The sequence below is a fragment of the Pseudomonas sp. NPDC086251 genome, from assembly GCF_044746405.1.
GTDB lineage: Bacteria > Pseudomonadota > Gammaproteobacteria > Pseudomonadales > Pseudomonadaceae > Aquipseudomonas.
In genome coordinates, this window is the sequence record NZ_JBIVBY010000042.1 from 1 (window position 1) to 51,000 (window position 51,000).

General features: G+C 59.7%; 48 protein-coding genes. 24 read left to right on the forward strand and 24 right to left on the reverse strand.

The genetic code is table 11. The annotated features are described in order from the left end of the window. The first annotated feature begins 128 nt into the window (after positions 1–128). Complete coding sequence (gene tsaD / locus ACIPL2_RS31110; RefSeq protein ID WP_401363502.1) at positions 129–1,154, forward strand: tRNA (adenosine(37)-N6)-threonylcarbamoyltransferase complex transferase subunit TsaD; 1,026 nt, start codon at positions 129–131, stop codon at positions 1,152–1,154. 23 nt (positions 1,155–1,177) lie between these two features. On the opposite strand, the gene plsY is transcribed toward tsaD, so the two are convergent. After that, a complete protein-coding gene (plsY, locus tag ACIPL2_RS31115) occupies positions 1,178–1,747 on the reverse strand; it encodes a glycerol-3-phosphate 1-O-acyltransferase PlsY (protein ID WP_401363505.1) in 570 nt (189 codons plus the stop codon). A gap of 74 nt (positions 1,748–1,821) precedes the next feature. Here plsY and folB point away from each other — a divergent pair, with 74 nt between their 5' ends. Further along, positions 1,822–2,178 (forward strand): dihydroneopterin aldolase, encoded by a 357-nt coding sequence (gene folB, locus ACIPL2_RS31120; protein ID WP_007980224.1) that lies wholly within the window; start codon positions 1,822–1,824, stop codon positions 2,176–2,178. After that, the gene (gene folK, locus ACIPL2_RS31125) at positions 2,169–2,687 is read left to right on the forward strand and encodes a 2-amino-4-hydroxy-6-hydroxymethyldihydropteridine diphosphokinase (RefSeq protein ID WP_401363509.1); all 519 of its coding nucleotides are present in this window, start codon (positions 2,169–2,171) and stop codon (positions 2,685–2,687) included. Before folB ends, folK begins: the two co-directional genes overlap by 10 nt. 85 nt (positions 2,688–2,772) lie before the next feature. On the opposite strand, the gene ACIPL2_RS31130 is transcribed toward folK, so the two are convergent. The 11 genes from ACIPL2_RS31130 to ACIPL2_RS31180 all read right to left on the reverse strand — a co-directional run bounded on the left by ACIPL2_RS31130 (position 2,773) and on the right by ACIPL2_RS31180 (position 16,966). Then, the gene (locus ACIPL2_RS31130; protein WP_401363513.1) at positions 2,773–4,002 is read right to left on the reverse strand and encodes a multifunctional CCA addition/repair protein; all 1,230 of its coding nucleotides are present in this window, start codon (positions 4,000–4,002) and stop codon (positions 2,773–2,775) included. Between the two features lie 63 nt (positions 4,003–4,065). After that, positions 4,066–5,628, reverse strand: coding sequence for a SpoVR family protein (locus ACIPL2_RS31135; RefSeq protein ID WP_401363515.1), 1,563 nt, complete (start codon positions 5,626–5,628; stop codon positions 4,066–4,068). Next, positions 5,625–6,896, reverse strand: a complete 1,272-nt coding sequence (locus ACIPL2_RS31140; protein ID WP_401363517.1) for a YeaH/YhbH family protein — start codon at positions 6,894–6,896, stop codon at positions 5,625–5,627. Before ACIPL2_RS31140 ends, ACIPL2_RS31135 begins: the two co-directional genes overlap by 4 nt. A gap of 202 nt (positions 6,897–7,098) precedes the next feature. After that, positions 7,099–9,021 (reverse strand): PrkA family serine protein kinase, encoded by a 1,923-nt coding sequence (locus tag ACIPL2_RS31145; RefSeq protein ID WP_059407387.1) that lies wholly within the window; start codon positions 9,019–9,021, stop codon positions 7,099–7,101. A 297-nt stretch (positions 9,022–9,318) separates the two neighbouring features. Continuing rightward, entirely contained in the window at positions 9,319–9,648 is a 330-nt protein-coding gene (glpE, locus tag ACIPL2_RS31150; RefSeq protein WP_401363520.1) for a thiosulfate sulfurtransferase GlpE, read from the reverse strand. Between the two features lie 33 nt (positions 9,649–9,681). Next, positions 9,682–10,566 (reverse strand): symmetrical bis(5'-nucleosyl)-tetraphosphatase, encoded by an 885-nt coding sequence (locus ACIPL2_RS31155; RefSeq protein ID WP_401363523.1) that lies wholly within the window; start codon positions 10,564–10,566, stop codon positions 9,682–9,684. Next, entirely contained in the window at positions 10,566–10,946 is a 381-nt protein-coding gene (apaG, locus tag ACIPL2_RS31160) for a Co2+/Mg2+ efflux protein ApaG (RefSeq protein WP_401363526.1), read from the reverse strand. The genes ACIPL2_RS31155 and apaG overlap by 1 nt, the downstream gene beginning before the upstream one ends. Positions 10,947–11,069: 123 nt before the next feature. Continuing rightward, entirely contained in the window at positions 11,070–11,888 is an 819-nt protein-coding gene (rsmA, locus tag ACIPL2_RS31165) for a 16S rRNA (adenine(1518)-N(6)/adenine(1519)-N(6))-dimethyltransferase RsmA (RefSeq protein ID WP_401363529.1), read from the reverse strand. Further along, positions 11,885–12,874 (reverse strand): 4-hydroxythreonine-4-phosphate dehydrogenase PdxA, encoded by a 990-nt coding sequence (gene pdxA / locus ACIPL2_RS31170; protein ID WP_401363532.1) that lies wholly within the window; start codon positions 12,872–12,874, stop codon positions 11,885–11,887. The genes rsmA and pdxA overlap by 4 nt, the downstream gene beginning before the upstream one ends. Continuing rightward, entirely contained in the window at positions 12,871–14,187 is a 1,317-nt protein-coding gene (gene surA / locus ACIPL2_RS31175; protein ID WP_401363535.1) for a peptidylprolyl isomerase SurA, read from the reverse strand. Before surA ends, pdxA begins: the two co-directional genes overlap by 4 nt. Beyond that, complete coding sequence (locus tag ACIPL2_RS31180) at positions 14,168–16,966, reverse strand: LPS-assembly protein LptD (RefSeq protein WP_401363538.1); 2,799 nt, start codon at positions 16,964–16,966, stop codon at positions 14,168–14,170. Before ACIPL2_RS31180 ends, surA begins: the two co-directional genes overlap by 20 nt. 130 nt (positions 16,967–17,096) lie before the next feature. Here ACIPL2_RS31180 and ACIPL2_RS31185 point away from each other — a divergent pair, with 130 nt between their 5' ends. The 3 genes from ACIPL2_RS31185 to ACIPL2_RS31195 are packed head-to-tail and all read left to right on the forward strand — an operon-like array spanning position 17,097 to position 19,553. After that, positions 17,097–18,116: an aminoglycoside phosphotransferase family protein gene (locus ACIPL2_RS31185; protein WP_401363541.1), complete on the forward strand. Its 1,020-nt coding sequence runs from the start codon at positions 17,097–17,099 to the stop codon at positions 18,114–18,116. Beyond that, the gene (murU, locus tag ACIPL2_RS31190; protein ID WP_401363544.1) at positions 18,113–18,784 is read left to right on the forward strand and encodes an N-acetylmuramate alpha-1-phosphate uridylyltransferase MurU; all 672 of its coding nucleotides are present in this window, start codon (positions 18,113–18,115) and stop codon (positions 18,782–18,784) included. The genes ACIPL2_RS31185 and murU overlap by 4 nt, the downstream gene beginning before the upstream one ends. A 1-nt stretch (position 18,785) precedes the next feature. Beyond that, on the forward strand, positions 18,786–19,553 hold the full coding sequence (locus ACIPL2_RS31195; RefSeq protein WP_401363547.1) for a TerB family tellurite resistance protein: 768 nt from the start codon (positions 18,786–18,788) through the stop codon (positions 19,551–19,553). A gap of 142 nt (positions 19,554–19,695) precedes the next feature. On the opposite strand, the gene ACIPL2_RS31200 is transcribed toward ACIPL2_RS31195, so the two are convergent. Beyond that, the gene (locus ACIPL2_RS31200) at positions 19,696–20,682 is read right to left on the reverse strand and encodes an alpha/beta hydrolase family protein (protein ID WP_401363550.1); all 987 of its coding nucleotides are present in this window, start codon (positions 20,680–20,682) and stop codon (positions 19,696–19,698) included. 73 nt (positions 20,683–20,755) lie between these two features. Here ACIPL2_RS31200 and ACIPL2_RS31205 point away from each other — a divergent pair, with 73 nt between their 5' ends. The 10 genes from ACIPL2_RS31205 to trpE all read left to right on the forward strand — a co-directional run bounded on the left by ACIPL2_RS31205 (position 20,756) and on the right by trpE (position 33,224). Next, entirely contained in the window at positions 20,756–23,152 is a 2,397-nt protein-coding gene (locus ACIPL2_RS31205) for a PAS domain S-box protein (protein WP_401363552.1), read from the forward strand. 109 nt (positions 23,153–23,261) lie between these two features. Next, on the forward strand, positions 23,262–23,891 hold the full coding sequence (locus tag ACIPL2_RS31210; RefSeq protein WP_003210977.1) for a response regulator transcription factor: 630 nt from the start codon (positions 23,262–23,264) through the stop codon (positions 23,889–23,891). A 344-nt stretch (positions 23,892–24,235) separates the two neighbouring features. Further along, positions 24,236–25,360, forward strand: coding sequence for an ABC transporter ATP-binding protein (locus tag ACIPL2_RS31215; protein ID WP_059407375.1), 1,125 nt, complete (start codon positions 24,236–24,238; stop codon positions 25,358–25,360). A gap of 50 nt (positions 25,361–25,410) precedes the next feature. After that, the gene (locus tag ACIPL2_RS31220; RefSeq protein ID WP_401363555.1) at positions 25,411–26,454 is read left to right on the forward strand and encodes an ABC transporter substrate-binding protein; all 1,044 of its coding nucleotides are present in this window, start codon (positions 25,411–25,413) and stop codon (positions 26,452–26,454) included. 191 nt (positions 26,455–26,645) lie between these two features. After that, positions 26,646–27,893: an ABC transporter permease gene (locus ACIPL2_RS31225; protein WP_401363558.1), complete on the forward strand. Its 1,248-nt coding sequence runs from the start codon at positions 26,646–26,648 to the stop codon at positions 27,891–27,893. 12 nt (positions 27,894–27,905) lie between these two features. Next, positions 27,906–28,730 carry an ABC transporter permease gene (locus tag ACIPL2_RS31230; protein ID WP_059407372.1) on the forward strand — a complete coding sequence of 275 codons (825 nt, stop codon included), beginning with the start codon at positions 27,906–27,908 and terminating at the stop codon, positions 28,728–28,730. Between the two features lie 222 nt (positions 28,731–28,952). Beyond that, entirely contained in the window at positions 28,953–30,101 is a 1,149-nt protein-coding gene (locus ACIPL2_RS31235) for an iron-containing alcohol dehydrogenase (RefSeq protein ID WP_401363562.1), read from the forward strand. An 80-nt stretch (positions 30,102–30,181) separates the two neighbouring features. Continuing rightward, positions 30,182–30,856 (forward strand): ribulose-phosphate 3-epimerase, encoded by a 675-nt coding sequence (gene rpe, locus ACIPL2_RS31240; RefSeq protein WP_008035979.1) that lies wholly within the window; start codon positions 30,182–30,184, stop codon positions 30,854–30,856. Next, positions 30,853–31,671 carry a phosphoglycolate phosphatase gene (locus ACIPL2_RS31245; protein ID WP_401363565.1) on the forward strand — a complete coding sequence of 273 codons (819 nt, stop codon included), beginning with the start codon at positions 30,853–30,855 and terminating at the stop codon, positions 31,669–31,671. The genes rpe and ACIPL2_RS31245 overlap by 4 nt, the downstream gene beginning before the upstream one ends. A gap of 71 nt (positions 31,672–31,742) precedes the next feature. After that, positions 31,743–33,224: an anthranilate synthase component I gene (trpE, locus tag ACIPL2_RS31250; RefSeq protein ID WP_401363567.1), complete on the forward strand. Its 1,482-nt coding sequence runs from the start codon at positions 31,743–31,745 to the stop codon at positions 33,222–33,224. 178 nt (positions 33,225–33,402) lie between these two features. Here trpE and estP read toward each other — a convergent pair whose 3' ends face one another. Both estP and ACIPL2_RS31260 read right to left on the reverse strand, forming a co-directional pair. Further along, positions 33,403–35,310, reverse strand: a complete 1,908-nt coding sequence (estP, locus tag ACIPL2_RS31255; protein WP_401363570.1) for an esterase EstP — start codon at positions 35,308–35,310, stop codon at positions 33,403–33,405. A 24-nt stretch (positions 35,311–35,334) separates the two neighbouring features. Continuing rightward, positions 35,335–35,670 (reverse strand): hypothetical protein, encoded by a 336-nt coding sequence (locus tag ACIPL2_RS31260; RefSeq protein ID WP_401363573.1) that lies wholly within the window; start codon positions 35,668–35,670, stop codon positions 35,335–35,337. Between the two features lie 46 nt (positions 35,671–35,716). Between ACIPL2_RS31260 and ACIPL2_RS31265 the strand changes: the two genes are divergently transcribed. The 4 genes from ACIPL2_RS31265 (at position 35,717) to ACIPL2_RS31280 (ending at position 39,056) form a co-directional block, all read left to right on the forward strand. After that, positions 35,717–36,310 (forward strand): aminodeoxychorismate/anthranilate synthase component II, encoded by a 594-nt coding sequence (locus ACIPL2_RS31265; RefSeq protein ID WP_033056198.1) that lies wholly within the window; start codon positions 35,717–35,719, stop codon positions 36,308–36,310. Between the two features lie 9 nt (positions 36,311–36,319). After that, entirely contained in the window at positions 36,320–37,369 is a 1,050-nt protein-coding gene (gene trpD, locus ACIPL2_RS31270) for an anthranilate phosphoribosyltransferase (RefSeq protein ID WP_059407367.1), read from the forward strand. After that, positions 37,366–38,202, forward strand: a complete 837-nt coding sequence (gene trpC, locus ACIPL2_RS31275) for an indole-3-glycerol phosphate synthase TrpC (RefSeq protein ID WP_401363577.1) — start codon at positions 37,366–37,368, stop codon at positions 38,200–38,202. The genes trpD and trpC overlap by 4 nt, the downstream gene beginning before the upstream one ends. Before the next feature lie 155 nt (positions 38,203–38,357). Then, positions 38,358–39,056 carry a biotin/lipoate A/B protein ligase family protein gene (locus ACIPL2_RS31280; protein WP_401363580.1) on the forward strand — a complete coding sequence of 233 codons (699 nt, stop codon included), beginning with the start codon at positions 38,358–38,360 and terminating at the stop codon, positions 39,054–39,056. A 10-nt stretch (positions 39,057–39,066) separates the two neighbouring features. Here ACIPL2_RS31280 and crp read toward each other — a convergent pair whose 3' ends face one another. Next, positions 39,067–39,711 (reverse strand): cAMP-activated global transcriptional regulator CRP, encoded by a 645-nt coding sequence (crp, locus tag ACIPL2_RS31285; protein WP_401363582.1) that lies wholly within the window; start codon positions 39,709–39,711, stop codon positions 39,067–39,069. Between the two features lie 246 nt (positions 39,712–39,957). On the opposite strand from crp, the gene ACIPL2_RS31290 reads away from it, so the two are divergent. Then, positions 39,958–40,380, forward strand: a complete 423-nt coding sequence (locus ACIPL2_RS31290) for an OsmC family protein (RefSeq protein WP_059407363.1) — start codon at positions 39,958–39,960, stop codon at positions 40,378–40,380. A gap of 177 nt (positions 40,381–40,557) precedes the next feature. On the opposite strand, the gene coq7 is transcribed toward ACIPL2_RS31290, so the two are convergent. The 6 genes from coq7 to hemJ form a co-directional block, all read right to left on the reverse strand. Next, complete coding sequence (gene coq7, locus ACIPL2_RS31295; protein WP_401363586.1) at positions 40,558–41,205, reverse strand: 2-polyprenyl-3-methyl-6-methoxy-1,4-benzoquinone monooxygenase; 648 nt, start codon at positions 41,203–41,205, stop codon at positions 40,558–40,560. Between the two features lie 192 nt (positions 41,206–41,397). Continuing rightward, positions 41,398–41,736 (reverse strand): histidine triad nucleotide-binding protein, encoded by a 339-nt coding sequence (locus tag ACIPL2_RS31300; RefSeq protein ID WP_401363588.1) that lies wholly within the window; start codon positions 41,734–41,736, stop codon positions 41,398–41,400. Positions 41,737–41,817: 81 nt separating this feature from the next. Continuing rightward, entirely contained in the window at positions 41,818–42,606 is a 789-nt protein-coding gene (locus ACIPL2_RS31305) for an SDR family NAD(P)-dependent oxidoreductase (protein ID WP_401363591.1), read from the reverse strand. Positions 42,607–42,668: 62 nt separating this feature from the next. Next, a complete protein-coding gene (locus tag ACIPL2_RS31310) occupies positions 42,669–43,643 on the reverse strand; it encodes a DUF805 domain-containing protein (protein ID WP_401363594.1) in 975 nt (324 codons plus the stop codon). A gap of 90 nt (positions 43,644–43,733) precedes the next feature. Next, positions 43,734–44,702, reverse strand: coding sequence for an NAD(P)H-dependent flavin oxidoreductase (locus ACIPL2_RS31315; RefSeq protein ID WP_401363596.1), 969 nt, complete (start codon positions 44,700–44,702; stop codon positions 43,734–43,736). 33 nt (positions 44,703–44,735) lie between these two features. Next, positions 44,736–45,164, reverse strand: coding sequence for a protoporphyrinogen oxidase HemJ (gene hemJ, locus ACIPL2_RS31320; protein ID WP_401363599.1), 429 nt, complete (start codon positions 45,162–45,164; stop codon positions 44,736–44,738). A gap of 136 nt (positions 45,165–45,300) precedes the next feature. On the opposite strand from hemJ, the gene argC reads away from it, so the two are divergent. Together argC and erpA are read left to right on the forward strand one after the other, a co-directional pair. Beyond that, positions 45,301–46,335, forward strand: a complete 1,035-nt coding sequence (gene argC / locus ACIPL2_RS31325; RefSeq protein ID WP_401363602.1) for an N-acetyl-gamma-glutamyl-phosphate reductase — start codon at positions 45,301–45,303, stop codon at positions 46,333–46,335. Positions 46,336–46,503: 168 nt separating this feature from the next. Then, positions 46,504–46,854 carry an iron-sulfur cluster insertion protein ErpA gene (gene erpA / locus ACIPL2_RS31330; protein ID WP_007947969.1) on the forward strand — a complete coding sequence of 117 codons (351 nt, stop codon included), beginning with the start codon at positions 46,504–46,506 and terminating at the stop codon, positions 46,852–46,854. A 73-nt stretch (positions 46,855–46,927) separates the two neighbouring features. On the opposite strand, the gene ACIPL2_RS31335 is transcribed toward erpA, so the two are convergent. After that, positions 46,928–48,019, reverse strand: coding sequence for an anhydro-N-acetylmuramic acid kinase (locus ACIPL2_RS31335; protein ID WP_401363605.1), 1,092 nt, complete (start codon positions 48,017–48,019; stop codon positions 46,928–46,930). Between the two features lie 3 nt (positions 48,020–48,022). Continuing rightward, positions 48,023–49,459 (reverse strand): peptidoglycan DD-metalloendopeptidase family protein, encoded by a 1,437-nt coding sequence (locus ACIPL2_RS31340; RefSeq protein ID WP_401363608.1) that lies wholly within the window; start codon positions 49,457–49,459, stop codon positions 48,023–48,025. A 212-nt stretch (positions 49,460–49,671) separates the two neighbouring features. Here ACIPL2_RS31340 and tyrS point away from each other — a divergent pair, with 212 nt between their 5' ends. After that, entirely contained in the window at positions 49,672–50,871 is a 1,200-nt protein-coding gene (tyrS, locus tag ACIPL2_RS31345; protein WP_401363610.1) for a tyrosine--tRNA ligase, read from the forward strand. Positions 50,872–51,000 lie beyond the last annotated feature (129 nt).

The following is a 51,000-nucleotide window of genomic DNA, read 5'->3' on the forward strand; positions in this document are numbered from 1 at the left end:
TAAGGGGTGCGGATGTTACCCCCGCCTCGCTCGGAATGCAAAGCCTCTGATCGAAAACCGCTGGTCGGGGCATCACGTGGCGACTATTATGCGCGCCTTCGAATTCAGCCTAAACAAGGCGCAAACCCATGCTAGTACTGGGATTAGAAACCTCCTGCGACGAAACCGGTGTCGCACTTTACGACAGTGAGCGCGGCCTGCTGGCCGACGCGCTGTTCAGCCAGATCGACCTGCACCGCGCCTATGGCGGTGTGGTGCCGGAGCTGGCCTCGCGCGATCACGTCAAACGCATGCTGCCCTTGATTCGTCAGGTGCTGGCCGAGGCGGACTGCGTGCCGACAGAGATCGACGCCATCGCCTACACCGCAGGTCCTGGCCTGGTCGGTGCCTTGCTGGTGGGCGCTTCCTGCGCTCAGGCACTGGCGTTTGCCTGGGGCATTCCGGCGCTGGGCGTGCACCACATGGAAGGCCATTTGCTGGCGCCGATGCTGGAGGCGCAACCACCGGAATTCCCGTTCGTCGCTTTGTTGGTGTCGGGTGGTCATACGCAGCTGGTTCAGGTCGATGGAATCGGGCAATACACGCTTTTGGGCGAGACCCTCGATGATGCTGCCGGTGAAGCGTTCGACAAAACCGCAAAAATGATGGGCCTCAATTATCCGGGTGGCCCGGAAATCGCGCGTCTGGCGGAGCAAGGCGTTGCAGGACGTTTTACCTTTCCGCGTCCGATGTGCGACCGCCCAGGCCTGGCTTTCAGCTTCAGTGGCCTGAAAACCTTCGCGCTGAACACCTGGCAGCAGAGCGTCAGCGCCGGGGACGACAGCGAGCAAGCCCGTTGCGACATCTCGCTGGCGTTCCAGCAGGCCGTGGTGGAGACTTTGACCATCAAGTGCAAACGCGCCCTGAAACAGGCGGGCATGAAGCGTCTGGTGATCGCTGGGGGCGTTAGCGCCAACAAGGCGTTGCGCACCTCGCTGGAGAAAATGCTCGGCGACATGCAGGGCGATGTGTTTTATGCCCGTCCGGAATTTTGCACCGACAATGGCGCGATGATTGCGTTTGCCGGTTGCCAGCGCTTGCAGGCCGGTCAGCACGAAAGCTTGGCGATCAGCGTGCAGGCACGCTGGCCGATGGAGCAATTGTCGGGGTTGTGATGAGCGGCGCTCAGGTGCGGTATTTAAAAATGCCGTTCGCGCCCGGCAAACAGGTCGCGTAGATTGCCGCGATGGCGCCAGACGATCAGTCCTGTGAGTGCGCTCATGGGCAACAGCGCCGCCGGTTCTTGCCAGGCTAGCAGCGGCAGGGTCAACGGTGTGGCGATCAACGCGGCCAATGAGCTGGTGCGGGTCAGGTAGAACGTCAGCAGCCAGGCACAAACCGCCAGCAGTGCAGCTGGCGGGTACAGGCCCAGCAGCATGCCGGCAGCGGTGGCGACACCCTTGCCGCCGCGAAAGCGAAAGTACAGCGGGAACAGGTGGCCGATGACGGCACTGACGCCAATCCAGGCCTGTTCTTGCAGCGAAAGGCCCACAAGGCCTGCGATCAGTACGGGCAGCAAGCCTTTGCAGAGGTCGCCGAGCAACGTCAGGACGGCGAGTTTTTTGCCGGCCAGGCGCAACATGTTAGTGGCACCGGCATTGCCCGAGCCACTCATTCGCGGATCGGGGTTACCGGTCAGGCGGCTGAGCAAAATGGCAAAGGACAGAGAGCCGAGCAGGTAGGCGAGGATCGCCAATAACCAAAACATGCTAACTATTCCGGGCGAGGACGCCCTGATTCTAACGGCGCAATGCGCCCTTGTCGTGCAGCGGAGAAAAGTGCTTGGACAGAGTGTTTATCGAGGGCCTGGAAGTCGACACCGTCATTGGTGCCTACGACTGGGAGCGAGGCATCCGACAGTGCTTGCGTCTTGATCTGAGCTTCGCCTGGGATAACCGCCCGGCCGCCGCCGGTGATGACCTGACGCTGGCACTCGATTACGCGAGCGTTTCGTCGCGCATCCAGGCCTTTGCCGAGCAGGCTCAATACCAGTTGGTCGAGACTTTTGCCGAGCGTCTGGTTGAGGTGCTGATGAGCGAATTCAAGATCACCTGGGTGCGCCTCAAATTGACCAAGCCAGGCGCTGTCCCGGCAGCCACCGGTGGTGTGGGCGTGGAGATCGAGCGCGGATGTCGCTGACTCAGGTGTACCTCGGGCTCGGTAGCAATATCGAGCGCGAAATCCATTTGCAGGCTGGCCTCGACGCCCTGGCGGGGTTCCTGGTGGATATACGCTGCTCGGCGGTGTTCGAAAGCCAGCCGGTGGGCATCAAGAGCGGGCCGTTCTTCAACTTCGTGGTCTCGGCTTACACCGATCTGCCACTGATGGAGCTGGACCGTCGGTTGAAATTCATCGAGGCGGACAACGGTCGTTACGCGCCGGATCGCAAGGGTTTGCCGCTGGATATCGACGTGTTGCTGTTCGGCGATCTGGTCGGCAACTTCGATGGCTTGATCCTGCCACGGGCCGAAATTCTGAAAAATGCCTTTGTGCTGTGGCCGTTGTCGCTGATAGCGCCGGATCGCGTGCATCCGGGTGTAGGCAAAAGCTTTGCGACGTTGTGGAGCGAGGCGCAGATAGATCAGGTGTTGGCGCCGGTGGCGTTTGAGTGGCGCGGCGAGCAGTTGACCCCTTTGAATTTGTTGTGAGGCGGATGACGCCTTCGCGGGCGAGCCTCGCTCCTACAGGGTTTACGCTGATCTCTGTAGGAGCGAGGCTTGCCCGCGAAGCTTTTCAGGCCGACGCATTCTCCTTGTAAACCTTCAGCGCCTTTAGCCGCTCACGCTTGATCGCCTCACCCAGCTCCGGCCCCTTGAATCCCTTCTCCAGCAACGGCTGAACCGCCACGCTGCGAGCCGCTGTCGCCGCCCCACGCAAATAATCCGCCTGTGGATAACTTCGCTGCTCCAGACCTTTGCGCCCACGGGCGTCCATCTCGCACGCTGCGATAAACTCTTCGAACCGCTGCGGTCGACGGTAAACGTCGAAGCTCTGCAGCAGCTCCAGCAAAGTCGACGCCCTCAGCTCCAAGGCGCGATGGCCGTGGGTGTGATATTTGCCCACCAGCAGCGCCAGCTCCTGGCAATCTTTCGGCGCCTTGAAGCGTTCATTGACCGCTTTGATCAGTTTCAAACCCGTGTGTTCGTGAGCAATGTGCCGCGGCCATTCCTCCTCGGGCGTCAGGCCTTTACCCAAGTCATGCAGCAAGCAAGCCCAGCGCACGGTCAGCGGTTGTTTATGCAGCGCCGCTTGTTCCAGGACACTCAGGGTGTGTACGCCGGTATCGATTTCCGGATGATGGACTTCCGGTTGCGGCACACCGAACAGCGCATCGACTTCCGGCATCAACACCTTGAGCGCGCCGCATTCGCGCAGCACTTCAATGAATACCTGTGGCTGATCTTCCATCAAGGCGCGGGAGATTTCTTTCCAGCTGCGTTCAGCCGTCAACGCCTCCAGTTCGCCTGACTCACTGAGGTGACGCATCAGCTCCAGGGTTTCGGCTGCCACGGTAAAACCCAGTCCGGCATAACGCGCCGCGAAGCGGGCAACACGTAACACCCTGAGCGGATCTTCGGCGAACGCGGGGGAAACGTGGCGAAGCAAGCGTGCTTCAAGGTCGCGTTGGCCGTGGTAAGGATCGGTCAGGTTCTGCTGATCGTCCTCGGCCATCGCATTGATTGTCAGGTCGCGACGGATCAGGTCTTCTTCGAGGGTGACTTCGGGGCTGGCGTGAAAGGTGAAGCCGCCGTAACCGCGTCCGCTTTTGCGCTCGGTTCGGGCAAGGGCGTATTCCTCACCGCTTTTTGGATGAAGAAACACCGGGAAGTCTGCGCCCACCGGACGAAAGCCCTTGGCGAGCATTTCTTCGGTGGTGGCGCCGACCACCACCCAATCGATATCGGTGACCGGCTTGCCCAGCAGGCGATCGCGTACCGCGCCGCCAACTTTATAAATCTGCATAAAAAACCTCCGTTAGCTCGACAGGATAACCTTTGCGTCGAGCTTTCGGAGGCACAAACGGGTTCAAAGATGGATGACGGCCAGGTCCAGTCGGCCGTAATCACCTTCAGCGTGTTCGCCTCTGGGCGGAACGTGGTGGGTTTTCATCACTTGGTCGCCTTGCAGGGTTTCCAGATGAATATCGAAGCCCCACAGGCGGTGCAGGTGTTTGAGCACTTCCTCGGTGGACTCGCCCAGTGGTTTGCGGTCGTGTTGCTGGTGACGCAACGTCAGGGAGCGATCGCCACGTCGGTCGATGCTGTAGATCTGCACGTTGGGTTCGCGATTGCCCAGGTTGTATTGCGCGGCCAGGGTTTCACGAATGATGCGGTAGCCGCCTTCGTCATGAATCGCAGGGACCAGCAAATCGTCCTTCTGGTCATCATCGAGAATGCTGAACAGCTTCAGGTCACGGATCACCTGCGGTGACAGGTACTGCAGGATGAAACTCTCATCCTTGAAGCTGCTCATGGCGAACTTGATGCTCGACAGCCAGTCGGTGCCGGCAATTTCAGGGAACCAGCGATAGTCCTCTTCGGTAGGGTGTTCACACATGCGCCGAATGTCCCGGTACATGGCAAAACCCAGGGTGTAAGGGTTGATGCCGTTGTAGTACGGGCTGTCGAAGCCGGGTTGAAAGACCACGCTGGTGTGGGACGTCAGAAACTCCATCATGAAGCCATCGGTCACCAGGCCTTCGTCATACAGGTCATTCATCAAGGTGTAGTGCCAGAACGTGGCCCAGCCTTCGTTCATCACCTGGGTCTGGCGCTGCGGGTAGAAATACTGCGCGATCTTGCGCACGATCCGCACGATTTCGCGCTGCCAGGGTTCCAGCAGTGGTGCGTGTTTTTCGATGAAGTACAGGATGTTTTCCTGAGGTTCGGCGGGGAAGCGCGCGTTGTCCTTGTCGCTGTACTTGTCCGCGCCTTTCGGAATGGTCCGCCACAAATCGTTGATCTGCTTCTGCAAATGCTCTTCCCGATCCTTTTGCCGACGGCGCTCTTCTTCCGCCGAAATCGGATACGGACGTTTGTAGCGGTCGACTCCGTAATTCATCAGGGCGTGGCAGGAATCGAGCAAGTCCTCTACCGCGTCGATGCCGTGGCGCTCTTCGCATTGCATGATGTACTGCTTGGCGAACACCAGGTAATCGATGATTGAACTGGCATCCGTCCAGGTGCGGAACAGGTAATTGCCTTTGAAAAAGCTGTTGTGCCCATAGCAGGCATGCGCCACGACCAGCGCTTGCATGCAGATGGTGTTTTCTTCCATTAGATAAGCGATGCATGGGTCCGAGTTGATCACGATCTCGTACGCCAGCCCCATCTGGCCGCGCGAGTAGGATTTCTCGGTGCTGAGGAAGTGTTTGCCGTAGGACCAATGGTGATAGCCCAGCGGCATGCCGACGGAGGCATACGCGTCCATCATCTGCTCGGCGGTGATCACTTCAATCTGGTTGGGATAGGTGTCCAGGGCATAACGAGCCGCCAGGCGACTGATTTCCTTGTCGTAGGCCTGGATCAGCTCGAACGTCCATTCTGAGCCGGTGGAAATGGGTTGGCGCTTCTGCTCTTTGGCGGTCATGTCACTAACCTGCGCTGGAAGAGTTCACGGAAGACCGGATAGATATCGCCGGCCGAGACCAGTTGTTGCTGGGCAAAAGTGTCAGAGAAGGCTTCAGCGATGCGTTCGTACTCGAACCACAAGGCCTGGTGTTCGCGCGGGGTGATCTCAACGTAAGTGTAGTACTGCACGAACGGCATGATCTGGTTGATCAGGATGTCGCGGCAAATCGGCGAGTCGTCGTTCCAGTTGTCGCCGTCGGAGGCCTGGGCGGCATAGATGTTCCACTCATTGCTCGGATAGCGCTCGGCCATGATCTCCTGCATCAGTTTCAAGGCGCTGGAAACGATGGTGCCACCGGTTTCCCGGGAGTAGAAAAACTCTTCCTCATCCACTTCGCGGGCGCTGGTGTGGTGGCGGATGAACACGACGTCGATCTTGTCGTAGTTACGCTTGAGGAACAGGTACAGCAGGATAAAGAACCGCTTGGCGATGTCCTTGGTCGCCTGGGTCATTGAGCCGGACACGTCCATCAAGCAGAACATGACCGCCTTGGAACTGGGGTTGGGTTGCTTGATGAGCAGGTTGTACTTGAGGTCGAAAGTGTCGAGAAACGGGACGCGATGGATGCGCGCGCTGAGTTTTTCGATTTCCGCCTCGATTTCCTGAATATCGCCGAAGTTGTCCGGTTCATCCTGCTTCAATCGCAGGAGTTCCTCCTTGGCTTCACGCAATTTTGCCCGGCTGCTGCCGGACAGGGCGATCCGCCGCGCGTGGGCCGAGCGCAAGGTGCGGATAATGTTGATCCGCGACGGGTTGCCCTCGTTACTGATGCCTGCGCGTACGGTCTTGAAGGTGTCGGTGCCGGTCAGGTTGCGCTTGACCAGGTTGGGCAGTTCGAGGTCCTCGAACATGAATTCGAGAAATTCCTCCTGGGTAATCTGGAAGACGAATTCGTCCATCCCTTCGCCCGAATTACCGGCCTTGCCCGGGCCTCGGCCGCCACCACCTCCGGGCGGACGGGCAATGTGCTCGCCGCTGGTGAATTCCTTGTTGCCCGGATGCACGACGGTCTGCTTGCCACCGCGACCGTGGTGAAGCACCGGCTCGTCGATGTCGCGACCGGGAATGCTGATCTGCTCGCCGTGTTCCATATCGGTAATGGAGCGCCGGCTGACCGCCTCTTCGACGGCCTTCTTGATGTGATCACGGTAACGCCGCAGAAACCGCTGACGGTTCACCGTGCTCTTGTTCTTGCCATTGAGACGTCGGTCGATCACATAGCTCATGACTGCTCCTTAGAAGCTGTCCTGAAAGGGGCGAGCGGTTACGCAGCATCGACCGTGCCAAGGGATGTACACGCTCCCCCAAGCGCTTTTGGATGCTGCCTGAACCTCGCGACCGTCTTTCGAACACCTTCCAGAGGTCTGTGTAACAGAAAACGCGTACACAGGCCTCTGGCTGACGACAACCGGTCTGACCGGCAGCGGGTTATTGTGATTTTCTGACCCGCAGGTACCACTCGGACAGCAGTCGTACCTGTTTGTCGGTGTAGCCCCGCTCGACCATCCGTGTGACGAAGTCGTTGTGCTTCTGCTGGTCTTCTTTGCTGGCCTTGGCGTTGAAGCTGATGACCGGCAGCAGGTCCTCGGTGTTGGAGAACATTTTCTTCTCGATGACCACCCGCAGTTTTTCGTAGCTGAGCCAGGTTGGATTCTTGCCGTTGTTGTTGGCCCGGGCGCGCAGTACGAAGTTGACGATTTCGTTGCGGAAATCCTTCGGATTGCTGATGCCGGCCGGTTTTTCGATTTTCTCCAGTTCTTCGTTCAGTGCTACGCGGTTGAGGATTTCGCCGGTTTCCGGGTCGCGGTATTCCTGGTCCTGGATCCAGAAGTCTGCGTACAGCACGTAGCGATCGAAGATGTTCTGGCCGTACTCGCTGTAAGACTCGAGGTAGGCGGTCTGGATCTCCTTGCCGATGAATTCGATATAGCGCGGTGCCAGGTACTCCTTGAGGAAGCGCAGATAGCGTTCGCGGGTCTCGGCCTGGAACTGTTCCTGTTCGATCTGTTGTTCCAGCACGTAGAGCAGGTGCACCGGGTTGGCGGCGATTTCGTGCGGATCGAAGTTGAAGACTTTCGACAGAATCTTGAACGCAAAGCGGGTCGAAAGACCGTTCATGCCTTCGTCGACACCGGCGTTGTCGCGGTATTCCTGGATCGACTTGGCCTTCGGATCGGTGTCCTTGAGGTTTTCCCCGTCATACACGCGCATCTTCGAATAGATGTTGGAGTTTTCCGGCTCTTTGAGGCGCGAGAGCACGGTGAACTGGGCCAGCATCTTCAAAGTGTCAGGCGCGCAGTGAGCCTTGGCCAGCGAACTGTTGAACAAGAGCTTGTCGTAGATCTTCACTTCGTCGCTGACCCGCAGGCAGTACGGCACTTTGACGATGTAGATCCGGTCGATGAACGCTTCGTTGTTCTTGTTGTTGCGGAAGGTGTGCCATTCCGATTCGTTGGAGTGGGCCAGCAGGATGCCGGTGAACGGAATCGCCCCCAGGCCTTCGGTACTGTTGTAGTTGCCTTCCTGGGTGGCGGTCAGCAGTGGGTGCAGCACCTTGATCGGCGCCTTGAACATTTCGACGAATTCCATCAGGCCCTGGTTGGCCCGGCACAGTGCGCCCGAATAGCTGTAGGCGTCGGCGTCGTTTTGCGGGAATTCTTCGAGTTTGCGGATATCGACCTTGCCCACCAGCGCCGAGATGTCCTGGTTGTTTTCATCTCCCGGCTCGGTTTTGGCCACGGCGATCTGGTTGAGGATCGACGGATAGAGTTTCACCACACGGAACTGGCTGATGTCGCCGCCGAACTCGGCCAGGCGCTTGGTGGCCCATGGCGACATGATGGTGTTGAGGTAGCGCCGTGGGATGCCGAAGTCTTCCTCGAGGATCGCGCCATCTTCGGTGGCGTTGAACAGACCCAGAGGCGATTCGAATACCGGCGAGCCCTTGATCGCGTAGAAGGGCACTTTCTCGATCAGCTGTTTCAGCTTCTCGGCCAGGGACGATTTCCCGCCGCCGACGGGGCCGAGCAGGTAGAGGATTTGTTTCTTCTCCTCCAGGCCCTGGGCGGCATGGCGGAAATACGACACGATCTGGTCGATGCATTCTTCCATCCCGTGGAAGTCTTCAAAGGCCGGATAGCGGCGGATCACCTTGTTGGAAAAGATTCGCGACAGTCTCGAGTTGGTCGAGGTGTCGAGCAGCTCCGGTTCTCCGATGGCCAGCAGCAGACGCTCGGCGGCGGAGGCGTAGGCGCTGCGGTCCTGTTTACACAGCTCAAGATACTCTTGCAGCGAGAGTTCTTCCTGGCGTGTGGACTCGAAGCGTTGTTGGAAGTGGCTAAAGATACTCATGACGTCACCTCGCTCGATACGTGGAGCCGACGCCGGATCAGTCAGTCGATGCTGGCAGCAACCGGATATGCAGTTGCTGTTTACCCCCCAGAACCCTTTCAAAGCGTACCGCCCCGAAAGCTACTCCCGATGACCCGCGCGCCGGTGTACCGGCTCTCCCCTGTTTTGGATGGCCTGCGCTTAAGGATAGTTGCTTATTCGGGAGGTAAAGGCGAGATACGTAATTAGTTGTGGCAGACCGTTCGTCTGCCACCGCGCTAGCCCGCGAGGGCCGGGGCCTCGCGTGTTACAAAAAAATTATTCGGAGGTGCCTTGCGCCGTTTCCGAAGGATAAGTCGTACGCCACAACTCGAAACCGCCATCCATGCTGTAGACGTCAGAGAAGCCTTGGCTGATGAGGTACGCCGCAGCGCTCTGGCTGGAATTGCCGTGATAGCAGACCACTACCGTCGGTGCATCAAGGTCGGCGGCACGGATGAAATCCGAGATGGAAACGTTGTCCAGATGCTTCGAACCGCTGATGTGCAACGCGGCATAAGTGGCAGGGTCGCGGACGTCGACCACCACTGCGCCTTGTTCGCGCAGGGCCTGGGCCTGTTCCGGGGGGATACGTTTGAATTCGCTCATGGCGGGCTCCTGTGGCTCGGCTGAAAGCGCAGTCTAGCGCGGGACGCTGACTGACGATTGTTCGGAGATTCGTGGGGCGACTGGTGGCACGGCAGCATGGCCATGCTCGTCGCATTTGCAGGACAGGCGTTCACCGCTGTCGACATTCATCAGGGTCAGGGCACCACCCCAGACGCAACCGGTGTCGAGGGCCGAGATGCCCGGCTCCAGGACTTTGCCTTCCAGCGCGGCCCAATGACCGAAGATGATCTTCAGGCCTTTGGTCTTGCGCTCCTTGTGCTGGAACCAGGGTTTGTAACCCGGCGGCGCAGAGTCGAGGCCTTCCTTGCTCTTGAGGTCAAGCTTGCCTTCGGCGGTGCAAAAACGCATGCGGGTGAAATAGTTGGTGATCACCCGCAGACGTGGCACGCCTGTGAGGTCGTTGTCCCATTTCGCCGGGTCGTTGCCGTACATGCCGTCGAGGTAGGGCGGGAGCAAGTTGTCATCGCGCAGGGCCGTCTCGACCTCGGCGGCGCACTTCAGGGCTTTGCGCAGCGACCATTGCGGCGGAATGCCGGCATGCACCAGCGCCACGTTACGTTGCTCGTCGTAGTGCATGAGTTTTTGCTGACGCAACCATTCCAGCAGCTCGGCGCAATCGGGCGCTTCGATGATCTCGCGCAGGGTATCGGCTTTTTTCAGGCGTTCGATGTTCTTCCCGGCGGCCAGCAAGTGCAGGTCATGGTTGCCGAGTACGCACACCAGCGATTCGCGGATGCTATAGAGGAAGCGCAAGGTTTCCAGCGACTGCGGGCCACGGTTGACCAGATCGCCGACCAGCCACAGCCGATCCTTTGCCGGATCGAAGGCGACTTTTTTGAGCAGGCATTGCAGGGCTTCAAGACAGCCTTGCAGATCACCGACAGCATACGTCGCCATCAGTGCAAGGCTCCGGGCACCGCCAGCCGGAAGGGCGCGATGACAGCGTCGAAGTGCTGACCGTCGTCGGCGACCATCTGGTAGGTGCCTTGCATCGTGCCGACCTTGGAGGTCATGACCGTGCCGCTGCTGTAGGTATGGCTCTGGCCCGGCTCGATCAGCGGTTGCTGACCCACAACGCCGGCGCCGCGTACTTCCTCGACATGCCCGTCACCGTCGGTGATGACCCAGTGCCGTGACAGCAACTTGGCCGGTAACTCGCCATTGTTTTGCACGGTAATGGTGTAGGCGAAGGCAAAGCGTTCGTGCTCGGGTTGCGATTGTTCTGCCAGATAGCGGGTGACGACGCTGACGTCGACCTGATAACGAGGATCGGACATGCAAGAGGCCTTAAAAACGAAGCGGGACGCGGGGCGTAGCTGATGGAACTCAGTCTAGGCCAAGTATCGGGTAGTAAACCAGACATGACGGCCGGTGTCCTACCCGATAACGCTTCAAGCCTGTCAGATGTCGGCAGGTGTCTGTAGGACTTGTTCGCTGAGCTTGTCGGCCAGGCGCACGAAAGCGGCCAGGTCGAGCTGCTCGGGACGCAGGCTGCCATCGACGCCGGCGGCTTCGATTTCAGCGTTGCTCAGGAGCAATTTGAGCGTGTTGCGCAGGGTCTTGCGGCGCTGGTTGAAGGCTTCGCGCACGACGCGTTCCAGCAGCTTGTGATCCTTCGCCGGGTGCGGCAATACGGCGTGCGGCACCAGGCGGACGATGGCCGAATCGACTTTCGGCGGCGGATTGAACGCGCCCGGACCCACGTTGAACAGATGCTCAACCCGGCAGTGATACTGAACCATGATCGACAAACGGCCCCAATCACCACCGCCAGGCCCCGCCGCCAGACGCTCGACCACTTCCTTTTGCAGCATGAAGTGCATGTCGCGAATCAGGCTGGCGTTATGCAGCAGGTGGAAAATCAGCGGCGTGGAGATATTGTACGGCAGGTTGCCGACCACTCGCAGGGTGTTCGGCGCGGCGTTCAGGCTGTTGAAGTCGAACTTCAGCGCATCACCCTGATGCAGGTTGAAGTTGCTCTTGTGGGCGAACTGCTGATTGAGGATCGGGACCAGATCCTTGTCCAGCTCGACCACGTCCAGCTGAGCGCCACTGTTGAGCAGGCCTTGGGTCAGCGCGCCCTGGCCCGGACCGATTTCCAGCAGGTGATCTTCAGGCTTGGCGCGGATGGCACGCAGGATGCGGTCGATAACGCCGGCATCGTGCAGGAAGTTTTGGCCAAAGCGTTTGCGCGCCTTGTGTTGGTAATGCTCGGTCATAAACGGGTCTCGGCCATCTGGTAGGCGGTTTCCAGGGCGACTTGCAGGCTGCCGGTATCGATTTTGCCGCTGCCGGCCAAATCCAGGGCGGTGCCGTGGTCGACCGATGTGCGGATGATCGGCAAGCCGAGGGTCACGTTGACTGCCGCGCCGAAGCCTTTGTATTTCAGCACGGGCAGGCCCTGGTCGTGGTACATCGCCAGCACCGCGTCGCAGTGCTCCAGATATTTGGGGGTAAACAGAGTATCGGCGGGCAGGGGACCGCGAAGGTCCATGCCCTCGCCGCGCAGGCGCTCTAATGTAGGTTCGATGATGTCGATTTCTTCATGGCCCAGGTGTCCGCCTTCGCCGGCATGCGGGTTGAGCCCGCAAACGAGGATGCGTGGCTGGGCGATGCCGAATTTTTCTTGCAGGTCGGCGTGCAGAATTCGCGTGACCCGTTCCAGACGCTCCGGTGTGATTGCATCGGCAATCTCGCGCAGGGGCAGGTGAGTGGTGACCAGGGCCACGCGCAATCCGCGAGTGGCGAGCATCATCACCACTTGCGCGGTGTGGGTCAGGTCGGCGAGAAATTCCGTGTGCCCGGAAAAAGCAATCCCGGATTCATTGATCACGCCCTTGTGCACCGGGGCGGTGATCATGCCGGCGAAATGCCCGTCGAGGCAGCCTTGGCCAGCACGGGTGAGGGTTTCCAGAACGAAAGCCGCGTTGGCCTTGTCCAGTTGCCCGGCGGTGACCTTGGCGTTGAGCGGCGTATCCCAGACATACAGGCTGTTGGCTGGCGCGGGTGCATCCGGCCAGTGGTCCGGGGTTACCGGCAGCAAATCGACAACCACACCCAGCTGCGCGGCCCGCTCAAGGAGCAGGTCGCGGCTGGTGATGGCAATCAGGGGATGTGGCTGGGCTTGCGAGGCGAGCAGCAGGCACAGGTCAGGACCTATGCCGGCCGGCTCGCCGGGTGTCAGCGCGAAACGTTTGGGTTTCACTGTGTTGCCTGGTCTGCACCAGGGAGCTTGATCTCTACGTACGCTTCGTCACGGATCTGACGCAGCCAGGTTTGCAGCTCTTCGTCGTATTTGCGATTACGCAATACGGTCATGGCTTGCTGCTCACGTGCCTGAGTCGTGTTGTCGGTGGCGCGGCGCCCAAGAACTTCCAGGACGTGCCAGCCATATTGGGTCTGGAACGGCTTGGACAGCTTGCCTTGAGGGGTCTTGGCCATCACTTCGCGGAACTCGGGCACCAGTGCATTCGGGTCGATCCAGTTCAGGTCGCCGCCGTTGAGCGCGGAGCCCGGATCTTCCGAGTAGCTTTTCGCCAGTTCGCCGAAGTCTTCGCCCGCTTCGATACGGGTGTAGAGGGATTCGGCCAGCGCTTTGGTTTTTGCTTCGTCGCGGATCGGGCTCGGCTTGACCAGGATGTGACGCACATGCACTTCGTCGCGCACCTGGGTCTCACCGCCACGCTTGTCGAGGATCTTCAGGATGATGAAGCCGCCCGGGGTGCGCATCGGTTGAGTGATGTCGCCGACAGCCATGGTGCCCAGCATGCGATCGAACGGAGGTGGCAATTGAGCGGCTTTACGCCAGCCCATGTCGCCGCCTTCCAGAGCGGTTTCGCTGGCGGATTTGGCGATTGCCAACTGACCGAAGTCAGCGCCTTGCTTGAGCTGCTGGTACACCGCGTCTGCTTGCTTGGCGGCATTCTGAATCGCGTCGGAGTTGGCGCTTTCCGGCGTAGGAATCAGGATGTTGGCCAGGCGGAACTCTTCGGACAACTGCATCTTGCCAAGGTCGGAAGCGAGGAAGTTCTTCACTTCCTGCTCGGAAACCTGGATGCGCTCGGCGACACGGCGCTGACGCACACGGCTGATGACCATTTCGCGGCGAATCTGGTCGCGTGCGTCTTCGTACGACAGGCCGTCGCGAGTCAGGGCGGCGCGGAATTGATCCACCGTCATGTTGTTGCGCTGGGCAATGGTGCCGACAGCCTGGTTCAGTTCTTCATCGGTAATGCGGATGCCGGAACGCTCGCCGATCTGCAATTGCAGGTTTTCAACGATCAGACGCTCAAGCACCTGCTGATCCAGTACGCCGGCCGGCGGCACCGCAGCACCGCGTTTGGCGATGGTTTGCTGAACTTCGTGAACGCGTTGGTCCAGTTGGCTCTGCATGACCACGTCGTTGTCGACGATGGCCACCACTTTATCGATGGACTGTACCGCGGCGTTGGCCGCAGTACCCAGGAACAGCGCGCCCAGCATCAGCGGGCGCAGACAATCAGAAAGCTTGGTCTTCACGTTCACGATAACCTTGAATGCCTTTGTCGAGGAAGCTCTCTACTTTGGCGCCGGTGAGGCCGCCGAGTCCCTTCAGAACAATTTGGAGGAAGACGCCATGGTCGCCTTTTTCGTTTTGCGGAGCTTCCTGACTGAATTCGTCGTAGGAAACCCAGTAACGGTTGATCAGGCGCAGTTTCCAGCAGCAGTTGTCGTACTCGAAACCACCGAAGGCTTCCAGGGTACGGTTGCGGTTGTAGTCATACTGCCAGCGGCTGATGGCGTTCCATTGCGGCACGATCGGCCAGATCACCGAGAAGTCGTGCTGTTCGATTTTGTAGTAATCCTTCACGTAGCCAGGCGTGCCCGGGGTGCCGTAGTCACCACCACCCACTTGCCATTTACCCGTGGTCTGGTCGTAACGGATCTGGTCATTGCGATAGCGATAGCCGGCGTTGATGACCTTGTTCGGGTTGTCTTCAGGCTGGTAGTGGAACATTGCGCTGCCCGAGCGAGGGCTGCGGCTGTCCGGGTCCCAGTTGTAATCGGCAGTGGTGCGCCAATCGCGGTTCCAGCGGTATTCGTATTCCAGTGCATAAGGCGAAACATTGGCATGCGCATCGTCGCGGGTTTTGGCATCGATACCCGGCAACTGGACTTCACGGTCCTTGAAGTACAAGGCCTGGCCGACGCTGATGCGTTGACGTTCGAAGCCGTTGTCTTCGATCCAGCGGTTGGTCACGCCCAGGGACAGTTTGTTCTCGTCGCCGACACGGTCGGAGCCGGAGAAACGGTTGTCACGGAACAGCGACGCGTAGTTGAAGGTGTACTCGCCCGTGTCGAACACCGGAATGTCTTCCTGATCTTTCTCAGGAACATAGAGGTAGAACAGACGCGGTTCCAGGGTCTGGCGATAGTTCTTGCCGAACCAGGTGGTGTTGCGATCGAAGTACAGGCCGCTGTCGATGCTTGCGATCGGGACGCCACGGCTCTGATTGGTGCCGAATGTGCCGTTGAGCTTGTCCTGTTCCGCGGTCTGCGCTGCAACCTGGCTCTTGCCGATGCTGTCCAGGTCCAGTTGATACTGCGTGTACTGGTACTTGAGCGATGGCTTAAGGAAACCATAAGTCCAGTTCAGCGGCAGGCTTACGACGGGCGCCAGGTTGAGACGGTCGCCATTGGCGCGTGCCAGGCCTTGAACGTTGGTGTCGAGCCGTGGAGATACGTTGCCGTCTTCGTCGGTGTAGTTGCCGTTTTGCAGATCCCGGTCAAACCGCACGATTTCAGTGTTGTATTTGAAATCCAGGCCACCCGGATGGTATGGCAGCGCACCGTCGAAAGTGATCTGCGGCAAACGATCATACGGCGTGATGTTCGATACGGTCGCCAGCTGATAGGCCTGGGCGTTGATCCGCGCGGTGTAATCGTCGCCGCGATAGCTGACCGAACCCTGCTGGTTCACATAGTCAGCACTCTTCACACCAATCTGATCGGTTTGCAGATCCTGGAAGTAATACGGATCGCTGATGTTGGTGTAGTCGACCTGAGTGAATACCCGCGAATCCAGGCCACCCTTGTGCTGCCAGTTGTACATGTAGCGGGTTTTGTCGTAGTCGCTCTGCTTGCTGCGCTCGTTATCTTCGTCGTTGAGGTACGCGGCGCCGAACTGGCCTTCGCTGGACGGCGTCAGATAGCGGAACTCGCCTTCCATCAACAGGCCGCGTTTGCCCATGTAGCGCGGGTACAACGTGGCATCGTAGTTCGGTGCCAGGTTGAAGTAATACGGGGTAACCAGCATGAAGCCGGTATCGCTGCCGGTGCCGATGGTCGGCGGCAGGAAGCCCGACTGGCGACGGTCGTCGATCGGGAAGTAGATGTACGGCGTGTACAGGACAGGAATGTCCTTGACCCGCAGTGTCACGTTGGTCGCGGTACCGAAACCGGTGGCCGGGTTCAACGTGATGTTGTTGCCCTTGAGCTGCCAGGCGTTGCTGTTCGGCTCGCACGTGGTGTACGTACCATCCTTGAGGCGGATGATCGCGTTCTCGGCACGTTTTGCGTACAGCGCACTGCCGCGCACGCGCGATTTGTGCATCACGTATTCGGCGTTGTCGATCTTGGCTTCACCGGTGTCGAGTTGCACGTCGGCGTGGTCGCCCACGATCAGCGCGCCGTTGTCGCGAACACGCACGTTGCCGCTCAGTTCGCCACGGCTCTCGGCCTGGTAGAGGTTCGCTTCGTCGGCTTCGACCTGCATGCTGCCCTGACGCATGACCACGTCACCGGCCAGGGTAGCGATCTGCTCATCCTGCTTGTAGCGGGAGGCCTTGGCACCGAGGAAGGTCGGAGCGTCACTTTTATTCGTCTTGTCGTTCATGCCAGGACGAATCGGTTCGATATAGGAACCAGAGCAATAAGGACCGGTTTCGGCCAATTGCGCTGCAGTGAGGTTCTCGCGCGGAACCCAGTCGAGGTGGCTGTAGTCTGCACTACGCGACTTCAGGCCGCGGCCCTTGGCCTCGGTAACGAGGACGGGTTTGGCGCCGGTGTCTTCGCTGGTGCCGCTCTCGGTCGCAGGCTCGCCGCCCGCGCTGACCGCGCTGCCGTCATGGACGGGGCGGGGTGGCAGCGCAGCTGCTGGAGATTTTGGCGCACAGTCCCAGGCACCCGAAGCAGAGACTGAGCAGTCATACTGTTCCGCGGCGACCACGAATGAAGTGGCTAGAGGTTGCAGGGCCAGCAGACTGCCGGTAACCAACAACGGAAATTTTTTACGAAACGCGGGGGATTTCAATGCCATCTTATTAGTCCGGGCTTCCTGCGTGCCATCTGCCCGCGGTGTGGGCCGCACGCCTCTCGATGGTCTGAAAAAGATGCTGGATAATAAAGCATGACCCGCTTGACGGCTAGCGCCGTCGGAGACCCTTGCAATGCCTGACCAAGATGTACGTTTGCAACACCTGAAAGTTTGGCTCGATGAGCAGTTGGCGATCCTCTTTGCAGAACAAGGCTGGGGCGTCGTACCCCCGGCCACGTTGATCGCGGCCAGTAGCGACGCGAGTTTTCGGCGCTATTTCCGCTGGGAAGGCGAGGGCAGGAGCTTCGTCGTAATGGACGCACCGCCGCCCCAGGAAAACTGCAAACCCTTCGTGGATATCGCTTTTTTGCTGGCGAAATCCGGAATAAATGTGCCGAAAATTTATGCCGAGGACCTCGAGCGTGGTTTTCTTTTGCTCAATGACCTGGGCAACCAGACTTATCTGGACGTAATCGACAGCGAAAACGCCGACGATTTGTTCAAGGATGCCCTGCAAGCACTGCTGGCTTTTCAGCAGTTGCCGATGGTCGCACCGCTGCCAAGTTATGACGTGGCATTGCTGCGGCGCGAGCTGGAATTGTTCCCCGAGTGGTACGTGAAGCGCGAGTTGGGCATCGAGTTCGACTCGGCGCAGCAAATGCTCTGGCAGAACGTCACTGATCTGTTGATCGACAGTGCCCTGGCGCAGCCAAAAGTGCTGGTGCATCGCGACTACATGCCGCGCAACCTGATGCTGAGCGAGCCCAATCCGGGGGTGCTGGATTTCCAGGACGCGGTCTACGGTCCTGTGACCTACGACGTCACCTGCCTGTTCAAGGATGCGTTCCTCAGTTGGCCTGAAGAGCGTGTCTACGGATGGCTGGAAAATTACTGGCAGCAAGCCGGCGCCCTGGGCATTCCGGTTCAGCCGGACTTCGAAGACTTCCTGCGCGCCAGCGACCTGATGGGAGTGCAGCGTCACCTGAAAGTCATCGGCATTTTCGCCCGCATCTGCCACCGCGACGGCAAGCCGCGTTACCTGGCCGATGTGCCGCGCTTCTTTGCCTATATAGAGGCAGTGATCGCCCGCCGTCCTGAACTGGCCGAGCTGGATGTGTTGCTGCTGAGTCTGCGTGCCGGAGCGAATGCATGAAGGCAATGATTCTGGCGGCCGGCAAAGGCGAGCGCATGCGCCCGCTGACCCTGACCACGCCAAAACCGCTGGTTCGCGCAGGCGGGGTGCCGCTGATCGAGTATCACCTGCGTGCGCTGGCCGCGGCCGGTTTTACCGAGATCGTGATCAACCATGCCTGGCTCGGCCAGCAGGTTGAAGACTATCTGGGCGATGGCGCGCGTTACGGCGTGAGCATTCAGTACTCGCCGGAAGGTGAGCCGCTGGAAACCGGCGGCGGGATTTTTCGCGCGTTGCCGTTGCTGGGCGAGGAGGCCTTTGTGGTGGTCAACGGTGACATCTGGACCGACTACGACTTCAGCGTGTTGCATCAGCCCATCGCCGGTCTGGCCCATCTGGTGCTGGCGGATAACCCGGCGCATCACCCGACGGGGGATTTCGGCCTGATCGACGGGCAGGTGCGCGACGGTCAGCCGGGCGGTGCAAACTTGACCTACAGCGGTATCGCGGTGCTGCACCCGCAACTGTTCGACGGTTGCGCTGCCGGGGCATTCAAACTGGCGCCGTTGCTGCGCACAGCGATGGCGCAAGGACAAGTGACGGGCGAACATTTGAACGGGCATTGGGTGGATGTCGGCACTCACGAGCGCCTGGCTGAAGTTGAAACCCTGATAGAAGCGAGACGCTGACATGCTGTGGCCAGGGACTCTGATTGGAGCCGGAGCGGGCTTTGCCATAGCCAGCATTCCGGGGGCCATGCTTGGCGCGTTGCTGGGACAAGCGCTGGATAGGCGTTTGAACCTGCAGAGTTGGGCGCACTTGCGCGAAAAACTCGGCGGTCGTCCGGTGTTGCGCAACGACGAATTGCTGTTCGTGTTGCTGGGCCGGTTGGCCAAGTGCGATGGACGAGTAGTGGATGGCCACATCCAGCAGGCCCGCCAGGAGATGCGTTCGCTGGAAATGACCGAGTCGGCCCAGCGCCGGGCGATTGCCGCGTTCAATCGCGGCAAGTCGGGTCATGACCGGCTGCGCGGTTACCTGCGGCGCTTGAGTACTCAGCCTTATGCGGCCGAAGGCGTTTTACGCGCCTGTTGGCGGATGGTCTGGGCCGATGGGCGTGCCGGTGGCCGTGAGCGCGAGTTGATTGCGCAGTGGGGTAAATGGCTGGGCTGTACACCGCAACAGGTGCAGGCCCTGGCCACCGACTATGAACCACATAAACGCGGGTTGGGTAACAGTGTTGCAACCTATCAGGACGCCTTGCGGCTTTTGGGCGTGTCCGCCACCAGTGAGCCGGCGCAGATCAAACGGGCTTATCGGCGCCTGCTCAGTCGGCATCACCCGGACAAGATTGCCGGCAGCGGCGCGACGGCGTTGCAGGTTCGAGAGGCGACTGACAAAACTCGCGAGTTGCACAATGCGTATACGTTGATTCGTCAGCGGCGGGATTTTCGTTAGCAGGGCAGGGTTGTTGTGCCTGTGCGGCCGCCTTCGCGAGCAAGCCCGCTCCCACATTTGATTTCGGCCGTAGACAAAATCTGTGTCCACTGAAGATCTAATGTGGGAGCGGGCTTGCTCGCGAATGGAGCGACGCGGTCTGTCAGTCCGCCGCAGGCTGAGGATTTAACCAGCCGCGCACCCGACGAACCAGCTGTTCCTGCTCCGCTTTGGTATCAGGCAACGCCTTGAGCGACACTTGGTTGTATGCCGAAACCTTCAACCGCTTGCTGGCCTGCAAACGCTCAAGGGCCAAATTGCGATCCAGCGGCTTGTCCATGTAGAAGATGTCTGCAGTGGGCAACTTCAAGGTCGGCGTCAGCTCAACCAGTTCGGGTTTCGCGGCGGCGGGCGTCTGCGCCGCGACCATCACGAACTTCTCCACTTGCGATGGCTGCTTCTCGCTCAAGTATCGCGCGGCCCAGTAAGCGCCGGTGCCATGCCCCAACACGACGATGCGGCGAGCGCTTTGTTGTTCGGCATACGCAATGGCCGCATCAATGCGAGAAAAGATGCGTTCGGCGTCGGCCTTTGATTGTTCCTCGGTGGTTTCAGCGATGGCCTTGTCGGCCACTTCCGCTTCACCGCCGGCCGCTTGTTCAATGGGGGCCGCCGTGGTCGAGTCCTTGCTGCCGGTTTCCGGTGCTTTGAGCGTTGGCGGCATTTCCACGACCCGTGGCGCGATGGCATCGCTTTGCAGGTCCGGCAAGGTGATACTCAGGCTGCTCCATTGGGCGTCCGGCAATTTACGACGCAATGGCCCGATTGCTTGCGGCCAGTCAACGGTTTCGCCGGCGCCAGGGATGATAATCACCGCGCCTTTGGGTTCGGCGGTATTGGCCGGTTTCCACAAGGCCAGGAACGTGTCGGCACCAGCTTGTAGTTGTTGCTGTTCTTGAGCGGGGATTTTTCGTTCAAGTGCTGTCGATTCTTCCTGGCTACGCTCAAGCAGCGGCTGACGCTCGACGGGTTTTTCTTCCGTGGCAGGCGCCGGGTCAGCCGCCTCGGCGGCTGCTTCGACGGAAAACGCGCAAGGCAGGATCAGCGACAGGCACAATGCTGGCAGTGCCAGGCGGTAGACAGGGGGCATCGGATATTCCAGGCCAGAAGTTATTCCGGCAGCCTAATGGGTTGGTCAGTATTTGTCAGTGTGTGAGATTTCGATGATGCGTTTTCGCTGCCTGTGGGTTATCGGCTGTTTGTGGTTTCCCTTGATGGGTTGGGCGGCCGCCGTGCCACCGGCGCACGTCGCGCAATTGTCCGCGAGCCAGCAACAATGGCTGGCGCAGCATGACGAATTGCGGGTCGGGCTGGTGTTGCAAGCGCCCTTTGCCCAATACGACCGCCGTTTGCAGCGCCTGTCCGGGGTCAACGTCGAGCTGATGAAGTGGCTGGCCAAGACGCTCAAGGTCGAGCTGAGCTGGCGCAACTTCCCCGACCTTGCCCAACTGGAAGCCGCTGCGCGCGAAGGTGAAATCGACATCGCTCCGGGGCTGACCCAAACCCCTGGAGGCCTGCGTCTGTGGCAGTTTTCCGATCCGTACATGCGGGTGCCGCAACTGGTGGTCAGCGACCAGAAAAGCGCCGGCGTGGTTGAACTGGAAAAACTCGACAGCCAGACCCGCGTCGCCGTGCGCATGCCCAGTGCCACCGCCGATTACCTGCGCAGTAATTACCCGCACCTGAACCTGCAAGGCGTACCGATCGAGCGCCAGGCCTTGCAGTTGCTGCTCAGTCAGCAGGCGAGTTATGCCGTGGTCGACGAGGCGCAACTGGGGCGCCTGTCCATCGAGCCGGAGTTCTCCGAGCTTTTGGTGGTTGGCGACATTGGCCTGCCGCAACTGCTGCGCGTCGCCACCCGGCGGGACTGGCCAGAGCTGGCCGGCATTGTCGAAAACGCCTTGCGGGCGATCCCCGCCAAAGACCTGGAACAACTGCACAACCAATGGTTGCAACCCAAGTACCCGCGGCTGACCGAATCCCCGGGTTTCTGGCAAAACCTCTGCCTGCTGTTGCTGGTATTGACCCTGAGCAGCCTGGCCATCGTGTTTTGGCAGCGTCGGCAACAGCACAGTCTGGAGCAACGATTACTGGAGGCGCGGCAAGACATTGTCCTGCGTACCGCCAGCGAAGAAGCCTTGCGCCTGACCCAGTTTTCCATCGACCAGAGCACCGTCGGCATTCTTTGGGTCAACTGGGACAGCCATGTGCGCTACGCCAACCGTGCGGCCGAAACCATGCTCGGTTATCCGGCGGGCGGAATCATCGATCGGCCGCTGATCGACTTCGAGCCCGGCTTGCACATGGACCGCTGGCTGAACCTGTGGAAACGCGCGCGGGCCAGCGAAGAGGGCCCGCAAAGTTTCGAAACCAATTGTGTGCGGGCCGATGGCAGCATCCTGCCGGCAGATGTGTCGCTAAGCTTCCTGCGTTTTCGCGATGGCGAATACCTGGTGGTCTACCTCAACGACGTCACCGAGCGCCGTCGCGCCCTGGCCGCGTTGCAGGAAAGCGAAGCGCGGCTGCAAGGGATCGCCGCCAACGTTCCCGGATTGGTCTTTCGCCTGGAGCGGGCGCCGGTGACGGGGCAGATCGACTTTGCCTACATCAGTGAAGGCAGTGAAAGCCTGTCGGGTTACTCGCCCGCGACCCTCGCCCATCGCGACAAAGGCCTGCGCAGCCTGGTCCACCCGGATGACAAGGCCAGCTATCACCGAACACAGGACCATGCGCTGGATACCGACAGCGACTGGTCGTGGCAAGGGCGGATTCTGACCCGTTCCGGCGAACAGCGTTGGGCCGAGATCAAGGCGATTACCCGGCGACTCGAAGACGGCGCGTACGTCTGGGACGGGATCGTCTGGGACATCAGCGAGAGCAAGCGCATCGAGCTGGAGCTGGCGAGTTCCCGGGAGCAACTGCGTGAATTGTCGGCGCACCTGGAAAGCGTGCGGGAAGAGGAAAAAGCGCGGATAGCACGGGAAGTTCACGACGAGCTGGGTCAGATGTTGACCGTGCTCAAGCTGGAAACGTCCATGTGCGAACTGGCCTACGCGCAACTCGACCCCGGCCTGAATGAGCGCTTGAACAGCATGAAGCGCTTGATCGCCCAGTTGTTCCAACTGGTGCGTGATGTGGCCACGGCGCTGCGACCACCGATTCTCGATGCCGGGATCGCCTCGGCGATTGAATGGCAGGCCCGCCGATTCGAGGCGCGCACGCAGATTCCGTGTCTGGTGCAGGTGCCGGACAACTTGCCGGTGCTGAGTGATGCCAAGGCCATTGGCTTGTTCCGGATCCTTCAGGAAGCGCTGACCAATGTCATGCGCCATGCCCAGGCGCATACTGTTGAGCTGACATTGACGCTGGAAGGCGATGAGTTGTGTCTGACCGTCAGCGATGATGGCGTAGGATTTGTCGCTTCCACCGGTCGGTCGACATCCTTTGGGGTGGTCGGCATGCGCGAACGGGTGTTGATCATGGGTGGGCAGTTGACGCTTGAGAGTGAACCGGGGGAGGGCACGACCCTGAGTGTGCGAGTGCCGTTGGACGGGGCCTGAATGTGTGTTGTCTGGGCTGACGCCTTCGCGAGCAAGCCCGCTCCCACATTTGATCGCGGTTTAATGTGGGAGCGGGCTTGCTCGCGAAATCTTGAATCTGGAGAAGAACGTGATCCGTGTACTGGTAGCTGAAGACCACACCATCGTCCGCGAAGGGATCAAGCAACTGATCGGCCTGGCCAAGGACCTGTTGGTGGTGGGGGAAGCGAGCAATGGCGAGCAGTTGCTCGAAACCTTGCGTCATGTGCCCTGCGAAGTGGTGCTGCTGGATATCTCCATGCCGGGGGTCAATGGCCTGGAGGCCATTCCACGGATTCGTGCGCTGAACAATCCGCCGGCGATCCTGGTGCTGTCGATGCACGACGAAGCGCAGATGGCCGCGCGGGCGTTGAAGGTAGGCGCAGCGGGCTATGCGACCAAGGACAGCGATCCGGCATTGCTGCTGACGGCGATCCGCAAAGTCGCGGCGGGTGGGCGTTACATCGACCCGGACCTGGCCGACCGTATGGTCTTCGAAGTCGGCCTGACTGATTCACGGCCGTTGCACTCCTTACTGTCGGAGCGTGAATTCTCGGTGTTCGAGCGCCTGGCCCAGGGCGCCAACGTCAACGACATTGCCCAGCAACTGGCCTTGAGCAGCAAAACCATCAGCACCCACAAGGCGCGGCTGATGCAGAAACTCAACATCACCTCCCTGGCGGAACTGGTGAAATACGCGATGGAACACAAACTCCTCTAAAGCCCACCGCAAACCCTGTAGGAGCGAGGCTTGCCCGCGAAGGCGATGTGCCAGTCAACGTTGATGTTGAATGTGCCGACGCTTTCGCGGGCAAGCCTCGCTCCTACAGGAATCTCGTCGGCATATCCATTTGCGACATGCCTGCAATACTGTTTGAGCCCGTTCCTGCGGCTTACAGCTTCAAACCGTCGCTGCGCCTACCCATCCCCGCCATCCTTGTAGGGCAATCCCTACCCCCAACCTTCCACTCTGCTGAGGACAATCTCTCCTGCGCCCCGATTTGCGTGGTCGGCAGCGTCCACTAGGCTTAGTCCACAGCAGTCATCAATAACAAAGGTGTGGGTATGAGCCAGGTCGATTCAAACGCAGGGGCCAGTGACATTCTGGTCAGCTTTCGTGGAGTGCAGAAAAGCTACGACGGCGAGAACCTGATCGTCAAAGACCTCAACCTGGAAATTCGCAAAGGCGAATTCCTCACCCTGCTCGGGCCGTCCGGCTCCGGCAAGACCACCAGCCTGATGATGCTCGCCGGTTTCGAAACACCGACCGCAGGCGAAATCCAGCTGGCCGGGCGTTCCATCAACAACGTGCCGCCGCATAAGCGTGACATCGGCATGGTGTTCCAGAACTACGCATTGTTCCCGCACATGACGGTTGCCGAGAACCTCGCGTTCCCGTTGACCGTGCGCGGCTTGAACAAGAGCGACGTCAGTGACCGGGTCAAGCGTGTCCTGAGCATGGTGCAACTCGACACCTTCGCCCAGCGCTATCCGGCCCAACTGTCCGGCGGTCAGCAACAGCGTGTGGCGTTGGCCCGGGCGCTGGTGTTCGAACCGCAACTGGTGCTTATGGACGAACCCCTCGGTGCACTCGACAAGCAACTGCGCGAACACATGCAGATGGAAATCAAGCACCTGCACCAGCGTCTCGGCGTGACCGTGGTCTACGTGACCCACGACCAGGGCGAAGCCCTGACCATGTCCGACCGTGTGGCAGTGTTCCATCAGGGCGAGATCCAGCAGATCGCCGCGCCGCGCACCCTCTACGAAGAACCGAAAAACACCTTCGTCGCCAACTTCATCGGCGAGAACAACCGCCTCAATGGCCGCTTGCACAGCCAGACCGGCGACCGCTGCATTGTGGAACTGGGCCGCGGGGAGAAAGTTGAAGCCCTGGCCGTCAACGTCGGCAAGACCGGCGAACCCGTCACGCTGTCGATTCGCCCGGAACGCGTGAGCCTTAATGGTTCCAGCGAGTCCTGCGTCAACCGCTTCTCAGGGAGGGTGGCGGAATTCATCTATCTGGGCGACCACGTCCGGGTTCGCCTGGAAGTCTGCGGCAAGACCGACTTCTTTGTGAAACAACCGATTGCCGAGCTCGATCCCGCGCTGGCTGTGGGTGACGTGGTACCGCTTGGCTGGCAGGTCGAGCACGTTCGCGCGCTCGACCCACTTCTAGAGGCGCATTGATCGCCCCCTGCTTCAACAACACCCAACCCTGCACGTGGAGAGAACAATAAATGTTGAGATCCCTGAAATTCACCGCTTTGGTCATGGGCATGATCGGCGCGGCGCACGCGATGGCGGCGGGCCCGGACCTGACCGTGGTGTCCTTTGGCGGAGCGAACAAGGCTGCGCAGGTCAAAGCCTTCTATGCACCGTGGGAAGCGGCAGGCAACGGCAAGATCGTGGCGGGCGAGTACAACGGCGAGATGGCCAAGGTCAAAGCCATGGTCGACACCAAGAGCGTGTCCTGGGACCTGGTAGAAGTTGAATCGCCAGAACTGTCCCGTGGTTGCGACGAAGACATGTTCGAGCAACTTGATCCGAAGCTGTTCGGCAAGTCCGAAGACTATGTCAAAGGCGCTATCCAGCCTTGCGGCGTAGGCTTCTTCGTGTGGTCGACCGTGCTGGCCTACAACGCCGACAAGCTGGCCTCCGCGCCAACCAGTTGGGTGGATTTCTGGGACACCAAGAAATTCCCGGGCAAACGCGGCCTGCGCAAAGGCGCCAAGTACACCCTGGAATTCGCGCTGATGGCTGACGGCGTTGCGCCAAAAGACGTCTACAAAGTACTGGCCGGCAAGGATGGCCAGGACCGCGCGTTCAAGAAACTCGATGAGCTGAAACCAAGTATCCAGTGGTGGGAAGCCGGCGCACAACCGCCACAATACCTCGCTTCCGGTGACGTGGTCATGAGCTCGGCCTACAACGGCCGGATCGCTGCCGTGCAGAAAGAAAGCAACCTGAAAGTCGTGTGGAACGGCGGCATCTACGACTTCGACGCATGGGCCATTCCAAAAGGTCTGGACGCCAAGCGCGCAGAAGCGGCGAAGAAATTCATCGCCTTCTCGGTACAGCCACAGCAGCAGAAGACTTACTCGGAAAACATTGCCTACGGGCCGGCCAATACCCAGGCCGTACCGTTGCTGGCCAAGGATGTCCTGAAAGACATGCCGACCACCCCGGAAAACATCGCCAACCAGGTGCAGATCGACGTCAGCTTCTGGGCTGACAACGGCGAGCAACTGGAACAGCGCTTCAATTCCTGGGCCGCGAAGTAAGCCCACCCGAGGGCTTACCCACCCCTGTAGGAGCGAGGCTTGCCCGCGAAGGCGGCGTGTCAGTCAACATCGATGTTGAATGTGCTGACGTCTTCGCGGGCAAGCCTCGCTCCTACAGGGGGATGTATCGCTAACAAGAACAGAGGTGGCCTGCCTGCCTCTGTAACGATCAAAGATTTCCGGAGTACGCCATGGCCACCGCCATTCCCCTGAACGCGGGCACTGACCCCACCTTGAAGCAGCGGCTCAAGCACGCCGAGCGGATCAACCGCTGGAAAGCACAAGCCTTGATCGCGCCCTTGGTGCTGTTTCTGTTGCTGGTGTTCCTGGTGCCGATCGTGGCGCTGCTCTACAAAAGCGTGGGTAACCCGGAAGTGGTCGGCGGCATGCCGCGCACCGTGGCGGCCATCGCCGGTTGGGACGGCCGAGGCCTGCCCGCTGAACCGGTTTACAAGGCGGCCAGCGAAGACCTCGCTGAAGCCCGCAAGAATCAGACATTGGGCGACCTGTCCAAGCGCTTGAACATGGAATTGGCCGGCTACCGCAGCCTGCTGACCAAAACCGCCCGCGCCTTGCCGTTCGCCACTGAACCGGCCTCTTATAAAGAAGCGCTGGAAGGACTCGACGAGCGTTGGGGCGACCCGGCCTACTGGCAAGCCGTGCGCCGTAACACCAGCAGCATTACCCCGTACTACCTGCTGGCGGCGGTCGATCACCGTATCGACGACCTCGGCGAAGTGGCCCCGGCCACTCCGGACCAGGCGATCTACCTCGACATCTTCGCCCGCACCTTCTGGATGGGCCTGATCATCACCGCCATCTGCCTGGTGCTGGCGTATCCGTTGGCCTACCTGCTGGCGAACCTGCCGTCGCGGCAAAGCAACCTGCTGATGATTCTGGTGCTGCTGCCGTTCTGGACCTCGATCCTGGTGCGAGTCGCGGCGTGGATCGTGTTGCTGCAATCGGGTGGCTTGATCAACAGCGGCCTGATGGCCATGGGCATCATCGATAAGCCGCTGGAGCTGGTGTTCAACCGCACCGGGGTTTACATCTCGATGGTGCACATCCTGCTGCCGTTCATGATCCTGCCGATCTACAGCGTGATGAAAGGCATCTCGCCGACTTACATGCGCGCCGCGATTTCCCTCGGCTGCCACCCGTTCGCCAGTTTCTGGCGGGTGTACTTCCCGCAGACCTATGCCGGCGTCGGCGCCGGGTGCCTGTTGGTGTTCATCCTCGCGATTGGCTACTACATCACCCCGGCGTTGCTGGGTAGCCCGAACGATCAGATGGTCAGTTACTTCGTCGCCTTCTACACCAACACCAGCATCAACTGGGGCATGGCGACCGCGCTCGGTGGATTGCTGCTGCTGGCAACCGTGGTGCTTTATCTGATTTACAGCTGGCTGGTGGGCGCCAGTCGCCTGCGCCTGAGCTAAGGGGAAAACGAAATGCTGAGTCCTTATATGTCGCCCATTGAACGGGTGTGGTTCTACAGCTTGCGGATTCTCTGCGGGTTGGTGCTGTTGTTCCTGATTCTGCCGGTGCTGGTGATCATTCCGCTGTCGTTCAACTCCGGGAGTTTCCTGGTGTACCCGCTGCAAGGCTTCTCGCTGCACTGGTATCAGGACTTCTTCGCCTCCGCCGAATGGATGCGCTCGTTGAAGAACAGCATCATCGTTGCCCCGGCGGCCACGGTGCTGGCGATGATCTTCGGCACGCTGGCGGCGATTGGCCTGACCCGTGGCGACTTCCCGGGCAAGCCGCTGGTGATGGCGCTGGTGATTTCGCCGATGGTGGTGCCGGTGGTGATTATCGGTGTGGCCAGTTATCTGTTCTTCGCGCCGCTGGGACTGGGCAACAGCTTCTTCTCACTGATCGTGGTGCATGCGGTGCTGGGTGTGCCGTTTGTGATCATCACGGTGTCGGCGACGTTGCAGGGGTTTAACCACAACCTGGTGCGCGCCGCTGCCAGCCTCGGCGCTTCGCCGCTGACGGCGTTCCGTCGGGTGACCTTGCCGCTGATCGCGCCCGGGGTGATTTCCGGTGCGCTGTTTGCGTTCGCGACCTCGTTCGATGAAGTGGTCGTGACCCTGTTCCTCGCCGGTCCGGAACAAGCGACCTTGCCACGGCAGATGTTCAGCGGCATCCGCGAAAACCTCAGCCCGACCATCGCTGCCGCCGCGACGCTGCTGATCGCCTTCTCGGTGATTCTGCTGCTCACCCTGGAATGGCTGCGCGGGCGCAGCGAAAAACTGCGCACCGCCCAGGTCTGACAAAGCCTCTGTAGGAGCTGTCGAGAGAAACGAGGCTGCGATCTTTTGATCTTGTTTTTAAAAAGCAAAGTCAAAAGATCGCAGCCTCGTTTCTCTCGACAGCTCCTACAGGGTTTTGTGGGGTTTTGGGGATCGCGGGTCATTCATGACCTGAATAGCAGACAAACCCCAATCCCCAGCTACTATTGTGCCCAGCTCCCCTGTCTATAAGAGGCTGCGCACATGAGTCTTTCCTCTTTCAAAATCGCTCACAAACTGATCACCGGCGCAGGTGCCATCGAGCAACTGGCCGCCGAGCTGACGCGGCTGGACATCGACAACCCGCTGATCGTCACCGACGCGGCACTGGTCAAGTCCGGCACGGTAGAGCTGGCGCTGGCGCAGCTGGGGGATCGGACCTACGAGATTTTCGACCGTGTGCTGCCTGACCCGGAAATCGCCATCGTCGAAGACTGCATGCGGGTTTACCGCGAAGGCGGGCATGACGGGCTGATCGGCCTGGGCGGTGGCAGTGCCATCGACATCGCCAAGAGCGTCGCGGCGTATGCCGGTTACCACGGGGCGCTGGAGGATTTGTTCGGCATCGATCAGGTACCGCGCAAAGGCCCGCCGCTGATCGCCATCCCGACCACCGCCGGCACCGGCTCGGAAGTTACCAACGTGGCGATCCTCTCCGACAAGGTCGCGCAGCTGAAGAAAGGCATCGTCAGCGACTATCTATTACCCGACGTCGCACTGGTCAGCCCGCAAATGACCCTGACCTGTCCGCGCAGCGTCACGGCCGCCAGTGGTGTCGATGCGCTGGTGCATGCCATCGAGTCCTACCTGTCGTTGAATGCCTCGCCAATTACCGATGCCCTGGCCATCGGCGCCATCAAGCTGATCGCCAAGGCGTTGCCCAAGGCCTACGCCAATCCATCCAACCTGCAGGCCCGCGAGGACATGGCCACCGCCAGTCTGATGGCCGGCATGGCGTTCGGCAATGCCGGGGTGGGCGCGGTGCACGCGCTGGCCTATCCGCTGGGTGGGCGCTTCAACATTGCCCACGGCGTCAGCAACGCCTTGCTGCTGCCTTATGTCATGACCTGGAACAAAATGGCCTGCGTCGAGCGCATGCAGGATATTGCCGAGGCAATGGGCGTGAAGACCGCTCATCTGAGCGCCAATCAAGCGGCCGATAAGGCGGTGGAGGCGATGACCGAGTTGTGCGCAGCGGTGGAAATCCCGCCGGGCCTGCGCAGCTTCGGCGTTCCAGAAGACGCCATCCCCGCCATGGCCGTGGAAGCGGCGGGGATCGAGCGCCTGATGCGCAACAATCCGCGCAAACTGAGCGCCGTTGATATCGAGAAGATCTACCGAGCGGCCTACTGATCATCGCAGTCACGGTGCGCGCGCCAAAGCATGCGGTATACAATGCGCGCCATCGTGATTCTGCTCAAAAAAGGTGCGTCATGCAGCCCTTCGTCATTGCTCCGTCGATTCTCTCCGCCGACTTCGCCCGCCTGGGTGAAGAAGTGGACAACGTCCTGGCCGCCGGTGCCGACTTCGTGCACTTCGATGTCATGGACAACCACTACGTGCCGAACCTGACCATCGGCCCGATGGTCTGCGCTGCGCTGCGCAAGTACGGCGTGACCGCGCCGATCGACGCACACCTGATGGTCAGCCCGGTCGACCGCATCGTCGGTGACTTCATCGAAGCCGGCGCGACCTACATCACCTTCCACCCGGAAGCCACGCAACACGTCGACCGTTCCCTGCAACTGATCCGCGAAGGCGGCTGCAAGTCGGGCCTGGTGTTCAACCCGGCGACCCCGCTGGACGTGCTCAAGTACGTGATGGACAAGGTCGACATGATCCTGCTGATGAGCGTCAACCCGGGCTTCGGTGGGCAGAAGTTCATCCCCGGCACCCTCGACAAGCTGCGCGAAGCGCGGGCGCTGATCGATGCTTCCGGCCGTGACATTCGCCTGGAAATCGACGGCGGCGTCAACGTGAACAACATTCGCGAAATCGCTGCCGCTGGCGCCGACACCTTTGTCGCCGGCTCGGCGATCTTCAATGCACCGAACTACCAAGAGGTGATTGAAAAGATGCGTTCCGAACTGGCGTTGGCTCGTCCATGAGTGGCTTTGAGCAGCTGTTCCCGGGGCGTCTGCCGCGGCTGGTGATGTTCGATCTGGATGGCACTCTGGTCGATTCGGTCCCAGACCTCGCGGCGGCTGTGGATAACATGCTGCTCAAACTCGGCCGCAAGCCTGCCGGCATCGAGTCGGTGCGCGATTGGGTTGGGAACGGCGTGCAGATGCTGGTGCGCCGGGCGCTGGCCAACCATATCGACGCCAAGGATGTCGATGAGGTCGAGGCCGAACATGCTCTCGAACTGTTCAACGGCTTTTACGAGGATGGACACGAACTGACCGTGGTCTATCCCGGTGTGCGCGACACCCTGAAATGGCTGCACAAGCAGGGCGTCGAGATGGCGCTGATCACCAACAAGCCGGAGCGCTTCGTCGCGCCGCTGCTGGATCAGATGAAGATCGGCCGTTACTTCAAATGGATCATCGGTGGCGATACCCTGCCACAGAAGAAACCAGACCCGGCCGCGCTGTTTTTCGTGATGAAAATGGCCAACATTCCGGCCTCGCAATCGTTGTTCGTCGGCGACTCGCGCAGCGATGTGCTGGCGGCGAAAGCGGCGGGAGTCAAGTGCGTGGCGCTCAGCTACGGCTATAACCACGGTCGACCGATTGCCGAAGAATCGCCGGCGCTGGTAATCGACGATCTGCGCAAGCTAATTCGCGGTTGCCTGGATCCGGCCGCTGAGATAACGTTGGCCGACGCTGTTCAACCCCCTTCTGGAAACGCCATCGTGGTGGTCACTCGCAAACTCTGGATGAAAGTCATTAAGGCCCTGGCCCGTTGGCGTTGGCGCGCCTGACTTGTTCCTGGCCGGCGTACCGGCGCGTTTGCATAACTGACTGATAGACCCTCAAGCCACGAGGCTACCCCATGATCCGCGAAGAATTCCTGCGTTTGGCCGCTGCCGGCTACAACCGCATCCCGCTTGCCTGTGAAACCCTGGCCGACTTCGACACGCCGCTGTCGATCTACCTGAAACTGGCCGACGAGCCCAATTCCTACCTGCTGGAATCGGTGCAGGGCGGGGAGAAATGGGGCCGTTACTCGATCATCGGCCTGCCGTGCCGCACCGTGTTGCGCGTGCATGATCACCAGGTGAGCGTGACTCACGACGGCATCGAGATCGAAAGCCATGAAGCCGAAGATCCACTGGCCTTCGTCGAAGCATTCAAAGCCCGCTACAACGTGCCGACTATCCCGGGCCTGCCGCGTTTCAACGGTGGTCTGGTGGGTTACTTCGGTTACGACTGCGTGCGTTATGTGGAAAAACGCCTGGGCAAGTGCCCGAATCCCGACCCGCTGGGCGTGCCGGACATTCTGCTGATGGTTTCCGACGCGGTGGTGGTGTTCGACAACCTCGCCGGCAAGATGCACGCGATTGTCCTGGCCGATCCCTCGCAGGCCGATGCGTTCGAGCAAGGTCAGGCACGGTTGGAAGAGCTGCTGGAGAAACTCCGCCAGCCGATCACCCCGCGCCGTGGCCTGGATTTCAGCAAGCAGCAATCTGCCGATCCGGTGTTCCGCTCCAGTTTCACCCAGGGCGATTACGAAAAAGCCGTCGACACCATCAAGGAATACATCCTGGCCGGTGACTGCATGCAGGTCGTGCCGTCCCAGCGCATGTCGATCGACTTCAAGGCGGCACCGATCGATCTGTACCGGGCGCTACGCTGCTTCAACCCGACGCCTTACATGTACTTCTTCAACTTCGGCGACTTCCATGTCGTCGGCAGTTCGCCGGAAGTGCTGGTGCGGGTCGAAGACAACCTGATCACCGTGCGCCCGATTGCCGGCACTCGCCCGCGCGGGGCCAACGAAGAAGCTGACCTGGCGCTGGAAAAAGACCTGCTGTCCGACGACAAGGAAATCGCCGAGCACTTGATGCTGATTGACCTGGGTCGTAACGACACGGGTCGTGTTTCGGAAATCGGTTCGGTGAAACTCACCGAGAAGATGGTCATTGAGCGTTATTCCAACGTGATGCACATCGTCTCCAACGTGACCGGCCAATTGAAAGCCGGGCTGACGGCGATGGACGCACTGCGGGCGATCCTGCCGGCGGGCACCTTGTCCGGCGCACCGAAGATCCGCGCGATGGAAATCATCGACGAACTGGAACCGGTCAAGCGTGGCGTCTATGGCGGCGCGGTCGGTTACTTCGCCTGGAACGGCAACATGGACACCGCCATCGCGATCCGCACCGCAGTGATCAAGAACGGCGAACTGCACGTGCAGGCCGGTGGCGGCATCGTCGCCGACTCGGTGCCCGCGCTGGAATGGGAAGAAACCCTGAACAAGCGCCGCGCCATGTTCCGCGCCGTCGCCCTGGCCGAACAAACCCCGGAAAGCTGAGGTCACGCAAAACCTGTAGGAGCAAGCTTGCTCGCGAAAGCAGTGTGTCATTCACCTTAAATGTTGAATGAAACGCCGCCTTCGCGAGCAAGCCCGCTCCCACAAGGATCTCGCCCGTCTATAAAAACGCGGCACCTGTAAGGGCGCCGCGTTTTTTTTGTGCTTGTGGTTTGCGGAATCAGAAGTCCAATACAACCCCAACCGTTACCCCTTGCTGGGTAAAGTCATCATCCTTGCGCATCGTATAACCGCCACGCAGCGCCAGATCGGCCGTCAACTTGTGGCTGACCCCCAGGCTCACGCGATTCAAGTGGCTTTGCGGCGTATACCCATCAAGCTTGAAGTCGAGGGATGGCAGACTGTTGAGGGCAATATTCACCTTCTGCACGTCATCTTCATACTCACGCTCGTAGGCATATTCGCCAAACACTTGAGTCTGCGGGGTGATTTGGAATTTACCCTGGAGCCCGACCCCCAGACGTTTTGAATCGCGTTTCTGATCATCAAAAGTCAATGCCGTGGAACGGTTGTCGTTTTCCGAGTAACCATCGACTTCCACCTTCGCGTAATCGGCACTGATGAACGGCGACAGGTGCCACTCGCTGCCCGGTTGCGCAATGTCGTAGCCAACCCGTGTGCTGAAGGCCCAGAGATAGCCATCGGTATCACCTTTTTCCGCTCCTTCGCTGGCACCCAGGTCGAATTTGCGTTTGAGGTTGTCGTAGTCCAGCTTGCCGCCGGTCAATGCGACATCAGCCCAAAAGCGGTTCTGCTGGAACTGGGCAAAGAGGGTGGCCAGGTAGCTGTTGAGTTTGTAGTCCGAATCGTTACTGCCGGCCTCCAGATTCTGACGATAGAAGCCTGCCGCCACACCGACACGCCAAGCCTCATTGAGACGATAGCTGCCGCCGATATTCAGGTTGTAGCCGCTGCCATCGGCGCTGGCGCCGCTGCTTTGGCTATCGACATCGAGGTGCTGACCGCCGCCGGCGACAATCGCGCGCCATTGGCCGACTGCCTGCCAGTTCTCCCAGTCCGATTGCCAGTGGCTGCGCAATTCATCCTGATGCGCGCGTAAAGTGGCGTGGGCCATTTCCGGCAACAGCGTCAGCTCCCAAGGCGCCGCCAACAGGGAATAGGCGTAGTCGGAAATCAGCTTTTGCCCGGTTTCGGTCGGGTGAACGCCATCGTTATAGATCAGCTTGGTCGGGTCCGGGGTGGCACTGTTGATGCCATAGGTGGCGTTCTCGGTGCAGCCGTTACCGCTGAAGCACGTCGCGGTCAGATTCTGGCCGATGCCTAAGCCGAATCGCGCCGGGTCGGCGAAGGTTTCCTGCAACAGCAAAGGAATATTCAGCGGGATGATTTCGGCTTCGATCCCTGCGAGACGGGTCACCAACTGCCGATTGAACGCGCTGCTCAGTTGTGAGGTGGCATTTTGCAGGGGCCTGCCATTGATGGCAGGTGTCAGGCCCAGGTCGGGCAGCAGCCAGACCATGATGTAACGGGCGCCGGCGGTTTGCAGGACCTGGACGCTGTCTGCCAGGCGGTCCGCAGCAGCATTTGCCTGGGCGCCACTTTGCACACGGCCCTGAAGAAAGTCGTTACCGCCCCCGGAGAGGTAATACAGCGCGTTCGGGTCGGCACTGAAATTGTTTGTCGGCAGATAACCCGCACGGGTACGTTCACCCGTGGCGGACACGGTGGTGATCGAGGTGAGGATCTGGTCGGTGCGATAGCCGCCAACCGCCCAGTTGTTGCCGTCCGGCAGGCCTTGGCCGGCACGCGCTGCCGAGGTCGACGCGGCAGTCTCGTCCGCTGAAAACCCGAGTCGCCCGCCCAGCAGTTGTGTCGAGTTGGCGGAATAGACTTCGCCGCTGCCATCCTGGTAAACAGGCCCGGTCCGGTTGGTGAAACGCAACGTCGACCCTGGAGGGCCACCCGTATCGGTAAACTGCCCGGCATCGTTGAGGCTGTCGCCGAAGACAATGAAGTTCGAATAGGGATTGGGCGCCGCGATCGCCTGGGCGCAGGCCATGGCGAGCAAGCAGCCGGCAAGCGGTACATACAACGTCTGTTTGAGCATGAGCAAGTCCGTTTGATTATTGTTTTAGTGAACGAAACGACGGTGCCAGAAAATATAGAGCCAGTTGCCGTTCGGCGCGAACTTGCCGATTGTTTCACGCGCGTGTATCGCGCCATATTGCACGCCCTGCCCAGCTAAGTTACTGTGCCAAGACGTATAAATGAGACCTTCCCCGTGTTGATCGTCAGCAAACTTCTGGATCAAGTCATCAAGGCACACGCCCGTTGGCGTTGGCGCGCCTGAATCCTTCTGCCGGCCCGGCCGGATCTTTACCGCTTTGCCTTCTTTACCCGTAATACCCACCGCTTTGCTGCGCGATCCCTGCGACTGACAAAGCGCAGGACGCTGCGGGTAAATCATTCGAAGGCTGTCTTAAAGTCAGTGAATTCAAGAGGTTCATAACGCCATGTTGCTGATGATCGATAACTACGACTCTTTTACCTACAACGTTGTGCAGTACCTGGGTGAGCTCGGCTCCCAGGTCAAAGTCGTGCGCAACGATGAACTCACCATTGCCGAAATCGAAGCCCTCAACCCTGAGCGCATTGTCGTTTCCCCTGGTCCGTGCACCCCGAATGAAGCCGGCGTCTCGATCGACGTGATCAAACACTTTGGCGGCAAGCTGCCGATTCTGGGTGTCTGCCTCGGCCACCAGTCCATCGGCCAGGCCTTTGGCGGTGATGTGGTTCGTGCCCGTCAGGTCATGCATGGCAAGACCAGCCCGGTGTTCCACGAGGACAAGGGCGTTTTCGAAGGCCTGAATCATCCGCTCACGGTTACTCGCTACCACTCTTTGATCGTCAAGCGCGAAACTCTGCCCGACTGCCTGGAGCTGACCGCCTGGACCCAGCTCGAAGATGGCTCGGTCGACGAGATCATGGGCTTGCGCCACAAAACACTGAACATCGAGGGCGTACAGTTTCACCCTGAGTCGATCCTGACCGAGCAGGGCCACGAACTGTTTGCCAACTTCCTCAAACAAACCGGCGGCACGCGCTAAGGACTTATCATGAACATCAAGACAGCCCTGAGCCGTATCGTCGACCACCTCGACCTCAGCACCGAAGAAATGCGCGATGTGATGCGCGAAATCATGACCGGGCAATGCACGGATGCGCAGATCGGCGCGTTCATGATGGCCATGCGCATGAAGAGCGAAAGCATCGACGAGATCGTCGGCGCCGTGTCGGTCATGCGGGAGCTGGCGGACAAGGTTGAGCTCAAGACCCTCGACGGCGTCGTCGACGTGGTCGGCACCGGTGGTGACGGTGCCAATATCTTCAACGTATCGACCGCTTCCTCGTTCGTGGTCGCAGCGGCCGGTTGCACCGTTGCCAAGCACGGTAACCGTGCAGTCTCGGGCAAAAGTGGCAGCGCCGACTTGCTGGAGGCGGCGGGTATCTACCTGAACCTGACCCCGGTTCAAGTGGCTCGCTGCATCGACAATGTCGGCATTGGTTTCATGTTCGCCCAGACCCACCACAGTGCCATGAAACACGCCGCCGGCCCGCGCAAGGAGCTTGGCCTGCGTACCTTGTTCAACATGCTCGGCCCGCTTACGAATCCGGCCGGTGTGAAGCATCAGGTGGTGGGCGTGTTCAGCCAGGCGTTGTGCCGGCCATTGGCCGAAGTCTTGCAGCGTCTGGGCAGCAAACACGTGCTGGTGGTGCATTCGAAGGATGGCCTGGACGAGTTCAGCCTGGCGGCGCCGACCTTTGTCGCGGAACTGAAGAACGATCAGGTCACCGAGTATTGGGTCGAGCCGGAAGACCTGGGCATGAAGAGCCAGAGCCTGCACGGTCTGGCAGTGGACAGCCCGGCGGCCTCCCTTGAGCTGATTCGCGATGCCCTGGGCAAGCGCAAGACCGAGAACGGCCAGAAAGCTGCAGAAATGATCATGCTCAATGCCGGTGCCGCACTGTATGCCGCTGACCATGCAACAAGTTTGAAAGAGGGCGTTGCCCTGGCGCACGACGCGCTGCACACCGGCCTCGCTCGGGAGAAACTCGAGGAGCTGGGTGCGTTTACCGCGGTATTTCGAGTGGAGAATGAGGGATGAGTGTACCGACGGTTCTGGAAAACATTCTGGCCCGCAAAGTCCAGGAAGTTGCCGAGCGCAGTGCTCGTGTGAGCCTCGCCGAGCTGGAAAGTCTGGCCAAGGCGGCCGATGCACCCCGTGGGTTTGCCCAGGCACTGATCGCACAGGCCAAGCTGAAGCAACCGGCGGTCATTGCTGAAATCAAGAAAGCGTCACCGAGCAAAGGCGTGATTCGCGAGAACTTCGTGCCTGCGGACATTGCCAGGAGTTACGAGAAGGGCGGTGCGACCTGTCTCTCGGTGCTCACCGATATCGATTACTTCCAGGGCGCCGATGCGTATCTGCAACAGGCTCGTGCGGCGTGCAACCTGCCGGTGATCCGCAAGGATTTCATGATCGATCCGTACCAGATCGTCGAAGCCCGCGCGCTGGGCGCCGACTGCGTGCTGTTGATCGTCTCCGCACTGGACGACGTGAAAATGGCCGAGCTGGCGGCTGTGGCCAAAAGCGTTGGTCTCGATGTGCTGGTGGAAGTCCACGACGGTGACGAACTGGAGCGGGCGTTGAAAACCCTCGACACGCCATTGGTGGGCGTCAACAACCGCAACCTGCACACCTTCGACGTCAGCCTGGAAACCACGCTTGACCTGTTGCCGCGCATTCCGCGTGATCGTTTGGTGATCACCGAAAGTGGCATCCTCAATCGTGCCGATGTCGAGCTGATGGAAATCAGCGACGTGTATGCGTTCCTGGTCGGTGAAGCCTTCATGCGCGCCGAAAGCCCGGGCACCGAGTTGCAGCGGTTGTTCTTTCCAGAGCGTGGCACTGCGGTGAGCGGTTCTACACTCGACTGAGTTCAGCCAGGCGACCGAGGCGCGTCTTTCGCGAGCAAGCCCGCTCCCACATTTGATCGGCGTTGTGTGGGTGAGCGCGGACTAATGTGGGAGCGGGCTTGCTCGCGAAGGCGGCATAAGAAACACCACAGGCTGGAAACCTTACGGATTACTTTATGATCCCAACCTCTCTGACCGTCGAAGCCGGCCTGCTTGCCGAACAGGATCTGCTCGCCCATGTCTGCACCGGCGATTCCGAGTTCGGTCTGCTGTTCTGGCAGCCCAGCGATCGGGCGCTGGTCATGCCCCGCCGTCTGAATCGATTGCCCGGATTCGAACACGCCTGCGAAGTCTCCGCCGCTGCCGGCTGGCCGGTACTGCTGCGCGAAACCGGCGGTGAACCGGTGCCGCAATCGGCCGCTACGATCAATATCGCGCTGGTTTACGCACCACCCCGCAGCGAGGGCGACCAGAACCGAATCGAAACCGGATACCGCCGACTCTGCGATCCGATCTGTCAGCTACTTGATGAGTTGGGTGGCGTTTCATCGTTGGGCGAAATTGACGGTGCGTTCTGCGACGGTCGTTTCAACGTCAACCTCGACGGCCGCAAAATGGTCGGCACCGCTCAGCGCTGGCGCCAGAGCAAGGGTGGCTCGCGTCCGGTAGGCCTGGTGCACGGGGCGTTGTTGCTGGATAACGAACGTGAGTCGATGGTGGCAGCGGTCAACCGCTTCAATGAGGCCTGTGGTCTGGAGCAGCGGGTGCGCGCCGAAAGCCACATTGCCCTGCATGAAAAATTCGCCGCGCCTGACGCGCTGGAGCGTCTCGATGCGCTCTACCGGCAAATGCTGGCGCAGATGTTCAGCAGCTAAGTTTGCGAACTTAGCGCGTACCGAACACCACCATGGTCTTGCCTTTGACGTCCACCAGGTTGCGTTCTTCCAGATCCTTGAGCACGCGACCGACCATCTCCCGCGAACAACCGACAATCCGCCCGATTTCCTGACGGGTCACTTTGATCTGCATGCCGTCGGGGTGGGTCATGGCGTCTGGCTGCTTGCACAGTTCCAGCAGGCAGCGGGCCACGCGACCGGTCACATCGAAAAACGCCAGATCGCCCACCTTGCGGGTGGTGTTGCGCAGGCGCTGTGCGATTTGTCCGCTCAGCACGTAAAGAATGTCTGGATCCTGCTGGGACAATTCGCGGAATTTCGCGTAGCTGATTTCCGCGACTTCGCATTCGATCTTCGCGCGCACCCAGGCACTGCGTTCCTGTTCCAGGCCGGCCTGTTCAAACAGACCCAGCTCGCCGAAAAAGTCCCCGGTGTTCAGGTAGGCGATGATCATTTCGCGACCATCGTCATCCTCGATCAGGATCGTGACCGAGCCTTTGATAATGAAGAACAACGTTTCAGAGCGGTCGCCAGCACAAATAATGTTGCTCTTGGCCGCGTAGCGACGGCGCTGGCAATGCATCAATAGTTTGTCGAGGTTCTTGATTTTGGGGGTGGGGGCAATAGCAACCATGGTTGTATCCCGAAAAGACTGCACGGTGTGTTTGGTGTTTTTGTAGGCGCTGACGAAGCCTGTGATCTTCTTATTGCTACAAAGCTGGCTATGCGCCAGCGAATTGGCGCCAGCTTAACAGACGCTTCCTGCAATATTCGAGAATTTACCTACAGCGCGGATGGTTATGTCCTAGGAAGGCGAGCGCTGTCAATCAAGGGGCCTGTGCTAAGCTGGCGACCCTTTTTTATACAGTGGAGTCTGGCGATGAAGGCACGCATCCAATGGGCTGGCGAAGCCATGTTCCTCGGCGAATCCGGCAGCGGTCATGTCGTGGTCATGGACGGTCCGCCCGAGTCTGGCGGTCGCAACCTGGGTGTCCGGCCGATGGAAATGCTCCTGCTGGGTGTTGGCGGTTGCAGCAATTTCGACGTGGTCAGCATCCTCAAGAAATCCCGTCAGGCCGTCGAGAGCTGCGAAGCCTTCCTTGAAGCCGAGCGCGCGACTGAAGATCCGAAAGTCTTCACCAAGATCCACATGCACTTCGTGGTCAAGGGCCGAGGCTTGAAAGAAGCCCAGGTCAAACGCGCCATCGAGCTGTCCGCCGAGAAGTATTGCTCGGCCTCGATCATGCTCGGTGCGGCCGGTGTCGAGATCACCCACGACTACGAGATCATCGAGCTGGGTTGAGTCGACCACGAGCACAAAAAAAGGCGACTACCTCACGGCAGTCGCCTTTTTATTAGCCCTTGTAGGAGCGAGCTTTCTCGCGATGGACGTAAACGATAACGCGTGGTTCCTGGATAAACGCGTCGCCCTCTGGTCCATCGCGAGCAAGCTCGCTCCTACAGATCAGATCCGGTCAGATCAGATCCGATAAGTACTCTTGGTCATCACCTTGGCCATCAAACTCATGCCGAACTTCACCGGCGCCGGGAAGCGGAAGCCGCCAGCCTCCAGCGCGCTTTCAGCGTGATGTTCTTCATCGATGCGCATCTGTTCAAGGATTGCCCGGGATTTTTCGTCCTCGGCCGGCAGTTGTTCAAGGTGTTCGTTCAAGTGTTTGCACACCTGATGCTCAGTGGCAGCAACGAAGCCCAGGCTGACTTTGTCGCTGATCAACCCGGCGACTGCACCAATCCCGAACGACATGCCATAGAACAGCGGATTGAGAATGCTGGTGTGGCTGCCTAGCTGATGGATGCGTTGTTCGCACCAGACCAGGTGGTCGATTTCTTCTTCGGCGGCGTGTTCCATGGCGGCGCGCACTTGCGGCAGCTTCGCGGTCAGGGCCTGACCTTGATACAACGCCTGGGCGCAGACTTCACCGGTATGGTTGATGCGCATCAGACCGGCAACGTGCCGGGTGTCTTCGTCGCTCATTTGTGCTTCTGGCTGCACGATAGCAGGGGACGGACGGTACGGCTGGCCACTGGAAGGCAGCAAAGTACGCATCGCGGCATCGGCTTGCAGCAGAAGTCGGTCAATCGGCGAGTAGTGACGTTGGGTAGTCATGCTGACCTCCGGGAAGAATCTCGGCGGCCAGTTTAACCCAATCGGCCGGGGAAGGTTTGCGTTGGGTCACTGGATAACACTACGACTTGTAGGAGCGAGGCTTGCCCGCGAAGGGGGCGACGCGGTCATTCGGAATGACCGCGTTATCGTTCTTCGCGGGCAAGCCTCGCTCCTACAGGGATGCGTGGGGAATCAGCCCGGCGGCCAGTGCATCTGGCGCTGACCCAGCACGTGCATATGAATGTGATAAACGGTCTGCCCGCCCAATTCATTGCAGTTCATGACCACGCGGAAGCCTTCTTCGCAACCCAATTCCAGGGCCAGACGCTGGGCGGTGAACAGGATGTGCCCGGCCAACGCCTTGTCTTCCTCGGTGAGGTCGTTAAGGGTGCGCACGGCTTTTTTCGGGATGACCAGAAAATGCACCGGTGCCTGTGGGTTGATGTCGTGGAAGGCCAGTACCTGGTCGTCCTCGTAAATGATCTTCGCCGGGATTTCCCGGTTGATGATCTTGGTGAACAGAGTATCCACAGCTGTTTTCTCCGTTGTTTGGGCTGGCCTGAGTGTAACCATGGGTTATGCCCGAGCCCAGCCTTTTACCTTGAGGTTCGATCAGCGCGGGCAGTAGGCCTTGTTGACCATGCCGGCGATTGTCCGGGTCAGCCAGCGCGAGCCTAGCCGAGGCAGGAAGGCGCGCCAGCGGTTGCGTCGACCCGGAATAATGATGGCGCGATTTTTCTCCAGGGCCCGCACGGTGTAGAGCGCGACTTCTTCAGGGCTCATGAGCATTTTGCTGTCGATCAATTTGCCCGTGTCCAACTGGGCGGTGCGGAAAAACGCGGTGCGGGTCGGGCCGGGGCAGAGCACCGAGACCTTGACCGCGCACTTCTTCAGCTCGACCCGCAGCCCTTCGGAAAAGTGCAGCACGTAAGCCTTGCTGGCGTAGTACGTGCTCATCCAGGGGCCGGGATGGAAGGCTGCAACCGAGGCGACGTTCAGAATCTGCCCGCCACCCTGCAACGCCATGCTGTTGCCGATGGCGTGACACAGGCGAGTGAGGGCCAGAATGTTCACTTCGATCAGGTCCTGCTCAGTCATCCAGTCCAGAGCCAGGAAGGGACCGCAGGTGCCGATGCCGGCGCAGTTGACCAGCAGATCGATTTGTCGGTCACCTTCTTCCAGTTCGAGCAGGAATCCAGACAGCCGCAACGGCTCGCTGAGGTCGCAGGCACGGAACAGCACCTCCACGCCAAAACGTTGAGTCAGTTCAATCGCAATACTTTCCAGCTGATCACGCTGTCGGGCCACCAGAATCAGGCTGCGGCCGCGCCGGGCCAGCGCTTCGGCCATCGCCAGGCCGATGCCGCTGGAAGCGCCAGTGATCAGAGCGTAACGGGTCATGCAATTCTCCATCGCAACAGCTCCGCGCCGGCGACGCAGGTGTCACGGGCGGGGAGCGCTGTTCATTCTTTCGCAGAGTCTACAGGGGGCTGGGCTTCTTCGGCTGCATCGTCAGCGGAATTTAGCGCCTCCTCAGCCTCGGCGGCGGGCTCTACTTCGACTTCATCGGTGATCACTGAGCCACTTTCATAGCTGGTTTCGGCCGCACTTTCGTACTCGTCCTGGATGGCAGTGATGCCTCCGGCCAGCGCACCAATGACGACGATGGCGACGAACGCTATCCACAGCGACGACAACACCTTGACCGCCGTGCTATTGGGCGGAGGTGGCGCACCGTACCGATTGGCGGTGGCGTTGCCCGGCACCACCATGATGACAAACGGGAAGAAGCTGCCCACGAATGGCACAAGGTTCAGCAGCCAGAGCCAGCCGGACCAACCGATATCGTGCAGACGCTGGACGAAGAACTGAATACTGACGAACGCGAGTGCCACCACGAGGATAAAGACCAGCAGGCCACCGAGAATCAGGCCAGCGGTCGAATCTGTACTGATAAGCGCCAAGCCAAAAACGGCAAGCACCGAGCCAACGGCAAGCGTCACCAGCGTCAGGGCCATGGTCCAGGCGAGAAAACGCAAGCGACCGATACGGCCCTCGAAGCTGAACGCCTTGAGCGGGGCGAATGCCGGCAGCGCTTCACCGACTGCTGCGCGCGGCGGCGCATAAGGCGATTCCGGATCTGTCGTCAGTGGAGCACTGGGAGGAATGTGTTCATGCGCATCGGCCAGGTTCAGGTCGATAGAGGGTTCAGTCTCGATTCGCGCATCGATGCCGGTTTTCGTCAGCGCCTGGAGGTAAGTCTGCGCGTCTGCCTGTGACAGGTCGCGCTTGAGGGTAACCGTCTTGCCGCTGAACAGTCGTTCGACGGCAGCCACCTCGCTTTTGTACAGCGCGGCGAGATTGAGCTTGGCGGTGGTGATGTCAACACCGGGCAACAGAGCGCCGTCGAACACGATCTTGAAACGGTTTTCGCTCATTGCGAGGCATCCTTGTCGCGAGTGCTGAATAGAGAATGTGGGGCGCTCGCAGTGTAAGGCCAGCCCGGTGCGACTGGCCAAGCTTTCTCGTCAGCGCGGCCAGCGTTTCGGCAACTGCGCCGCCAGTTCCAAAGCCTTGCGGTATTCGGCGTCCAGGCGTGCGACCAGTTGATCGACACTCGGCAGATCGTCGATTTCGCCGACACCCTGGCCCGCGGACCATACGGTTTTCCAGGCTTTGGCTTCATCGCTGATAGGTTTGAGCTTGGAACCGAAGTTCACTTCACCCTTGCCTTGCAACGCGGCCATGTCGAAACCCGCTGCCTCCAGGCTCTGACGCATGAAACTCGCCGGCACGCCCGACACCGCTGGAGTATGGACGATGTCCGCCGCCCTGGCGGTCAGCAGCATCTCCTTGTAGGCGTCAGGTGCATGGCTTTCAGTGGTACCGATAAATCGCGTGCCGAAGTAGGCCAGGTCCGCGCCGAGCAGTTGCGCGGCGAGAATCTCGTGGCCGTGGTTCAGGCAGCCGGCCAGCAACAGGGTTTTGTCGAAGAACTGGCGAATCTCGGCAACCAGCGAGAACGGGCTCCAGGTTCCGGCGTGCCCACCCGCGCCGGCAGCCACGGCGATCAAGCCATCCACACCGGCCTCGGCGGCTTTCTCGGCATGACGACGGGTCGTCACGTCATGAAACACCAGGCCGCCATAGCTGTGGACGGCATCGACCAGTTCTTTCACCGCGCCGAGGCTGGTGATCACGATCGGCACTTTGTGTTCGATGCAGATATCCAGGTCCGCTTGCAGCCGCGGGTTGCTGTTGTGGACGATCAGGTTCACCGCGTACGGCGCAGGGTTCTCCAGTGTCGCCAACCCTGCTTCGATCTCCTCCAGCCAGGCCTTGAAGCCGCTGCTCTCGCGCTGATTCAGCGCGGGGAAGCTGCCCACCACGCCATTCCGGCAGCAGGCGAGCACCAATTGTGGGTTGGAAATCAGGAACATCGGCGCTGCCACCACGGGCAATCGCAAACGTTGTTCGAGCAGAGCGGGCAGCGACATTGGAAGTACCCCGGTGAGTTGTGCTGATTGAAATTAGAACGGCCGAACCACGACCAGAATTACGATAGCCAGCAATATCAGAACCGGCACTTCATTGAACCAGCGATAAAAGACATGGCTGCGGGTATTTTCGCCACGGGCAAAACGTTTTACCTGCGCGCCACACATATGGTGGTAGCCGATCAAAATCACGACCAGGGTCAACTTCGCGTGAATCCACGCGCCTTGGCTGAAGATGCCGGGGTTGAGGTAGATCAGTGCGATACCAAAGATCAGGGTAGCGATCATCGCCGGCCCCATGATGCCCCGATACAACTTGCGCTCCATAATGCTGAAGCGTTCCTTGCTGACGGTGTCCTCGCTTTGCGCGTGATAAACGAACAGGCGGGGTAGATAAAACAGGCCGGCAAACCAGCAGACCATGCTGACGATGTGAAGCGCTTTGAGCCACAAATAAAGCATTTTTTAGTTATTCCCAGGTTCACGGTAGGCTGGATAGTAGAGGCTTGAGGCTCCGCACGTCACCTTGCCGGTTGTCGCAGGACGATACGGGCCCTATTATCGACGGCTTTCCAGTGGGTTCGTTGAGGGCAGGTTTATGGTCAAGGTCGGTATCGTCGGCGGCACGGGTTACACCGGTGTCGAACTGTTGCGTCTGTTGGCGCAGCATCCGCAAGCTGAAGTGGTAGTGATCACTTCCCGATCCGAGGCCGGTCTGGCCGTGGCTGATCTGTACCCGAACCTGCGCGGTCATTACGACGGCCTCGCGTTCAGCGTTCCCGACATCAAGACCCTGGGTGCTTGCGATGTGGTGTTTTTCGCCACGCCGCACGGTGTTGCCCATGCGCTGGCGGGTGAATTGCTGGCAGCCGGGACCAAGGTCATCGACCTGTCGGCAGACTTCCGTCTGCAAGACGCCGATGAATGGGCCAAGTGGTACGGCCAGCCGCACGGTGCGCCGGAACTGCTGGAGGAGGCTGTCTACGGCTTGCCGGAAGTCAATCGCGAGCAGATCAAGCAGGCTCGCCTGATCGCCGTACCGGGTTGCTACCCGACGGCGACGCAATTGGGTTTCCTGCCCTTGCTCGAAGCCGGTCTGGCCGACACCACTCGCCTGATTGCTGACTGCAAGTCCGGTGTCAGCGGTGCCGGTCGTGGTGCCTCTGTCGGTTCGCTGTACGCCGAGACGTCGGAAAGCATGAAGGCTTACGCCGTCAAAGGGCACCGTCACCTGCCGGAAATTCGCCAGGGTCTGCGTCGCGCAGCGGGCAAGGAAGTCGGCCTGACCTTCGTTCCGCACCTGACGCCGATGATTCGCGGCATCCACTCGACGCTCTACGCGACCGTCGTGGATCGCTCGGTGGATCTGCAGGCGCTGTTTGAAAAACGCTATGCCAACGAGCCGTTCGTCGATGTCATGCCGGCCGGTAGCCATCCGGAAACCCGTAGCGTGCGCGGTGCCAACGTTTGCCGTATCGCCGTGCATCGTCCGCAGGAGGGTGACCTGGTGGTGGTGTTGTCGGTGATCGACAACCTGGTCAAAGGTGCATCGGGGCAGGCGGTGCAGAACCTGAACATCCTGTTTGGCCTGGATGAGCGACTGGGCCTGTCACACGCGGGCATGTTGCCGTAAGGCTTTATCCCGCTCAGCAAAAAGGCCCTGATAAAGGGCCTTTTTGCATTGGGAGCCGGCAATCGGGTTTATTGATATACCGTAACAATAGTTGACCAATTTTCTAGGAGAAGCGGATAATGCGCGTCATCACGCATTATGGCGGCGTAACGCCGGGAGATAGTCAGCATGAGCGTCGAATCCTTCACCCCCACCGCTTTGCAATTCACCCACGGTGCCGCGCACAAGGTGAAGAGCCTGGTCGATGAAGAGGGGAATGATCGCTTGAAGCTGCGCGTATTCGTTACGGGCGGCGGTTGTTCAGGTTTTCAGTATGGCTTTACCTTCGATGAAGAAGTGGCCGATGACGACACCATCGTCGAGCGCGAAGGCGTGAGCCTGGTTGTGGACCCGATGAGCTTCCAGTACCTGGCAGGTGCCGAGGTGGATTATCAGGAAGGTCTGGAAGGTTCGCGTTTCGTGATCAAGAACCCGAACGCCAGCACCACCTGTGGTTGCGGCTCTTCGTTCTCGATCTGATCGCACGTCACCGCATCACCAAGCGCCGCATGGCTTCAGGGCTTTGCGGCGTTTTGCTGTCCGGGGTTCTGCTTCAGGCCGGATAGATGGCGCCGAGTACGCGCAGGCCCCGGGCGCCGGTGGCGCTCGGGCGGTTGGCCGCGATGCCTTCCAGGCAGCAATGGGCCAGCCAGGCGAAAGCCATGGCTTCGACCCAGTCCGGGTCAACACCGTAAGCTGCGGTGCTGCTGACCTTGGCGTTGGGTAGCAAAGCGGCCAAGCGCTTCATCAGTGTGGCGTTGTGCGCACCACCGCCACACACCAGCAATTCCTTGTTATCTGATTGAGCGTTTTGCAGTGACTCAATGATAGTCAGTGCGGTCAGTTCAAGCAGTGTTGCCTGGACATCTTCGGCAGCGAACGTCGGCAAGCGCGATAGGTGTTGTGTCAGCCACGGCAAGTTGAACACTTCGCGGCCGGTGCTCTTCGGGCCTTGGGTGACAAAGAACGGATCGCTGAGCAGCGCTTTCAACAGAACGGGTTCGACCTTACCGCTAGCAGCCCATTGGCCGTCACGATCAAAGTTGTCGCCGCGTTGTTGGTGAATCCAGGCATCGAGCAAGACGTTCCCCGGCCCGCAGTCGAAACCGGCGACAGGTTTACCGGGTTCTATCAGGCTGAGATTGCTGAAACCGCCGACGTTCAGCACTGCACGGTTGCCTTTGCGCTCTTCAAACAGGGCTTCGTGAAAGGCTGGAACCAGTGGGGCGCCTTGCCCGCCAGCGGCGACGTCGCGGCTGCGGAAGTCGCTGACCACGGTGATGCCGGTCAGCTCGGTCAATAAGGCCGGGTTGCCGATCTGCACCGTAAACCCGCGCGCCGGTTCGTGGCGAATGGTCTGGCCGTGGCTGCCAATCGCACGAACGTCTTCAGGCTTGAGGTTTTGTTGATCGAGAAGGGTATGAATGCCCTGGGCCGCCAGTTTTACCCAGTTCTGCTGAGCGATGGCGGAGCGGGCAATCTCATCCGGGCCACTGGCGCACAAGCCAAGCAGCTCGGCGCGCAGGGATTCCGGCATCGGGATGTAATGCGTGGCGATCAGCTTGATCGCCTGGGTTTGCTCAATCAGCGCAATGTCCAGGCCATCGAGGCTGGTCCCGGACATCACACCTATATAGAGCGCCATGGCTTAGCGTTTGCTCGAGGCCAGCATGGTGGCCTTTTCTTGGTCCATGCGTGCCATTAGAGGCTGACTTTGCGCAAGGAAACGTGCGCGTTCGGCTTTGGCGATCGGGTCGGCCATCGGCAACTTCTGCCCCAGTGGATCGACGTGCACGCCGTTGACCTGAAACTCGTAATGCAAGTGCGGTCCCGTGGAGAGCCCGGTGGTGCCGATGTAACCAATGACCTGGCCTTGCTTGACGGTGCCGCCCGTCTGCACGCCTTTGGCGAAGCCCTGCATGTGCCCGTACAGCGTGCGATAAGTGTTGCCGTGCTGGATGATCACGGTGTTGCCGTAGCCACCGCGGCGACCGGCCAACAACACTTTGCCGTCACCGGCAGCCTTGATCGGCGTACCGCGTGGCGCTGCGTAATCAACGCCTTTGTGCGCGCGGATCTTGTTCAGGATCGGATGCTTGCGGCCCATGGAGAACTTAGAGCTGATGCGGGCGAAGTCGACCGGCGTGCGGATGAACGCCTTGCGCATGCTGTTGCCATCAGCCGTGTAGTAGCTGCTGTTGCCTTGTTTGTTGGTGTAACGCACGGCGGTGTAGGTCTTGCCGCGGTTGGTGAAGCGCGCTGACAGGATCGGGCCATTGCCGACAGCCTTGCCATTGACGACTTTCTGTTCGTAGATCACGTCGAACTCGTCACCCTGGCGAATATCCTGGGCGAAGTCGACGTCGTAGCCAAACACGCTGGCCATGTCCATGGTCAGGCTGTGGGACAGGCCGGCACGTGCCGCGGACTGGGACAGCGAGCTGTTGATCACGCCATGAACATAGGCAGAACGTACGGTAGGTTTGGCGGTAATGCGGTTGAACGCGTAACCCTTGTCGTTCTTGGTCAGGCTAATGCTTTCGACGTCGCTGACCTTGCTGTGCAGGTTGGTCAGCTGGCCGTCCGGGCTCAGTTCGAATTCGAGTTTCTGGCCATGCTTGAGTTGGCTGAACTGCTTGGCTTGCTTGTCGCTTGCCAGCACTTCATGCACTGACGCGGCCGGAAGACCGACTTTCGCGAACAGCGTGGAGAGCGTATCGCCCTTGGTGACGATCACTTCGCGGTGATTGGGCGCCTTCTTTTCTTCGACGACTGGCGCAGGAGCGGGGGCCGGTGCCGGCTCGGCCTGGGCGGTTTCCTGGGTCTCTTCGGCGCTGTTTTCGATCTGCGCGAAAGGGGAGGCTGCTGGCTCATTTGTGGCTTGGACGGCGTCAGCAGCGTCTTGATCTTGTGTCAGTTGTTCAGCAGGACTTTCCAGTTCAAGACTCAGGGTCGTCTTTTTGGCTTCAACATCACTGGAAGGGAATACCAGAAGCGCCAGGCTCAATAGAGCGGCGATGCCACTTGCTGCGAGCAGGTGAGTCTTCGGGTAAAGCGGTGGCGCTTTAGACGATTCTTTGGTCATAGGTAATTTTGACTTTGAAAAAAGATGAATTGGAAAAGATGAATGACATGATGAAGATGAAATAACTGTATAAAATATAACCAAATCATCTGTGAAGCAAGTCCACGGACGCTCTGTCCGTGGATTGGCGTCCGTGCGCCGGGCAGAACTTGTATTTGACGCGCGATCTTGTATGGTTGGTTCCCTTTGAATTCGAGCCTTGCGGGTCTGTTATGAAGTCGGTTGAAGAGCAGCTAGCGCTGATTAAACGTGGTGCGGAAGAACTGTTGGTCGAGTCCGAGCTGATCGAAAAGCTCAAGCGTGGCCAGCCGCTACGTATTAAGGCAGGCTTCGATCCGACTGCGCCGGATTTGCACCTGGGTCACACCGTGCTTATTAATAAGCTGCGCCAGTTCCAGGAGCTGGGGCATCAGGTGATCTTCCTTATAGGTGATTTCACCGGGATGATCGGTGATCCAAGCGGCAAGAGTGCAACACGCCCGCCGCTCACTCGCGAGCAGGTTCTCGAGAATGCCGAGACCTACAAGACTCAAGTGTTCAAGATCCTCGATCCGGCTAAAACCGAAGTTGCGTTTAACTCCACCTGGATGGATCAGATGGGGCCGGCCGATTTCATTCGCCTGACTTCGCAATACACCGTTGCCCGCATGCTCGAGCGTGACGACTTCGACAAGCGCTACACCTCCAATCAGCCCATCGCCATTCACGAGTTCCTTTATCCGCTGGTTCAGGGTTATGACTCGGTTGCCTTGCGCGCGGATGTCGAGCTGGGGGGTACCGATCAGAAGTTCAACCTGTTGATGGGGCGTGAACTGCAACGCGGTTATGGTCAGGAGCCGCAATGCATTCTGACTATGCCATTGCTTGAAGGTCTGGATGGCGTGAAGAAGATGTCCAAGTCCTTGGGCAACTACGTCGGTATCCAGGAAGCGCCGGGTGTCATGTACGGCAAGCTGGTTTCCATTCCAGATGTGCTGATGTGGCGCTACTTCGAATTGCTCAGCTTCCGCTCCATGGATGAGATCAACGCATTCCGTACCGATGTCGAGGCGGGTGCAAACCCTCGCGACATCAAGATCAAGTTGGCTGAAGAAATCGTTGCGCGTTTCCATGGTGAAGAAGCTGCGGCCAATGCTCACCGTGCGGCGGGTAACCGTATGAAGGAAGGCGAGCTGCCGGACGACCTTCCAGAGATCGAATTGACTGCTGCCGAGGATATGCCGATCGCTGCCGTCCTTAATAAGGCGGGGCTGGTGAAGAACTCGGCCGTTGCGCGCGATCTGCTGGGGTCGGGTGGAGTGCGTATCGATGGTGAGGTAGTCGATCGCACCTTTATATACGCACTGGGCACGACCCATGTTTGCCAGGCCGGGAAGAAGGCATTTGCGCGTATTACGCTCAAATCCGAATAAGGCTGAAATTAAGGGTTGACGGCAGATTCTGGAAGTCTATAATTCGCCCCACTTCCGGCGCAGTCGAAACGGAAAACTCCTTGGTAAACAAAGAGTTACGCAGTTTTCGGCAGCAGGTTGCTTCAGTTC

Excerpts from the sequence above, each read along its gene's own strand:
- tsaD (WP_401363502.1), top strand. The coding sequence starts at position 129 with ATGCTAGTACTGGGATTAGAAACCTCCTGCGACGAAACCGGTGTCGCA.
- plsY (WP_401363505.1), bottom strand. The coding sequence starts at position 1,747 with ATGTTTTGGTTATTGGCGATCCTCGCCTACCTGCTCGGCTCTCTGTCC.
- folK (WP_401363509.1), top strand. The coding sequence starts at position 2,169 with ATGTCGCTGACTCAGGTGTACCTCGGGCTCGGTAGCAATATCGAGCGC.
- ACIPL2_RS31130 (WP_401363513.1), bottom strand. The coding sequence starts at position 4,002 with ATGCAGATTTATAAAGTTGGCGGCGCGGTACGCGATCGCCTGCTGGGC.
- ACIPL2_RS31135 (WP_401363515.1), bottom strand. The coding sequence starts at position 5,628 with ATGACCGCCAAAGAGCAGAAGCGCCAACCCATTTCCACCGGCTCAGAA.
- ACIPL2_RS31140 (WP_401363517.1), bottom strand. The coding sequence starts at position 6,896 with ATGAGCTATGTGATCGACCGACGTCTCAATGGCAAGAACAAGAGCACG.
- ACIPL2_RS31145 (WP_059407387.1), bottom strand. The coding sequence starts at position 9,021 with ATGAGTATCTTTAGCCACTTCCAACAACGCTTCGAGTCCACACGCCAG.
- glpE (WP_401363520.1), bottom strand. The coding sequence starts at position 9,648 with ATGAGCGAATTCAAACGTATCCCCCCGGAACAGGCCCAGGCCCTGCGC.
- ACIPL2_RS31155 (WP_401363523.1), bottom strand. The coding sequence starts at position 10,566 with ATGGCGACGTATGCTGTCGGTGATCTGCAAGGCTGTCTTGAAGCCCTG.
- apaG (WP_401363526.1), bottom strand. The coding sequence starts at position 10,946 with ATGTCCGATCCTCGTTATCAGGTCGACGTCAGCGTCGTCACCCGCTAT.
- rsmA (WP_401363529.1), bottom strand. The coding sequence starts at position 11,888 with ATGACCGAGCATTACCAACACAAGGCGCGCAAACGCTTTGGCCAAAAC.
- ACIPL2_RS31180 (WP_401363538.1), bottom strand. The coding sequence starts at position 16,966 with ATGGCATTGAAATCCCCCGCGTTTCGTAAAAAATTTCCGTTGTTGGTT.
- ACIPL2_RS31185 (WP_401363541.1), top strand. The coding sequence starts at position 17,097 with ATGCCTGACCAAGATGTACGTTTGCAACACCTGAAAGTTTGGCTCGAT.
- murU (WP_401363544.1), top strand. The coding sequence starts at position 18,113 with ATGAAGGCAATGATTCTGGCGGCCGGCAAAGGCGAGCGCATGCGCCCG.
- ACIPL2_RS31195 (WP_401363547.1), top strand. The coding sequence starts at position 18,786 with ATGCTGTGGCCAGGGACTCTGATTGGAGCCGGAGCGGGCTTTGCCATA.
- ACIPL2_RS31200 (WP_401363550.1), bottom strand. The coding sequence starts at position 20,682 with ATGCCCCCTGTCTACCGCCTGGCACTGCCAGCATTGTGCCTGTCGCTG.
- ACIPL2_RS31205 (WP_401363552.1), top strand. The coding sequence starts at position 20,756 with ATGATGCGTTTTCGCTGCCTGTGGGTTATCGGCTGTTTGTGGTTTCCC.
- ACIPL2_RS31215 (WP_059407375.1), top strand. The coding sequence starts at position 24,236 with ATGAGCCAGGTCGATTCAAACGCAGGGGCCAGTGACATTCTGGTCAGC.
- ACIPL2_RS31220 (WP_401363555.1), top strand. The coding sequence starts at position 25,411 with ATGTTGAGATCCCTGAAATTCACCGCTTTGGTCATGGGCATGATCGGC.
- ACIPL2_RS31225 (WP_401363558.1), top strand. The coding sequence starts at position 26,646 with ATGGCCACCGCCATTCCCCTGAACGCGGGCACTGACCCCACCTTGAAG.
- ACIPL2_RS31230 (WP_059407372.1), top strand. The coding sequence starts at position 27,906 with ATGCTGAGTCCTTATATGTCGCCCATTGAACGGGTGTGGTTCTACAGC.
- ACIPL2_RS31235 (WP_401363562.1), top strand. The coding sequence starts at position 28,953 with ATGAGTCTTTCCTCTTTCAAAATCGCTCACAAACTGATCACCGGCGCA.
- rpe (WP_008035979.1), top strand. The coding sequence starts at position 30,182 with ATGCAGCCCTTCGTCATTGCTCCGTCGATTCTCTCCGCCGACTTCGCC.
- ACIPL2_RS31245 (WP_401363565.1), top strand. The coding sequence starts at position 30,853 with ATGAGTGGCTTTGAGCAGCTGTTCCCGGGGCGTCTGCCGCGGCTGGTG.
- trpE (WP_401363567.1), top strand. The coding sequence starts at position 31,743 with ATGATCCGCGAAGAATTCCTGCGTTTGGCCGCTGCCGGCTACAACCGC.
- estP (WP_401363570.1), bottom strand. The coding sequence starts at position 35,310 with ATGCTCAAACAGACGTTGTATGTACCGCTTGCCGGCTGCTTGCTCGCC.
- ACIPL2_RS31260 (WP_401363573.1), bottom strand. The coding sequence starts at position 35,670 with ATGATTTACCCGCAGCGTCCTGCGCTTTGTCAGTCGCAGGGATCGCGC.
- ACIPL2_RS31265 (WP_033056198.1), top strand. The coding sequence starts at position 35,717 with ATGTTGCTGATGATCGATAACTACGACTCTTTTACCTACAACGTTGTG.
- trpD (WP_059407367.1), top strand. The coding sequence starts at position 36,320 with ATGAACATCAAGACAGCCCTGAGCCGTATCGTCGACCACCTCGACCTC.
- trpC (WP_401363577.1), top strand. The coding sequence starts at position 37,366 with ATGAGTGTACCGACGGTTCTGGAAAACATTCTGGCCCGCAAAGTCCAG.
- ACIPL2_RS31280 (WP_401363580.1), top strand. The coding sequence starts at position 38,358 with ATGATCCCAACCTCTCTGACCGTCGAAGCCGGCCTGCTTGCCGAACAG.
- crp (WP_401363582.1), bottom strand. The coding sequence starts at position 39,711 with ATGGTTGCTATTGCCCCCACCCCCAAAATCAAGAACCTCGACAAACTA.
- ACIPL2_RS31290 (WP_059407363.1), top strand. The coding sequence starts at position 39,958 with ATGAAGGCACGCATCCAATGGGCTGGCGAAGCCATGTTCCTCGGCGAA.
- coq7 (WP_401363586.1), bottom strand. The coding sequence starts at position 41,205 with ATGACTACCCAACGTCACTACTCGCCGATTGACCGACTTCTGCTGCAA.
- ACIPL2_RS31305 (WP_401363591.1), bottom strand. The coding sequence starts at position 42,606 with ATGACCCGTTACGCTCTGATCACTGGCGCTTCCAGCGGCATCGGCCTG.
- ACIPL2_RS31310 (WP_401363594.1), bottom strand. The coding sequence starts at position 43,643 with ATGAGCGAAAACCGTTTCAAGATCGTGTTCGACGGCGCTCTGTTGCCC.
- ACIPL2_RS31315 (WP_401363596.1), bottom strand. The coding sequence starts at position 44,702 with ATGTCGCTGCCCGCTCTGCTCGAACAACGTTTGCGATTGCCCGTGGTG.
- hemJ (WP_401363599.1), bottom strand. The coding sequence starts at position 45,164 with ATGCTTTATTTGTGGCTCAAAGCGCTTCACATCGTCAGCATGGTCTGC.
- argC (WP_401363602.1), top strand. The coding sequence starts at position 45,301 with ATGGTCAAGGTCGGTATCGTCGGCGGCACGGGTTACACCGGTGTCGAA.
- erpA (WP_007947969.1), top strand. The coding sequence starts at position 46,504 with ATGAGCGTCGAATCCTTCACCCCCACCGCTTTGCAATTCACCCACGGT.
- ACIPL2_RS31335 (WP_401363605.1), bottom strand. The coding sequence starts at position 48,019 with ATGGCGCTCTATATAGGTGTGATGTCCGGGACCAGCCTCGATGGCCTG.
- ACIPL2_RS31340 (WP_401363608.1), bottom strand. The coding sequence starts at position 49,459 with ATGACCAAAGAATCGTCTAAAGCGCCACCGCTTTACCCGAAGACTCAC.
- tyrS (WP_401363610.1), top strand. The coding sequence starts at position 49,672 with ATGAAGTCGGTTGAAGAGCAGCTAGCGCTGATTAAACGTGGTGCGGAA.